Origin of the sequence: Methylobacterium sp. J-070 (assembly GCF_022829385.1) — a bacterium.
Lineage (GTDB): Bacteria > Pseudomonadota > Alphaproteobacteria > Rhizobiales > Beijerinckiaceae > Methylobacterium.
This window is the reverse complement of the sequence record NZ_JAKSXX010000151.1, coordinates 1-56,093: the sequence shown is the minus strand read 5'-3', so window position 1 is coordinate 56,093 and position 56,093 is coordinate 1. Positions and strand designations below refer to the sequence as shown.

The following is a 56,093-nucleotide window of genomic DNA, read 5'->3' as shown; positions in this document are numbered from 1 at the left end:
GCACCCACTTATCGGACGGAACACGGGAACACGGCATGGCCACCGAGCGAACCACGACCCGGCTGAAATGCGCCCTGGTGGTGCGGGGCGCCTTCGACGCCCAGATCGTCCCCGCCTTCGAGGCGGCCGGCGGGCGGACGGCGATCCACTGGGCCCCGACAACCGTCATCATGGCGGCGCTCGAGGCCGGCGAGACCGCCGACGCGGTGCTGGTCCTGTCGGACGCCATGGACCGGCTGATCGCCGCGGGCCGCGTCGAGCCGGAGACCCGGATCGACGCGGTCCGCTCGCACTACGGCATCGCCGTGAAGGCCGGGGCTCCGCATCCCGACATCGCCACCGTCGCGGCGCTGAAGCAGACCCTGACGGCGGCGCGGTCCGTGGCGTATTCCCGCGCGGGCGCCAGCGGGATCTACTTCGCCGGCCTGCTGCCGCGGCTCGGTCTCGCCGAGGCGGTCAACGCCCGGGCGACCATCATCCCGCAGGGCTTCACCGCGGAGAAGCTCGTCTCCGGCGAGGCCGACCTCGCGGTCCAGCAGATCAGCGAGCTGATGGTGGTGCCCGGCATCGAGGTCGTCGCACCCTTCCCGGAGCCGGTGCAGGAGGTGACGACCTTCTCGGCCGCCATCCTGCGCGGTGCGACCGACCGGGACGGCGCCGCGCGCTTCCTCGCCGGCCTGAGGACGCCGGAGGCGGCGCAGGCCTACCGGGCGAGCGGGCTGGAGCCGGCCTTCTGATCCGGACCGAGCGCTCGCGCTAGGGCGCGGCGCCGGCTATACGGACGGACGGCGGCGTCCCGGGCTTCGCGACCGCAAAAAAGTCCTTATGCTCGTGCTGTCCGGACGCTTGCTCCCGTCCGAACGGATCGCGCCAGAACATGCTGAAGACAGCCTTCGTTGCCGCCCGCGACCGTCAGAGGCTGTCGGAGATCGCCACGATCCTGATCGGGTTCGGCGTCACGCGCGTCGTGGACCGGCTCGGCCTGCGCTACCTGCCCCTGCTGCCGCGGCGCCGGCCCCGGGTCGACGTGACGCGCCTGTCCGAACCCGAGCGGCTGCGCCGGGCGATCGAGGCGCTCGGGCCGACCTTCATCAAGTTCGGGCAGGTGCTGGCGAGCCGCCCGGACCTCCTGTCCCCGGCCTGGACGGAAGAGCTGCAGAAGCTCCACAGCCAGGTCGTGCCGGTGCCGTGGGAGCAGATCGGGCCGCAGCTCGAGCAGGATATCGGCGCCCCGCCCAACGAGGTCTTCGCCGAATTCAACACGGATCCGATCGCCTCCGCGTCGATCGCCCAGGTCTACCGGGCGCGCCTGCACACGGGCGAGGACGTGATCGTCAAGGTGCTGCGGCCGAACCTGCGCAAGATCATCGAGGCGGACCTGCGCCTGATGGCGCACGGCGCCCGCATCGTCGAGAACGAGTGGCCCGACATGGCCCGCTACCAGCCCCGCGAGCAGATGCGCCACCTGGCCGACGGGCTGAACGGCGAGCTCGACCTGCTCAATGAGGCGCGCAACTGCGAGCTGCTGGCCCAGATCTTCGAGGACCGCGACGACATCGTCTTCCCGAAGATCCACTGGGAATACTGCTCCGAGCGGGTGCTGGTGCAGGACTTCGTCCACGGCATCCCGCCCAACGACGAGGCGGCGCTGCGCGCGGCCGGCCTCGACAAGAAGCTGCTCGCCCAGAAGGGCACCGACGCCTTCCTGCAGATGGCGCTGATCGAGGGCGTGTTCCACGCCGATCCGCATCCCGGCAACATGTTGGCCATGCCGGGCAACAAGATCGGCTTCATCGATTTCGGCATCATCGGCCGCCTGTCGCAGCGGCGGCGCTCGCAGCTCCTGGTGCTGATCGGCGCGATGCTCAAGCAGGACGCGGACGGCCTGATGGCCGTGCTGCTGGACTGGACCGGCACCAGCAACCCGGACCTCACCCGCCTCCAGGTCTCGGCGCAGTCCTTCGTGGAGAGTCACTCCTCGATCCCGCTCAACCTCGGGCTGGTGCTCACCGACTTCATGAACATGGCCCGCGAGAACGACCTCGCCATGCCCACCGACCTCGCCATCCTGTTCAAGGGCCTGGTCACCGCCGACGGCGTGATGCGCCACCTCGACCCGAACTTCGACCTGTTCGCGGCGGCCGGCCCCACGGTCCGGGCGAGCATGCAGACGCAGTTCTCCCTCGGCGCGCTCAAGCAGAAGGCCGAGGCCCTGGGCGTGGGGCTCTACGGCGCGGCGTCCGAACTGCCGACCCTGATCCACCTGATGCTGGTCCGGCTGAAGCAGGGCCGCGTCACCGTGGAGATCGAGGTGAAGGGCCTCGACAAGGTCACCCGCGGGATCGAGCGCGCCGCCGCGCGGGTGGCGGTGGCCCTGGTGGTGGCCGCCTTCGCGACGCAGCTCGCGCCCCGCCTCATCGACCTGGGCACGCCGGTCTTCGTCTCGATCGGCTTGATTATCTTTGTCCTCGGGATCGGCTGGCTCGTGCTGCTGATGCGAAACAAATAGGGGTCTTTATCCCGGCCTTAGCCGGGAAAGAAAGTTTTCAGCCTCGGGCGAATACATAGCTCGGTTGATTATCCCCGACGCCATGCTAGCGTGAGGCATCTAACGATTCGCTGGGTCGCGGGCAGGATGGGTTGCCAGAAGCGGTCGAAACCGCCGGCCCCCCTCCGCATCCGACATCGCGTCGCCGCACCTCGCGATCGCTGGACCACCGGTGCCGCGCCGCGCAGAGACGGCCCGCCGGGAGAGCGAGGGGGCGGGCGATGAGTGCGGGGCTCGTGGTGCCGAGGATGGACGGTGCGGCGCATCGCCTCGACGCGCTGGAGACGGAGAACATCCGCCTACGCGCCCTGCTGGCGCAGGCCACCGCACAGGTCGATCGGGAGCGGCAGCGCAGCCGACGGCTCGGTCGCATCGTCGAGGCGGCCAGCCGTGTCGAGGCCGGTCGCCTCGCCGCCGAGCGTGCCGAGGCGCCCTCCGCCCTGCAGCCGGCCGGCCTCGGGACCGAGCCGGCGGCCGGACCGCACGCCGCATCGTGGAGTCGGCCGACCAGCTACCCCCAGGTCGCCAACGATTACCTCGAACTCCTCGATCGCGACGGGCGCCTGATCACCGCCAGCGAGGAGGGTCCGGCCCTGTTCGGCGCGCAGGACGAGGCGGAGGTGATCGGCCGCCCGTGGATCGAGGTCTGGAGCCGGGCCGAGGATCGTGCGGCGGTCGCCGCCGCCCTGGTCCGGGCGCGGCTGGGGGAGACCAGCCGCTTCCAGGCGCAGCTGGAGACCGGCGGCGCGGTCCGGTGGTGGGACGTGGCGGTGACCCCGATCGGCGCCACCCCCGGCTGCCCGGAGCGCATCCTCGCGGTCTCGCGCGACATCACCGAGCTGAAGCTGACCGAGGCGCGTCAGACGCTGCTCATGCACGAACTCTCCCACCGAATGAAGAACACCCTGGCGATGGTCCAGGCCGTCGCGGCGCAGACCATGCGCAACGCGGCCTCGCTGGAGGCGGCCGGCGAGGCCCTGTCGGCGCGGCTGCTCGCCCTCGCCCAGGCCCACGACGTGCTCCTCCAGGGCTCCTTCACCAGCGCATCCCTGACGGCGCTGGTTGCGGGGGCGGTGTCGCTGCACGGCGACGGGGTGGCGGGCCGGTTCCGGGTCGCGGGGCCCGAACTCACCCTCGGTCCGCGCCACGGGATGACCCTGGGGCTCATGCTGCACGAGCTCGGGACCAATGCCGCCAAGTACGGGGCGCTCTCGGTGGCGGCAGGCTGCGTCGGGATCACCTGGGCGGTGGTGGACGCCGAGGGCGGCCGAGCCCTCCGGTTCCGCTGGGAGGAGACGGGCGGACCGCCGGTGACCCCGCCGACCCGCACCGGCTTCGGCACCCGCCTGATCGCCCGCAGCCTCGCCCATTGCTTCGGCGGGACCGCCGATCTCACCTACCCGCCGCACGGGGCGGTGCTGACCTTCGAGGCCCCCCTCGACGCAGTGACGGTGGGGTAAGCGGCGCCCGAGCGGATCGCGCGGCCTGATGCGGTGTCCGTTCGTCGGCTTCGGTCGGTGCGCCGGGCCGACCCTGACCCGCACCGCCCCGAAGGCTGCCGACGCCCCGCATCCCCAGTATTCGCGGCGCCGACCCTCGCGCGTCTCCGCATGCCGGCTTATGCTCAAGGCGGACTGGAGTCGCGATGACGAAACCGTTCGATCCGTGGGCCGTCCAGAAAGGGTTGTGGCGCACGTTCGGCTGGGCCATCGCGGAGAATCCGTTCGTGACGCGGGCCGACATCGACGCGATGCATCGCACCTTCGAACAGCAGAGCCTCATGACCCGCCGGGTCAATCCCGCTGCCGCCGACATCCTGAGCGAGATGGCGACCGAGTTTCACCGCGCGGCGATCGAGGCGCTCGTCAAGCGCCAGAATTGAGCGGCGCCGGCTCGGCCATGGCCGTCGTGCTTAGCGGCGGGCGCTCAGACCGCGCCGTCGGCCCGGGCACGCAGCTCCCGCAGGGCCGCCAGCGTCCCGTCGCGGAGCGCCTTGAGGTCGATCAGCGGGGCCGTCAGGTCGTCGCCCGCCTTGGCGGATTCCTCGAGGCCGCGACAGGCCCGGGAGAGCGGCGCACAGCCGAGCATGCCCGCCATCGACACCAGCGTGTGCGCCTCGCGTCCGTAATCGGCCGCCGCGCGGTCCGCCCCCTCGAAAGCCGTCGTGAGGCTCAGGACGAAACGGTCGACGATGCGGACGAGCTTCTCGGTGCCGATCACCGCCGACAGTTCATCGAGCGCATCCTGGTTCACGAGGGCCTCTGACACCGTCCGTCTCCGATCGCGCATCCGCGGCCCGGGAATGGCGCGCGGGCGGAGCGCGCCCTCGCCGGGATCGCGCGGCTTCGATGGCATCGCTGCACCGATTTGTTTAGCAAAGATTGGCGAGGGCGGCGAGCTTCCCCAGAACATCCGGCTTCTTCGCCGCCGCATCAAAATCTCTTCGGCGCGAATACGGGTGTTTCGACGAGACTTTCACGCCAGGGTTGCATCGTCACGCCGTCTGATGTCTGTAATTCCCGGCGGGGCCCGCCGTGGGCCGGGTGGTCACGTCGGCGCAGTCGGCTTAGGGATTCCCGCGGACCGACGGGGTCCCGTCGGAGGAAGCCGCGCCGTGCCGGACCGGGAATTGCCGTGACGGCCTACAGCCTGCGTGCCCGGCTGCTCGCCCTATGGGTGCTGCTGCTGGTCTCGGCGGCCGCGACCGCCTACCTGATGCTGGGCGTCTACGACCAGTCGACCGGCGTCCAGGTCGCCCAGTCGGACGTGGCGGTCGGCCGGGCCTGCCGCGAGATCACCGACCGCTACGCAGCCCTGGTCCGCCTCCGCGGGGGCAGCGGCGCCGAGGGCGACCTCGGCGGCGCGGTGGAGGCGGCGCTCGGCGGCGCCCCGGGCATCGAGGGCGGGATCTGGAGCGCCGCGGATGGCTCGCTCGCCTACGCCTACCCCACCTACGAGGGGACCGGCCGGAAGACCGACCTCCCGGCTGCCGAGCAGGACACGATCGCCGCCCTCAACGCGCAGGTCCTGCGCGTCGACCACGCGGTCTCGCTCCGCCGGCCGAGCCGCACGCAGGTGCTCCTGCTCCAGGGCTGCCCGCTGCGCGGGCCCGAGCCGGGCCTGACCGCCTGGGCCATGGGGCGCGCCCGCGTCAACGATGGCCCCACCTACACGCGTTTCGTGGCGGGCCTCGGCTTCCTGGCCGTGACCGTGCTCGGGTCGGCGGCCTTCCTCGGGTGGTTCCTGTACGGGTTCTCCGGCCGCATCGCCCGGCTCGAAGCCGCGCTGGCGGCACCGCGGCCGGACGGCGAGGACCTGCCCCGCCTCGACCGGACCGGCGAGCCCGAGCTCGACCGCCTGGTCGAGGCCCTCAATGCGGCGGGCGGGCGTCTGCGGGAGGCCCGGACGCGGGCCGGGGCCGCCGAGCGCCTGGCCGCGGTCGGACGGCTGGCGGCGAGCATCGCCCACGAGATCCGCAACCCGATCGCCGCGATGCGGCTCAAGGCCGAGAATGCGCTCGTCAGCGGCGATCCCGGGCGCGCCGCGACCGCCCTGGAGGCGGTCCTCGGTCAGATCGCCCGGGTCGACACGCTGCTGCGGGACCTGCTCAACCTGACCCAGGCGCGCCCGCTCCACCGGAATCCGACCGCGGTGGCGCCGCTGCTCGCGGAATGCGCGCGGCTGCAGGAGGATTTCGCCCGCGTCCACGCGGTGGGGATCACCGTCGCGGCCGAGGGGCTGCCCGCAGCGGACCACCCGCATATCGACCGGGCGCAGGTCGCCCGTGCCCTGGACAATCTCCTGCTGAACGCGCTCCAGCACACGCCGCCGGGGGGCCGCGTCCGGCTCGGCGCCGCGCGGGTCACGGCCGACGGCACCGTACGGCTGCACCTGCGCGTCAGCGACACGGGTCCCGGGATCGACGCCGCCATCCGCGCCACGGTGTTCGAACCCTTCGTCACCGGCCGGCCGGACGGGACCGGGCTCGGTCTCGCCATCGTGCGCGAGATCGCCCTGGCGCATCGCGGCGCAGTCGGGCTGGTGGAGGACGCGACCGAGACCACCTTCCTGCTGGATTTGCCATGGCGACCATCCTGATCGTCGACGACGATAGGGCCCTCCGCGAGGGGCTCGCCGAGACCGTGGCCGACCTCGGACACACGCCGCTGCCGGCGGCGTCCGGCTCGGAGGCCCTGGCGCGCCTGCGCGAGACCCCGGTGGCGGCGGTGCTCCTCGATCTGCGGATGCCCGGGGACCTCGACGGCATGGCCACGCTGGAGCGGATCTGCACGCTGCCGGACCGGCCGCCCGTGACCGTGCTGACCGCCTTCGCGAGCCCGGCCAACACGATCGAGGCGATGCGCCTGGGCGCGCACGACCACCTGACCAAGCCGATCGGCCGCGCCGATCTCGCCGCCGCCCTCGACGCGATGCTGGGATCCGCACCGCCGGACGCCGCCGGCCCGGCCGCCCCGACCGGCCATCCGGGTCTCGTCGGCTCCAGCGCCGGCATGCGGCGGGTCCAGAAGACCATCGGCCTCGTCGCCGACACCGCCTCCACCATCCTGATCCAGGGCGAGACCGGCACCGGCAAGGAGGAGGTGGCGCGGGCGCTGCACGCCTACTCGCGGCGGCGGGCCCGGCCGTTCATCCCGGTGAACTGCGCGGCGATCCCCGGGGATCAGCTGGAGAGCGAGCTCTTCGGGCATGTCCGGGGCGCGTTTCCCGGGTCGGCCGCGGACCGCGCCGGCGCCTTCCATCAGGCCGAGGGCGGCACGCTGTTCCTGGATGAGATCGGCGACATGCCCGCCCCCATGCAGGCCAAGATCCTGCGGGTGATCCAGGATTGCATCGTGACGCCGCTGGGCGGCCGGCCTGCGCGGATCGACGTCCGGCTGGTCGCCGCCACGCACCGCGACCTGCCGGCGCTGGTGGCCGACGGCCGGTTCCGCGCCGACCTGTATTACCGTTTCGCGGTCGTGCCGATCACCCTGCCGCCCCTGCGGGAACGGCTGGCCGACATCGTCCCGCTCGCCGAGCACTTCCTCGCACCCTCGGGCAAGCGCCTGAGCGGAGCCGGCGCATCCCGGCTGCTGGCCCATGAATGGCCGGGCAACGTCCGCGAACTGCGCAATGTCGTGGAGCGCGCCGCCATGCTGGTGCGCGGCGGCGTGATCGCGGGCGACGACATCGACCTGCCGGCGCCGCGCCCGGACCGGCGGACCGGTGACGAGACACCTGAGGACTGGCTGTCCGGCGACCTGCCCGGTGCCGTAGCCCGCCTGGAGCGGACCATGATTGCCGCGGCGCTGCGGGAGGCCGAGGGCAACAGGGCCCGGGCCGCGCGCCGCCTCGGCATCCAGCGGCAGCTCCTCTACGCGAAGATCGAGCGCTACGGACTGGGCGCGCCGGGCTCGGATTTGTCGGAAGACACGACAAGTGATGTCGGAAATCCCGACGCTTCGGCGGCCTCCGACGAGGCCTAGCGGGCCCGCGACGCGAAGAACCGCGCGGCGGCCGCCCGAGCCCCCGGCCGGGCGGGAACCGATCGCCAACGCGGGCGTCGAGCCTCGCGGCGCGCGGTCCGGCTGAGGGCTAGGCGCGCCGCCTTTCGGGGACGCGACTCACGATGGACAGGGTGACGGCAGCCGCATCGGGCCGGACCGGGAGCAGCGCGGCCACCTCGAGCCGAGCCCTGCGCGGCCTCGACGCGCTCAACTTCTTCCTGGCCGACGTGCGCGACGGGCTCGGCCCGTACCTCGCCATCTACCTCATCGCGGTGCGCGGGCCGGACCAGGGCTGGAACGAGGCCACCGTCGGTGTCGTGATGACCGTGGCGGGCATCCTCGGCCTCCTCGCCCAGACACCGGCGGGCGCACTCATCGACGCCACCAGCCACAAGCGCGCCATCGTGATCGGCGGCGCCATCGCGGTGACGGCGAGCTGCCTCGTCCTGCCGTTCATCTCGAACTTCTACCTCGTGACCGCGACCCAGTCGGTCGCCCATGTCGCCGGCACGATCTTCCCGCCCGCGCTCGCCGCCATCACCCTCGGCCTCGTCGGGCCGAAGATGTTCGCCAAGCGGATCGGCCGCAACGAGGGCTTCAACCATGCCGGCAACGCCGTTTCTGCGGCGGTGGCGGGCGGCCTCGCCTACTTCTTCGGGCCGATCGTGGTGTTCTGGCTCATGGGCGTGCTGGCGGCCTGCTCCATCGGCGCCATGCTGCTGGTGCCGGCCGAGGCCATCGACAACGATCTCGCCCGCGGCATGACCGAGGACGAGGCGCAGACGCAGGAGAAGCCCTCGGGTCTCGCGACCCTCCTGCAGAACCGGTCTCTGCTGCTGTTCGCGATACTCTGCGCGATCTTCCACCTCGCCAATGCGGCGATGCTGACCTCGGTGGGCCAGTTCCTCACCCACCTGTCCGGCAAGGACCACGCGACCTCGCTGATCGCGGTCTGCATCGTGGCGGCTCAGTGCGTCATGGTGCCGGTGGCGATCTTCGTGGGCGCCAAGGCCGATGTCATCGGCCGCAAGCCGATCTTCCTCGCCGCCTTCGGCGTGCTCGCGGTGCGCGGCGTGCTCTACACGCTCTCGGACAACCCGTTCTGGCTCGTGGGCGTCCAGCTGCTCGACGGGATCGGCGCGGGCGTCTACGGGGCGCTGTTCCCGATCGTGGTGGCCGACCTCACCCGCGGCGGCGGCCGCTTCAATGCCGCTCAGGGCGCCGTGGCCACCGCGCAGGGGATCGGCGCCTCGCTCAGCGCCACGCTCGCCGGCGTGATCATCGTCTCGGCCGGCTATGCCACGGCGTTCCTGGCGCTGGCGGCCATCGCGGCTCTGGGCTTCGTGCTGTATCTCGCGCTGATGCCCGAGACCCGGGGCGCCGCCGGCAGCGGCGAGCCGGAGAGCGGCGCCGGCGTTCCGCCCGCGGTGCCGGCGAACGCCTAGGCGTCCGGGATCAAGGCAGCTTGGGGCGGCGCCCCTCACCGGCGCACGTCTCGCCCCAGGATCAGGAATCCGGGTTCGGCGCGGTCACCTCTGTCGGCGCTTCGATCGCAGGCGTTGCCCCGAGGTCGCGGTCCCGCGCTCCAGCCCGCTCAGGACAATGCGGGCCGCACCGGCTCCGCCTGCAGGACGGCGGCGAGCGGCCCGGCCGCCGATGGCTCGGGCGGAGCCTTGCGCGAGACGTAGTAGAGGTCGATCGCGCGCCAGAACGCGCCCTGCTCCTCGACCGAGCGTCGGGCGAGGGACGTCTCGAGCATCGACATCGCGGCCCGTGCGGGCTCGCTCCGCTCGAGTTCCTCGCGCAGGCCGGAAAGATGCGGCATGGGGCTTACCTCCGAGCGGACGGCGATCGGATGTAACGTCCGAGGTCGCGTAACGATCCGCTGCGAGCGCCGTCCCGGCACCCTGCATGATCCTTGCCTCGTGCCGGGGCGAGGCTACCATCGCCCGTCGAGTCCGACTCGCTCTCCCCTCAACCGTCGAGGATCACCGATGTTCTCAAGCCGAAGCGGCGCGGCCCACACCTCCCGCGGAGCGATCTTCGCGCTGGCCCTGGCCACCGGATTCGGGGCGGGCCCGCTCCTTGCCAAAGAGATGCCGGAGGCCGGCACGGCTGCGGCGGCGAAGAAGCCGAACGTCGTGATCCTCGCCACCGGCGGCACCATCGCGGGCGCCGGCGCGGATGCCGCCAACAGCGCCACCTACACCGCCGCCAAGGTGCCGGTGGACAAGCTGATCGCCGCCGTGCCGCAGATGAGCACCATCGCCAATGTCCGCGGCGAGCAGGTCTTCCAGATCGCTTCCGAGAGCTTCACGGACGCGCAGCTCGTCCAGCTCGGCAAGCGCGTGTCTCAACTGCTGAAGCAGGATGACGTCGACGGCGTGGTCGTCACCCACGGTACCGACACACTCGAAGAGACGTCGTTCTTCCTCGACCTCGTGGTGAAGAGCGACAAGCCGATCGTGGTGGTCGGCTCGATGCGGCCCTCCACGGCGATCTCGGCGGACGGCGCCCTCAACCTCCTCGACGCGGTCACGGTGGCGGCCAGCAAGGAGGCGGTGGGCAAGGGCGTGATGGTGACGATGAACGACACCATCCAGTCGGGCCGCGATGTGAACAAGCGGACCAACGTCGTGCCGAGCGCCTTCTTCAGCCAGTGGGGGCCGCTGGGCATGGTGGTCGAGGGCAAGACCTACTTCGTCCGCTCCCTCGCGAAGCGGCACAACACGAGTTCCGAGTTCGACATCGACCAGATCGACAGCCTGCCGCTGGTGGGCATCGTCTACGGCTCGGGCAACATGATCCCCGGCGTCTACGACGCGGAGGTCCAGGCCGGCGCCAAGGCGATCGTCAACGCCGGCACCGGCAACGGCTCGGTGGCGGGCTACCTCGTGGACAAGCTCAAGGACATCCGCTCCAAGGGCACGCTCGTGATCCGCTCCTCGCGGGTGCCGGACGGCTTCGTCCTGCGCAACGCCGAGCAGCCCGACGACACCTACGACTGGGTGGTCGCCCACGACCTGAACCCCGCCAAGGCCAAGATCCTGGCGGCCGTGGCGCTCACCAAGACGAGCGACACCAAGGAGCTGCAGCGGATCTTCTGGGAGTATTGAGCCGGTTCGAGTCCCCCCTCCCCCTCTGCGGGGGAGAGGGGCCCCTGCGTCAGCAGGGGTCGGGAGAGGGGAACCCGGGTTCAGGTTGAGGCGCGACTGGCGGGGCGGGCAAAGCCATGTCCTGCACCGTTGCTCCCCTCTCCCGACTCCCTTCGGGGGCCACCCTCCCCCGCACAGGGGGGAGGGAGCGCGCGTGTCAGTTGCGCAGCGGCCAGGTTACATCCCGCAGCGCACCCCTTAGATACTCGCATGCGCCGAGCGGGGCCGAATGCGTCCCCGTCCGTCCGCATCGAGCCTGGAGGAACCAGCATGACCGAGCTTCACCCCGAGGTCGCGGCGGTCACCGAGCGGGTGGTGGCGCGCTCCCGCGAGCCCCGGCGCGCCTATCTCGACCTGATCGCCCGCGAGCGCGACGCGGGGGTCCGGCGCGGCAAGCTCGCCTGCGGCAACCTCGCCCACGGCTTCGCGGCCTCCGGCGAGGACAAGGCGGCGATCCGCGACGAGCGGACGGTGATGAACATCGGCATCGTCACCGCCTACAACGACATGCTCTCGGCGCATCAGCCCTACGGGCGCTATCCGGACCAGATCAAGCTGTTCGCCCGGGAGCGCGGCGCCACCGCCCAGGTGGCGGGCGGCACGCCGGCCATGTGCGATGGCGTCACCCAGGGCCAGATCGGCATGGAGCTGTCGCTGTTCTCCCGGGACACGATCGCCCTCTCCACCGCGGTGGCGCTGAGCCACGGGATGTTCGACGGCGCGGCGCTTCTCGGCATCTGCGACAAGATCGTGCCGGGGCTGCTGATCGGGGCGCTGCGCTTCGGCCATCTGCCGACGATCCTGATCCCGGCCGGGCCGATGCCCTCGGGCCTCGCCAACAAGGAGAAGCAGCGCATCCGCCAGCTCTACGCCGAGGGCAAGGTCGGCCGAGCGGAGCTCCTCGAATCCGAGTCGGCCTCCTACCACGCGGCCGGCACCTGCACGTTCTACGGCACCGCCAACTCGAACCAGATGATGATGGACATGATGGGCCTGCACATGCCGGGCGCGTCCTTCATCAATCCCGGCACGAAGCTGCGGCAGGCCGTGACCAGGGCGGCGATCCACCGGCTCACGGAGATCGGAGCCGCGGGCAACGACTATCGGCCGCTCGGCCTGTGCGTCGACGAGAAGGCGATCATCAACGCCGCGGTCGGCCTTCTCGCCACCGGCGGCTCGACCAACCACGCGATCCACCTTCCGGCCATCGCCCGGGCCGCCGGCATCGTAATCGACTGGGAGGACATCGACCGGCTCTCCAGCGCCGTGCCGCTGATCGCCCGGGTCTACCCGAACGGCGCCGGCGACGTGAACCACTTCCACGCCGCGGGCGGCATGAGCTTCGTGATGGCCGCCCTGCTCGATGCCGGCATGCTGCACGACGACATCCTGACGGTGGCGGGCCAGTCGCTCCGCGACCACGCCCGCGACCCGAAGCTCGCCGGCGAGGAGCTGGTCTTCGAGGACGCGGTCGCCGAGAGCCTGGACGACACGATGCTGCGCCGGCCCGCCGACCCGTTCCAGCCGGACGGCGGCATGCGGCTGGTGAAGGGCAATCTCGGCCGGGCGACCTTCAAGACCAGCGCCGTCGAGGCGCAGCGCCGGACCATCGAGGCGCCGGCCCGGGTCTTCTCCGACCAGGACGAGGTGCTGAAGGCGTTCAAGGCCGGTGAGCTGGAGCGGGACGTCGTGGTGGTGGTCCGGTTCCAGGGCCCGAAGGCCAACGGCATGCCGGAGCTGCACAAGCTCACCCCGCCGCTCGGCGTCCTGCAGGACCGCGGCCACAAGGTCGCCCTGGTGACCGACGGGCGCATGTCGGGGGCGTCCGGCAAGGTCCCGGCCGCGATCCACCTGAGCCCGGAGGCGCTCGGCGGCGGCCCGATCGGGCGGATCCGCGACGGCGACATCGTCCGCCTCAGCGCCGCCGACGGGCTGCTCGAGGTGCTGGTGGACGACGCGGAACTGGCCGCCCGCCCGGTCGCGGAGGCGCCGGAGCCGGCGCAGGGCACCGGGCGCGAGCTGTTCGCGTTCATGCGCCAGGGGGCCGATACGGCGGAGCGCGGCGCCTCGGCGATGCTCGCCGCCGCCGGCCTCTGACATCCAAGAGGAGGTGCCGACCATGAACGATCTGACCAGCATCGACGCGCTGATGCGCTCCGTGCCCGTCATTCCGGTCCTGGTGATCGACGACGTGGCGCAGGCCCGGCCCATCGCCAACGCCCTGGTGAAGGGCGGGCTGACCGCCCTGGAGGTCACCCTGCGCACCCCGGCGGCCCTCGAGGTGATCCGGGAGATGACCCGGGTCGAGGGTGCGGTGGTCGGGGCCGGGACGGTGCTCAACCCCCGCGATCTCGAGAACGCGCTGGCGGCGGGAGCCGAATTCATCGTCTCACCCGGCCTGACGGATCCCCTGACGGATGCCGCCAAGGCCAACGGCGTGCCCTACCTGCCGGGCATCGCCACCGCGGCCGACATCATGCGCGGCCTCGATCACGGGCTCGACCGGTTCAAGTTCTTTCCGGCCGAGGCTGCGGGCGGCATCAAGGCGCTGAAGGCGCACGCGGCGGTGTTCGGCGCGGTGCGGTTCTGCCCGACGGGCGGTATCACCGAGGCGAGCGCCCCGGACTGGCTGGCGATCCCGTCGGTGCTCTGCGTCGGCGGCAGCTGGGTGGTCAAGCCCGGCGTGCCGGATCCCGCGTCGATCGAGACGGCGGCCCGGGCGGCCGCGGGGCTGAGGAAGACGGCGTAGGTCGCCTGTACGGGCTCCCCCTCCCCCGCAGAGGGGGGAGTGCGGGTAGCGGACGCGGCTTGCCTCACTCCGCCGGCAGGGGCTCGCGCCGTTCCCGGGGGGTGAACACCCCACCCTCCGGCTCCAGGGCGATGCGCCGGTCGTGGAACGCCGCCAGCGTCGACCGGTGGCCGATCGACACGATCGTCGTCCCGGGCAGCCGCTCCCGCAGCATCCGGTAGAGCGCCGCCTCGGACGGCTCGTCGAGCGAGGCCGTCGCCTCGTCGAGGAACAGCCATTCCGGCTTGGCCAGGACCGCCCGGGCGACGGCGAGCCGCTGCTGCTCGCCCCCCGACAGCCGCCGCTCCCAGGTGTCGGTCTGGTCGAGCAGGTCGACGAGGTGGGGGAGCTGAGCGGCCGTCAGCGCCTCGCGGATCGCCGCGTCCGAGAACTGGTCGGTGGTGTTCGGATAGACCACCGCGCCGCGCAGCGTCCCCTGCGGGATGTAGGGCCGCTGCGGCAGCACCAGCGCCGATTGCCCGGCGGGCACGTCGATCCGGCCCTTGCCGAACGGCCAGATCCCGGCGATCGCCCGGAACAGCGTCGACTTGCCCGAGCCCGAGGGCCCGGTCATCAGGGTCGCCTGTCCGCGGGGTAGCGTCAGCGTGTCGGCGGTGACGATCGTGCGCCCGTCCGGAAGCGCCAGCGCCAGACCGCGCGCGGTCACGTCGCCGGTGCTCTCGTTGCCCTGGACCAGCCCGTAGCCCGCCCTCTCGAGCGCCTCAGCCTTGGTCATGGCCCGGCGGAAGGAGCCGAGGCGGTTGGTGTTGGCCTTGTAGGCGGCGAGCGTCGTGTAGGAATCCACGAAGAAGGACAGCGAGCTCTGCACCTGTCCGAAGGCCTGCGAGGTCTGCTGGAGGGCGCCGAGGGTGATCTTCTTGGCAAAGAATGAGGGCGCCGCCAGCACCATCGGGAAGATCACGCTCGCCTGCCGGTAGCTGAACGTGAAGGCGATCAGCTTGATGCGGCGGAAGATGATGCCGACGTAGTTGTCGATGACGCTGTGGAACAGCGTCGCCAGCCGCGACGCCTCCGCGCGCTCGCCGCGCAGCAGCGCGATCTGCTCGGAATAGATGCGGTTGCGGGCCAGCGCGAAGCGGAAGTTCGCCTCGACCTGCTCCTGCCGGAAGTCGAGCCCGATCAGCGGCCGGCCGATCAGGTGGGTGAGCCACGTGCCCACCACCGCGTAGGCGATCACCAGCCAGACCAGGAAGCCCGGGATCACCGCGTCGGTGAACGGCACGACGAAGTCCCGGGACAGGCTCCAGAGGATCACGATGAACGAGACGAGCTGCGCCGCCTGGCTGAGCAGCCGGATCGACAGGGTCGTGGTCTGCACGATGAAGCTGTTGACGTCGGCCTGGATGCGCTGATCCGGGTTGTCGGCCTCCTCGTCGGTGAACGGGATCCGGTAGTGGGTGCCGTTGCCGAGCCAGCGCTCGTACAGGCTGTGCGTCAGCCACGTGCGCCAGCGGATCAGCAGCGAGGAATCCACGAACAGGTCGAACATGCCGATGGCGATGTTCAGCGTGGCCAGCGGCACGAACACCCAGAGCAGCTGATACCAGAAGGCGTTCGCGTCGTATTCCTGCAGGGAGTTGTAGATGTCTCGGTAGAAGAAGTTGAACCGGAGGGTGAGCGCCACGTCGGCGAAATTGACGAAGATCGACAGGGCGACGAGGTTGCGGCCGATCCGCCCCTCCGTGCTGCCGAACCAGCGGAACAGCCCGATCTCCTTCGTGGGCTTGTCGCGGTTGGCGAAATACGGGTCGGCGATGTTGGTGATCGCCCGGATCGGCTCGACATACGAGATGCCGAGGACGATGGCGGCGAACACCACCGCGCCGGTGGCGGCGAAGGCCGGAGGGAGAAGCGCCGCGATCACCGGCGGCAGCAGGCCCATGGCGGCGATCGTCTTCGATCCGGCGAGCAGCAGGTAGCCGACGCCGTAGACCGAGACGAACACCTTCAGGTAGGCCGAGATGCCGTTGGAGGCGACCAGGATGCCCGCAAGGGCGAAGCCGGCCAGCGACACGTAGAGCGGGGGACTCGGGATTCCGGGGAACGCCAGCAGGATCAGCGCGGCCACGGCCGTGAGCACCGCCTGGATTCCCAGCCCGGTCCTGAGTGCTGCCACGCGTCGATCTCCCATCCGTCCGCGCCCGGCAGGGGGCGGAACCCGACGGCCTTGGCCCCGGGTGATGGCGAGATAAGGGCACCTGCCCCGCGCTGTCGCGTGAAACTTTCGTCACGCCCGCACCGTGCGGCGATTTACACCGGCCGGACGCTCACCAGTTCCACTCCTCGAAACCCGGCTCGCGGCAGTGATAGCCGATCGGGCATTGCGGGTTGTCGCGGGTCGGCACGAAGCGCAATTCGGCGATCTCCGAGCCGGCGCACTGGCCCGGCCCGCTGACGAAACGCTCCGGAACGCCGCCGGTCCCGATCACCACGTCGCGCTCCCCCTTCACCAGGGCCATCGCCTCGGCGCAGGTCATGCGCGGGGTCAGCGACCCGCGCGGCGACCGCGACTGCGCGAACGCGGCGGCCCCGGTCGCGATCGCGACAAGGTGAGAGCACAGCAGAGCGAGGGCCAGCGGCCTCATCGAGAACGGGTTCCAGCACGCGCCCGGGAAGAAAGTCCGCGGGCATCGCACCATCCTGCACAAGCCGGCGCCCGAGACTGTCACCGGAATGCGCCACCGGGCGGCTTTCGCCGCGCGTCCGCCGCAATCGGCGGATTATGAGGGGTCCGGGACCGCCGCGTCGGGCCGCCCTTCCGGGGTGCGCCGCCCCGCGCGGACGGCCTCGGTTCGCCCGCCCGACCGGCCGCCCGGCACGCGTCTCCGGGACGCGGCGTGCCGGAGACGCGTGCCGGAGCCAAGGGACCCCACCGATGTCCGCTCTCTCGATCCTCGACGTCTCGGCGGTGCGCGCCGCACCCATGTCGCGCGAGCCCTACGCCTACACGCTCGGCAGCAACGTCCTCAATCCGGATGCGATCGACGCGATCCGCCGCGACTTTCCCGACATCGCCAAGCCCGGCTACCTCACGGTGGACGAAGTCGCCCTGAAGGGCCGCTTCAAGGCCCTGATCGAGGAACTGGAGACCGATGCGTTCTCGGCGATTCTCGGCGAGAAGTTCGGCATCGACCTCGTCTCCTGTCCCCGGCTCACCACGATCATGCGGCGCAGCCAGCTCAAATACGGCTCGATCCACACGGACGGCCCGTCCAAGGTGCTGACGCTCCTCGTCTACATGAACGACGCCTGGGACGCCCCGGCCGCCGGCCGCCTGCGGGTCCTGTACGACGGCCGCAACTACGAGCCGTTCGCCGTCGAGGTGCCTCCCACGATGGGCACGATGTTCGCGTTCCTGCGGGCCGACAATTCCTGGCACGGCCACGAGCCGTTCGAGGGCGAGCGGCGGGTCGTCCAGGTGGCGTGGCTCAAGGATGCGTCGGAACTGGCGCGCAAGCGCAAGCGCAACCGCACGGCCCAGTTCCTGAAGGGGATCTTCGGCCGCTAGGATCTGATGGCGAGGAGCGCCTGCGCGGAGCCGGCGTCACCGCCGGGCGCCGGCGTTCCGAGCGTATGGCGGGGGGTGGGGGATGGGAGCCTTGGTGCTGGCGGATCCGGGCGGCGGGACGCGTTCCGGCTCCAGGCGCCGCTACGCCGTGCCGGCGCTTCTCGTCGCCGGCTGGGTCGGCCTGTTCGCCTATAGCGCCGCCTATCTCACCGAGGACATGCCGTTCCGCAATCAGGCGGCCGGCACCGGCCAGTCCAGCGATCCGTCGCCGGTCCAGCAGACGGCACGCCGGGTCGTTCTGCTCGACGCCCCCGTCCGCGACGCTCCGGACGCGCCTCCCGCAGCTCGGCCGGCACCGGCCGTCCCGACGACCGCCCCGGCCCAGCGCCCCGCTCGGGCCCCGGCCCCACCGAGCGCCGAGTATGTCGGGATCTGGGGGCCGACGCCGGATGCCTGCGGGTCCGGGACGCGGCGGCGCGGCTACATCCCGGCGACGATCACCCCGGACCGCGCCCGGGCGGGCCACACGCTCTGCGCCTTCCACGATCTGCGCCGCACGGGGAACGCCTGGGTCGCCTCGGCCGAGTGCCGGGACCGGCGGCGACACTGGTCCTCGCTGGTCCGCCTGACGGTGGACGGCGACCGCCTGACCTGGTCGAGCGGCAGGGGCACCGCGACCTATGTCCGCTGCAGCCGTCGCCCGGGCGAAGACGGTTCCCGATAGGGGCATTCGGCTGGCTCCGTCGTCTCCCGCGCGGACCGCGGCCGGCGATCCTCGGCCCCCGCGATCGGCCTCACGCCGCCGGTCCGGTGTCCAGCCCCTCGGCCGCCCGCAGGACGATCCGCGCAGCCGCCCGGCTCGGGGTGTCGGCCTCGGGCAGGCGCATGCGGTCGTCGATCCTGGCGAGCGCGGCGAGTTGCGCATCACGCATCGCCCCGCCTGCCAGCAGGGGTAGGAGCGCCTGCGCGAGCGAGGCCGGGGCGCACGCCGCCTGGACGAATTCCGGCACGGCGTTCTCCCCGAGGATCAGGTTCGGCAGCACGATGGTGGAGACCTGGATGAGCCGGCGGGCGACGAGCTCTTCGGCGCGCGAGACCTTGTAGGCGACGACCATCGGCACGCCCGCGAGCGCCAGTTCCAGCGTCACCGTGCCGGAGGCGGCCAGCGCGGCCCGGGCCCCGCGGAAGGCGGCGTATTTCGGCCCTTCGCCGGTCAGGATCCGGACCGGGACGGGCCAGTCCAGCGCCAGCCGCTCGATCAGGGCCCGGTGGCGGGTCACCGCCGGCAGCATGACCTCGACCTCGACGACGCGGGAGATCTGCTCCAGCGTCCGCCCGAACACCGGCATCAGGCGGTCGATCTCGGCGCGGCGCGAGCCCGGCAGGACCACGAGGCTGTAGGGCACCGCCTCCCGCCGCAGGACTTCGGACCCGCAGGGACGCAAGTCCGGGAAGCGCTCGATCAGCGGATGGCCGACATAGGTGCAGGGCGGTCCGCCGAGCCGCCGATGCGCGTCCGGCTCGAAGGGCAGCAGCGCCATCACGTGGTCGATGAACGGGCGCATGCCCTTGGCCCGCCACGGCCGCCACGCCCAGACGCTGGGCGAGACGTAGTCGACGATCGGGATGCCCGGCGCCGCCTTGCGCACCCGGCGCGCGACCGCGTGGGTGAAGCCGGGGCTGTCGATGATCACCAGCACGTCCGGCCGGGCCCGCACCGCGGCGTCCACGGTCTGGCGGATCCGCCGCAGGAGCGTCCGGGCCCGGGCGAGGACCGGCAGGTAGCCCATGACGGCCACGTCATCGAGGGGGAACAGGGAGGTAAGCCCCTCCTCCGCCATGGCCTCGCCGCCGACGCCCGCGAAGGTCGCCCCCGGCGCCGCCGCCCGCAGCGCCCGCATCAGCTTGGCGCCGAGCTGGTCGCCGGAATCCTCGCCGGCCACGAGCCAGATGGTGCGCGGCCGGGCAGCCGTCACGGGGCGCCCCCGTACCCGACCACGAACAGGCCGAGGCGGTCCGCCTCCGCGGCGGTGGCGGCCCGGTCGATCACCAGGGTCCCGCCGGCCTCAAGCGCTAGGCCGACGCAGCCGGCCCGGGCGGCGTTGCGCACCGTGCGCGGCCCGACGGCCGGCAGGTCGACCCGCAGGTCCTGGCCGAGCTTGGGCGCCTTGACCAGCACGGTGGCGGGGAGCGCCCGCCCCCAGCCGAACGGCCGGCGGCCGAGGGCTCGCCCGCGGGCGAGCATCCGGTCGGTGCCCTCCGGACCCTCGACGGCGATGACCCGGTCGCCCGCCGCCATCACGGCCTGCCCGAGATCGTAGGGTGAGAGCGCGGCCAGTACGGCGCGACCGGTGCGGATCGAGGCGGCCGCCGCCGGATCGGGCACCCGCCGGCCGATCGGACCGTCCGGGCAGAGCAGGTCCGGCGCCGCTTCGTGGACGCCGACGACCCGGTGGCCCTCCTCCTCGACGAGGGCCAAAGCGGCGCGCAGGAGGCGGTCGTCACCGCCGCCCGCGATGGCGCGCAGGGCCTCGCGGTTGCGCAGGGCCGCGCCGGCATTGAGGATCGCGGCCGGGCTCGGACGGGAAACCCCGCCGGCCGGCACGACCACGGCCGGGCCCCAGCGGCGCAGCAGCTTCAGCGTGGCGGCGAGGTCCAGGAGATCGACGGTGGCGTCGGCGCTCCCGCGCAGGGCCCGATCGGTGAAGCCGCGCAGCGCGATCACGCGGAACGGCCGGCGCGACCGGCGCAGGGACTCGGCGACGAGTTCCGGCAGGCGCCCGGCTCCCGCGATCAGCACGAGGGCCTCGCCGGGCCCGGGATCCGCCTTCGCCACCGCACGCCCCGCTCAGGCGGCGCTGATCGGGGTCGGGATCTCGCGCGGCGTGCAGACCGAGCGCTTGCCGCCGCTGCGGATGAAGTCGAGGATCTCCCGCACCGCCGCGTGGGACTCGAAGGTCGCCGCCACGTCCTCCACGCGCTCCATCAGCGTGCCCTCGGGGGCGAAGAGCAGCCGGTAGGCGCGCCGGAGGGCGTGGATATCCTCCCGGGCGAAGCCGCGCCGCTGCAGCCCGATGATGTTGAGCCCCGACAGGTAGGCCCGGTTGCCGAGCACCATCCCGTAGGGGATGCAGTCGTTCTCCAGGCCCGAGAGGCCGCCCACGAAGGCGTGCGCGCCGACCCGGGCGAACTGGATCACGGCGGCGCCGCCGCCGAGGATCGCGTAGTCCCCGACCGAGCAATGGCCCGCCAGCATCACGTTGTTGGAGAAGATCACGTGGTCGCCGACCCGGCAGTCGTGACCGACATGCGAATTCGCCAGGAAGGTGCAGTGATCGCCCACCGCGGTCTCCAGGCCGCCGCCGCTGGTCCCGGGATTCATGGTGACGCCCTCGCGGATCAGGCAATCGGAGCCGATCGTGAGGGTCGAGGCCTCGCCCCGGTACTTGAGGTCCTGCGGCTGGTGGCCGATCGAGGCGAACGGGAAGATCCGGGTGCGGGGGCCGACCGTCGTCCGGCCCGCCAGGACGACGTGGCTGACGAGTTCGCACTCCCGGCCGAGGACCACCTCCGGACCGACATGGCAGAACGGGCCGATCCGGGTCCCGTCGCCGATCTCGGCGCCCGACTCGATGACGGCGCTCGGGTGGATCAGGGGATCGCTCACTCGGTCACCAGCATGGCGCCGATCTCGGCTTCGGCGACCAGCGTCCCGTCGACCCGGGCCTCGCCGCGGAACCACCACATGGTCCGGCGGTGATTGATCTTCTTCATGTGGAAGCGCACCTGGTCGCCGGGCGTGACCGGCCTGCGGAACTTGCACTTGTCGATGGTCATGAAGAACACCTGCTTGGTGCGCAGCTCGTCGGTCCGGATGTGGCGGCAGCAGATCGCGCCGGCCGTCTGCGCCATGCCCTCGATCAGCAGCACCCCGGGGAAGACCGGCAGCCCCGGAAAATGGCCCATGAACTGCGGCTCGTTGGCGGTGACGTTCTTGATCCCCACGCAGGATTCGTCGCGGTCGATCTCGACGATGCGGTCGACCATGAGGAACGGGTAGCGGTGCGGCAGCAGTTCCAGCAATGTCTGGATATCGGCTATGCCCAGCTCCTCGCCGGTCTCGCGCGCCGCCTCACTCATCAGATCCCGCACCTCGACTGGCCGCCCGCGGCGACCTCACCTCCGGCCGCCGGCGGCGGACAGACCGCCCTCTTCGGAAGAAATCGCCGGAAGCGCAAGACCTTCCGCAGGTTTGGACGGCCGCGGGCCGCGGCGATGCCCCGCACCGCCGACGGGCCGTCTCAGGCCTCCTCGTCGCCCGGCGCCTTGGCGGAGCGCTCGGCCAGGCGGGCCAGCGTGGTCAGTTCGCGGAACCACGCCCGCACCGGCTTGGCGGGCGTTCCGCCCCAGCGGCTGCCGGGCGGAACGTCCCGGTTGACGTTGGAGGAGCCGGCGATCTGCGACCCGCGGCCGATCCGCAGGTGGCCGACGACGCCGACCTGCCCGCCCAGGACGACATAGTCCTCGAGCGTCGTCGAGCCCGAGATGCCGACCCCCGACACGATCACGCAATGACGCCCGATCACCACATTGTGGGCGATCTGCACGAGGTTATCGATCTTGGTGCCCTCGCCGATCACCGTGTCGCGCGAGGCGCCCCGGTCGATCGTGGTGTTGGCGCCGATCTCGACATCGTCCTGGACGATCACCCGGCCGACCTGCGGCACCTTGAGATGGGTGGCGCCCATGGCGAAGCCGAACCCGTCCTGGCCGAGCCGCGCCCCGGGGTGCAGGATCACGCGGTTCCCGAGCAGCGCGTGGCTCAGCGTCGTCCCGGCGCCGATCGCGCAGTCGCGCCCGATGCGCACGCCGGGGCCGACGACCGCGTTGGGGCCGATCACCGTGCCGGCGCCGATCTCGGCCGCCGGGCCGATCACCGCCCCGGGATCGACCGTGACGCCCTCCTCCAGCCGGGCCTCCGGATGGACATGGGCGCCGGGGGCGATCCCGCGGGCGGCGAATTGCGAGCCGGGGCGCAGCGCGTCCGGATGCAGTCGGCCGAGCAGCGCCGCGTAGCCGCGGTAGGGGTCGCGGCTGACGAGGGAGACGGTGCCGTCCGGGCAGCGCGCGGCGAAGCGGGGCGAGATCAGGCAGGCGCCCGCCCGCGTCGTGGCGAGGGCATCGCCGTAGCGGGCGTTGTCCATGTAGGCGAGGTGGTTCGGCCCGGCGCTCTCAAGCGGCGCAGCGCCGGTCAGCCGCCGCTCCGGATCCGCCCCGTTCGGAAGCGGAGCTCCGGCGGCGGCCGCGATCTCGGCCAGGGTCAGGCCGACGGCGGCCGAGAAGAAAACGGGATCTGACATGCTCTCCACCGCGCCGGCCGGGTCGACCCGGCCGGCGCGATGTCTATCAGAAGCGCGAGCCGCCGGAGAAGCGGAACGCCTGGGTCTGATCCTTGCCGATGGACCCGTACTTGCCGAGGATCGGGACGAACACCTTCTGGCCCTCGTCCTTGCTCAGCGCGTAGGCGTAGTCGAACCGGATCGGGCCGAGCGGCGAGTTCCACAGGATGGACGCGCCGACCGAGGAGCGGATCGCCGCGGTGTCGCGGACGTTCACGCATTCCGGCTCCACGCCGATGGTGAAGGCCGAGAAGTTGCAGCGGCCGGTCTGCGGCGAGGTGCCGTTGATGAAGCCGTCGCCGTTCACGTCGAAGGCGCGCTTGCTGTGATAGCCGAACAGCGTGCCGGCATCGGCGAACAGCGCGCCCTTCAGGCCCAGATCGCGCGGGACCCCGGGGAGCGGGAACTGCACTTCGACGGTGCCGCCGATATAGGTCGAGCCGCCGATCGCGTTCGAGCGGGCGTCGGCGATGCCGACGTCGCGCGGACCGATGCCGTTCGGCGCGAAGCCGCGGACCAGCGACGGACCGAGGAAGAACTCGTCGGTGACGCGCAGCGACTTGCCGTCGATCGACTCGATGTGACCGCCCTGGAAGCGGACGAACCCGACCACGTCCTCGAAGATCTCCTTGTAGTACCGCGCGTCGGCGGTGACGCGGAAGAACTTCGAGTCGCCGCCCAGGCCGGCCACATCGGGCTTCAGCTCGGCGTAGAGGCCGTTCCGGGGGGCGCCGACCACGTCGAGGGTCGAGTAGGCGAGCGTCAGGCCTGCCAGCGAGGTGAGCGTGTTGCCCTCGGAGCCCTTGATGGCGATCGAGGCCTCGCCGTCGTAGGCGCAGCTCGGATAGAGCGCCTGGCCGCCGATGTTGCGGCCCGTGTTCGGGTCGATCGTGCCCGCCGCGTAGGTGGCGGTGTAGCCGGGGATCGGGACCGAGCAGTCGTCGTAGGGGCGCTTGAGCGTGTTCGGGACCTTCAGCTCGGTGTTGTACAGCGAATAGCGCAGCGTCACGCCGAACTCCTCGGTGATCGGCAGGCCCAGCCGGAGCTGGCCGCCATACACCGTGGTCTCGTAGCGCGAGTACCGGGTCAGGTCGGAGTACTTGTAGAAGGCGTCGAAGCCGGCGGCGAGCCGGTAGCCGAGGAAGTACGGCTCGGTGAACGAGAAGTCGACGCCGCGCGAGTACTGGCCGCCGGTGCCGGCGAGGCGGACATACTGGCCGCGTCCGAGGAAGTTGGACTCGGAGACCGAGACCTCGCCGATGATGCCGTCCTGGGTGGAGTAGCCGCCCGCCACCGAGAACGAACCCGTGGGCTGATCCTCGACATCGATGTTGATCACCACCCGGTCCGGTGCGGAGCCCGGCTCGTTGGAGAAGCGCACCTTCTTGAAGAAGCCCAGGCCGTTGAGGCGGCGCTCGGCGCGGTCGGTGAGCACGCGGTTGTAGGCGTCGCCCTCGGCGATATCGAGCTCGCGGCGGATGACGTAGTCGCGGGTGCGGGTGTTGCCGCGGATGTTGATGCGTTCGACGTAGACGTGCGGGCCGTCCTCGACCACGAAGCCGAGGGAGACCTGGTGGCTCGCCGGGTCGCGCTGACCGGTCGGGCGGACCTGCGCGAACGGATAGCCGGCGCGGTTCACCTCGCGGGTGACGTTGTTGAGCGTCTTCTCGACGTCGTCGGCGTTGTACACGTCACCGATCGCGGCGGCGACGTTGCCGTCGAGCCGGCTGGTGTCGAGGCCCGGCAGACGCGTGTCGACCGAGACCGCTCCGACCCGGTACTGCTCGCCCTCGTTCACCGTGACGGTGATGACGTAGCCGGAGGTCTCGCCCTCGACGTAGCGCGCGTCGGCGCTGACCACCTGGAAGTCGGCGTAACCGTTCTTCAGGTAGTAGCGCCGGACCTGGTCGAGGTCGCTGGTGATGCGGTCGGGATCGTACACGTCCGAGGTCTTGATGAACGACAGGAAGTTCATCTCCGAGGAGCTCATCAGCCCCTTCAGCGTCCGCTCGGAATAGGCGTTGTTCCCGACGAAGTTGATCGAGATGATGCCGGTCTTGTCGCCCTCGTCGACCTGGTAGATCACGTCGACGCGGCCGTTGGGCAGGTCGACGGTGCGGTAGGTCACCTTGGCGGTGCCGCGTCCGAAGCGCTTGTAGACGTCGCGGATGCGCGCGAGGTCGGCGTTGATGATCGCTTCGCTGTACGGGCCGCGGGCCTTGGCCTCGACCACGCCCTCGAGGGTGGCCTTCTCGATCTTCTTGTTGCCCTCGAAGACCACGCGGTTGATCAGGTTGTTCTCGCGGACGGTGACCACCGTGCGGCCGCCGGACTGCGCAACGCGCACGTCCGAGAACATGCCGCTCGCCAGCAGGTTGCGCCGCGCCTCCTCGCTCGAGCCGGACGCCGTACCGGTCACGTAGGACCGGATCGTGTCCGCATCGACGCGCTGGTTGCCCTGGACGACGATCTGCTGCGCCTGGGCGGCTCCGCTGAGGACGACGCCAAGACCAGCAGTGACTAGGACGATGGTTTTCCGCACCGACTTACGTCGGGGCTTCCCCGTCAACGACATCATGCAATCGCCCGTTTCTGTTCTGGTCGCGGGGGTTAGCCCGTCACAGGCGACCGTTGATCGGCCGTCCCGTCACCTGGTCCAAGCGTGGCTTCGGTCCAAGCGTAGCTCTTAGCGGGATTCCCCTGCCAAGCAAACGCGCGGGAGGCCATCGTCAGGGGATTTTGGGGGGTCGTGGCCTTCGCGCCACTTAACGCTGCACAAAGGCTGCGGGCAAACCGCAGATCTTAGTGAATCAGCCGTAAAAGCTTGCGCCCGAAGCGATTTTCATCGCCGCGAACGGTGCCGTTAACCGCGTTTTAACCGAAATCCACGCCGACGCCGCGACCCCGGGCAGGCGCTGCCGGGGCGGGATCGCGGCAGCAATGGGGCATCCTTTCCGGTGGAAGCCGGACGGGATGCCGGCCGGTCCGCAACCAACCCGGATCAGGTGTTCCGCCAGGACGCCCCGAGGTTGAGGATATCGTTCCACGCGGCGAACAGCATCAGCATCAGCACGAGGGCGAGGCCGATCCGGAAGCCGATCTCCTGGGCGCGCTCGCTGAGCGGCCGGCCGCGCACCACCTCGAAGGCGTAGAACAGCAGGTGGCCGCCATCGAGCAGCGGCACCGGGAAGAGGTTCAGGAGGCCGATCGAGACGGAGAGCAGCGCGATGAGCCCGACGAGGCCGCCGACGCCGCCGTTCTTGGCGACTTCGCCCGAGACGCGGGCGATCCCGATCGGGCCGGAGAGCTGGTCGGCGGATTCACGGCCGGTGACGAGCTTGCCGAGATACGAGAAGGTGCGCTCGACGACGAAGTAGGTCTCCTTCACGCCGAGGTTCAGGGAGTCGAGCGCCCCGTAGCGCACGAGCCGCGCCTCCGAGCCCGCCGGAGAGCGGATGCCGAGGCGGCCGATCCGATGACGGCCGAAGGGCGTCTTCTCCTCGTAGGTGGCGGGCGTCGCCTGGATGGTGATCGCCTGGGCGTCGCGCTCCACCGTGAAGGTCAGGGGCGTGCCGGCGCTGCCCGTCACGGTGCGGTACATGGCGTTGAAGTCGCCGATCGTCTCGCCGTCGATGGCGGTGATGACGTCGCCCGGCTGGAAGCCCGCCTGGGCGGCGACGCTGTTCGGCTCCACCGAGGATACCCGGGCGGGGAGCTCGTAGCGGCCGCCGAGCCAGATCGCCCCGGCGAACAGCAGGATCGCCAGGATGAAGTTCGCCACGGGCCCGGCCGCCACGATGGCGGCGCGCTTGCCCACGGGCTGGGTCGGGAAGCTGATCGCCCGCTCCTGCGGGCTCATCCGGGCGACCGTCTCGGGATCGGGCATGCTGGCGCCGTTGGCGTCGCCGTGGAACTTGACGTAGCCGCCGAGCGGGATGGCGCAGAGCTTCCAGCGGGTGCCGCGCCGGTCGTTGAAGCCGAACAGCTCCGGCCCGAAGCCCAGCGAGAAGGCGTGCACGCCGACGCCGCACCAGCGTCCGACCAGGAAGTGGCCCATCTCGTGGACGAAGACCACGACGGTGAGCACGAACAGGAAGGGGATCACCGCGCCGAAGAAGCCGCCGGCGGTCCCGCCCATCGCGTTGAGGAAGTCCATGAGCCGTTTCCTGGCCGTTCCCGCCGGCATTCCAGGCCGGACATCCGACCGGTTTAGCAGATCGGGGCGGCCAACTGCCAACGCAATCCTGCGCCCCACCCGCGAAGGTCGCACGGCGGCGTGCCCGGGAACCCGGTCGGGGGCGGCGGGGACGATGCCATCCCCGCAATCCTCACATCCACGCCCCCCGGGTCAGTGACCGCCCCCGCCGCCGGCGGCCTGCGGGCGGCGGACCAGCGGAACCGCGCAGGCCATGGCCAGGAACAGCACGGTCAGGGCGAGGAACACGTCTTCGAAGGCCATCACCAGCCCCTGCGTCCGCACCGTGTTGGTCATGGCCTTGAGCGCCATGTCCGGCGCAGCGCTGCCGAAGGCGCCGAAACCGCGCTGCAGCGTGTCGAGGCGCTCCAGGGCGGAGTTGCTGGCCCAGGTGAAGCGCTCGTGCAGCCGGGCGAGGTGCAGGTCCCACCGGTCGTTAAGCAGCGTGTTGATCAGGGCGAGGCCGACCGCGCCGCCGAGGTTGCGCGTGAGGTTGTAGAGGCCGGAGGCGTTCTTCATCCGCGCCGGCGGCAGGGTGCCCAGGGCGATGTTGTTGATCGGGATCATGCACAGCATCAGCGAGCAGCCGCGCAGCACCTGCGGCAGCAGCAGCTCCCAGAAGTCCCAGTCCTTGGTCAGGCCGGTGACGATCCAAGTGCCGCCGGCGAAGCCCGCGAAGCCGATCCCCATCATGAGGCGCGGATCGACCTTGCCGGAGAGCCGGCCGGCGATCGGGGCGGTGGCGAACATGCACAGGCCGGAGACGAACATCGTCTCGCCGATCATCAGCGCCGAGTAGCCCCGCACCCGGGCGAGGTAGACCGGGTAGATGTAGGTCAGCCCGTAGAGCCCGATGCCCAGCACGAAGCTCGCCACGCAGCCGCTGGCGAAGTTGCGGTCGGAGAAGGCGCGCAGGTCGACGATCGGCTGCGCGGCCGTGAAGGCGCGCCAGAAGAACAGCAGCCCCGATGCGGCGCAGACGACCGCGCAGGCGAACACCGCCTCGTCCTGCAGCCAGTCGTGGTTCGGCCCCTCCTCGAGGACGTATTCGAGGCAGCCGAGGAAGCCCGCCATGAAGGCGAGGCCCGCCCAGTCGAAGGACTTGATCAGGCCGTAATTCGGCTTGTCGAAATCGACCAGCATCCATGTCGAGACCGTCACGAAGATGCCGGGCACGACGTTGATCAGGAACAGCCAGTGCCACGACATCAAATCGGTGAGATAGCCGCCGACCGTCGGCCCGATGGTCGGCGCCAGCGTCGCCACGAGGCCGATCATCGGCGACACGATCGTCCGCTTCGAGGGCGGGAAGATCGTGAAGGCCGCGGCGAACACGGTGGGGATCATGCCGCCGCCGATGAAGCCCTGGAGCGCCCGCCAGACGATCATCTCGCCGATGGACGAGGAGGTCGCGCACATCAGGCTCATGGCGGTGAACCCGCCCGCCGAGATCGCGAACATCCACCGCGTCGAGAGGACCCGCGAGAGCGTGCCCGAGAGCGGGATCGAGATGACCTCGGCGATGAGGTAGCTGGTCTGGACCCAGGGGATCTCGTCGCCGGAGGCCGAGAGGCCGGCCTGGATCTCGTTGAGGGAGGCCGAGACGATCTGGATGTCCAGGATCGCCATGAACATCCCGAACACCATGCAGAGGAACGCGATCAGCCGGCGGCGATCCATCGGCGGATCGGCCGCGCGGGCCGGCGTCCCGACCAAATCGGCGGTCGTCGCCACGGCGCGCCTCAGCGGCTCGCGGTGCTGACCGGCCGCTCGGCGGCGGCCCGGTCGAGGACGGAGCGGTCCACGCCCGTGCGGGTGTCGACCCGCACCACCGCCGAGAGGCCGGGCCGCAGCAGCCCCGCGCGGGCGACGTCCTCCGAGACGCGGACCCGGACCGGCAGGCGCTGGACGATCTTGGTGAAGTTGCCGGTGGCGTTGTCCGGCGGGAGCAGGCTGAAGACGGAGCCCGAGGCCGGCGAGAACGATTCCACGACCCCCTGGATCTCGCGATCCGGATAGGCGTCCACCGTCACCGAGACCGGCTGCCCGGGGCGCATGCGCTCCACCTGCGTCTCCTTGAAGTTCGCGTCGATACGCACGCTCTGCAGCGGCACGAGGGCGGCGATGCGCGTTCCCGGCGCCACGTAGGCGCCCGCCTCCACGGCCTTGTTGCCCACCACGCCGTCGAACGGCGCGCGGATCACCGCGAATTCGAGGTCGCGCCGGGCCCGGTCGACGGCGGTGCGCAGCTCGGCCGCGAGACTCTCCGCCTCGCGCCGCTGCGCCTGCAGCACGTCGACATTGGCGCGGGCCGCCAGAAGGCCGGCCTCCATGCCCTTGACCGACGCCTCGGTCCGGTCGCGGTCGGCGCGTGTCTGGTCGATCCGCGACTTGGCGACGTAATCCGCCTGCATCTGCGTCGACCGGACGAAATCCGCCTGCGCACGGATGGCATCGGCCCGCGTCGCGTCCAGCTGCGCGGCGGCCTGGGCGACCTGCGCCTGCGCCGCCTCGACCTGCCGGCCGATGCGCGCGATGGTGCTCTCCTGCGTGGCCACCTTGTCCTGGGCCGCCTGGAGGGCGAGGCGATAGTCGCCGTCGTCGAGCTTGGCGATCACGTCGCCCTTCTTCACCGCGGCGCCGTTCACCACCGGCACGGATTCGAGATAGCCCGAGATCTTCGCGGCCAGCACCGAAATATCGGCCTGCACGTAGGCGTCGTCCGTCGCGACGAAGAACCGCCCGACGCTCCACCAGTGCCACGCTTGATAGCCACCGAAGCCGAGGGCAGCCGCGAGAAGCCCCAGGACGATCACCCGCCTCAGCGGCCGCGTCCGTCCGGCGCGTGCGGCCGGGCCGGGCTGCCCCGCGGCCGGCTTGTCACCCGGCGGTGCCGGTGCGACCGGCGCGGCGGACTCGGCCCGCTCCTCCGCGACGGCGTCGAAGCCGCGGGGGGATCGGTCTGCGTCCTCACGGAGGGACATGCGGGCGCCTCAAGTGGAATGACCGAACCGTTCGGTCAATGCACGCGACGCGTCTTGACGTGCGTCGGGATGAGTCTCAGGATAGATTGACCGAACGGTTCGGTCAAGCGGAGCGGGACGATGGTGGCGGGGGCGACGCTGGAGCGGAATCCGGTCCAGCACGAAAGCGACAAGAGGCGACAGATCCTGGACGGCGCCCGGACGGTGTTCCTGTCCGCGGGCTTCGACGGCGCCAGCATGGGCGAGATCGCCCGAGCCGCCGGGGTCTCGAAGGGCACGCTGTACGTCTACTTCGACAGCAAGGAGGCGCTGTTCGAGGCGCTGACCGTCCAGGAGAAGACCAGCCTCGCCGAGGCGCTGTTCACCCTCGATGCTGATGATCCGGACGTGCCGGGCGTGCTGACCCGGCTCGGCACGAGCTTCCTCACCGAGATGTGCCGGCCGGAGCACGTCTCGCTGCTGCGCATGGTGATCGGCGCGAGCGAGAAGTTCCCCCGCTTCGGGCAGGTCTACTACGAGGCGGGGCCGGCCTGCGGCGTCGAGCGCCTGTCGCGCTATCTCGACGCCCAGGTTCAGTCGGGTCGGCTGCGGATCGCCGATACCGAGCTCGCCGCCCGACAGTTCCTGCATCTGTGCCAGGCCGGTCTGCTGACCCGGCTGCTCTTCGGCGCGGGCGGCAGCGCCCATGAGGCCGACCGGCGATACCAGATCGACGAGGCGGTGCGGATGTTCCTGGCCGGCTACGGTCCGCCGCGCTGAGCCGCCGCCCTCACCCGGCGGCGCGCAGGTCCGGCAGCGCCTCGGCGCTCCAGACCCGGACATGGGCGTCGATGGCGAGCGCCTCGTCGACATCGGCCGGCGCGGTCCGGTACGGGCCGGCGAAATGCGCGCAGGCCCGTTCGACCAAGTCGCTGATCCCGTAGAAGCCGATCCGGCCGGCGATGAAGGCGGCCACCGCGATCTCGTTGGCGGCGTTCATCACGGTCGGCGCGGCCCCGCCGGCCGCGAGGGCCGCCCGCGCGATCCGCAGGCACGGGAACCTGTCCTCGTCCGCCGCCTCGAAGGTGAGCGCGCCGAGCTTCACGAGGTCCAGCGGCCGGCCCCGCGCGATGGTCAGCCGGTCGCCGAGCCCCAGGCAGTGCGAGATCGGCACGCGCATGTCGGGCAGCGCCAATTCGGCGGTGACCGCCCCGTCGATCCAGTAGACCATCCCGTGGATCACCGATTGCGGGTGCACGACGACGTCGAGGCGCTCCGGCTCGATCCCGAACAGGTGGTGCGCCTCGATGAGTTCGAGACCCTTGTTCATCAGGCTGGCCGAATCGATGTTGATCTTCATGCCCATCGACCAGGTCGGATGGGCGGCGGCCTCCGTGGCGGAGGCGGCGGCGATCCGCTCGCGGGTCCAGGTGCGGAACGGGCCGCCCGAGGCGGTGATCATCAGGGTGCGGACGTCCGCGAGCGGCCGGCCGGCGAGGGCCTGGCTGAGCGCGTCGTGCTCGGAATCCATCGGCAGGATGGTGGCGCCGTAGCGCGCGGCGTCGCGCATGAAGGCGTCGCCGGCGCAGACGAGGCTCTCCTTGTTGGCGAGCGCCACCGTCCGCCCGAGGCGCAGCGCCGCGTGGGTCGACTTCAACCCGGCCGCCCCGCTCACCGCCGCCACCACGATGTCGGCGTCCCGGGCGACCGCCTCCATGACGGCCCCGTCCCCCGCCCCGTTGGGGATGCCCGAGCCCGACAGGGCTTCGGCCAGCGCCGGGCCGGCGGATGCGTCGGCGAGCGCCGCGTAGCCGGCGTTCAGCGCGCGCGCCATCTGCGCCAGGGCGACCGGATCCTTGCCCCCCACCAGCGCGCCGGCGCGAAACCGGTCGGCATGCTGGGCGAGCAGGTCGGCGGTGGAGCGCCCGATCGAGCCGGTGGCGCCGAAGACGCTGACGATCTGGGTCATGGGTCCAACTCCCTCGTCGTCACGCGATCAGACCGCCCCCGCGCAGGGCGAGATAGACCGCCGCCAGCACGGCGACGGCGAAGAATCCGTCGAGCCGGTCCATGACGCCGCCATGGCCCGGGATGATCTTTCCGGAATCCTTCACGCCGTAGCGGCGCTTGAGACCGGACTCGATGAGATCGCCCGCCTGGCTCAGGACGGAGGCGAGCGCGCTCACGCCAGCCACCACCGGCAGAGAGGCGGCGCTCGGGAGCGGCATCCCGGCGAGGTCGGCCAGGACCGGCACCAGCGTCCCGGCCACGACCGCGCCGAGCAGCCCGCCGAGCGCGCCCGACCACGTCTTGTTGGGCGAGACCCGCGGCATCAGCTTCGGCCCGCCGATCTTCCGGCCGGCGAAATAGGCGGCGATGTCGGTCGACCAGACCACCGCGAACATCCAGGCCGGGCCGACGAGACCGATGCCGGGGTCGTCGCGCAGGGCCACGGGCACCGCCGCGATCGCCGCCGCCCCGAGCAGGCCGACGAGGGCCCGGAGCCGCCCGCCCGCCGTCCGGGCGACCGTGGCGCAGGCCGCGGCGCCGAGCAGCAGCACGGCGATGCAGGCGGGCGCCGGGGCTCCCCCGCGCTCGCAGAGCAGCAGGGCGCCGAGCGTCGCCGCGCCCAGCGCGATCAGCACCTCCCGCGGCTCGGTGCGGCTCATCACCATCCACTCGGCGAAGCCCACGATGCCGGCGGCGAGCCAGATCCCGGCGAATGCCCATCCGCCATAGACGAGGGCTGCGAGCACGCCGCCCCCGAGCACGAGGCCCGAGGCGACGCGCAGCCACAGCTCGCGCCGGCCCGAAGGACGCGCAGCCGGTGCGGCGGCGGAACTCACGCGCGGTCCGGCCGTCGCCTCAAACCTGCATGATCTCTTTCTCCTTGGTGGCCAGCACGCCGTCGATCTCGGCGATGAACTGGTCGGTCGCCTTCTGCACGTCGGCGGCCTGGCGCTTCTCGTCGTCCTCCGAGATGGCGCTGTCCTTCAGGAGCTTCTTGAGGTGGTCGAGCCCGTCCCGCCGGACATGGCGTACGGCGACGCGGGCCTCCTCGGTGTACTTGTGGGCGACCTTGACCATCTCCTTGCGGCGCTGCTCGTTCATCTCGGGGATGCGGAGCCGGATGGTCTGCCCCTCGGTCTGCGGGTTGAGACCGAGGTCGGATTCGCGGATCGCCTTCTCGACGGCCGTGACCATGCTGCGGTCCCAGACGGAGATCGACAGGAGCCGGGGCTCCGGCACGCTGACGGTGGCGACCTGGGCCATCGGCATCATGGAGCCGTAGGCATCGACCTGGATCGGATCGACCAGCGACGGCGTGGCGCGCCCGGTGCGCAGCGATCCGAGATCCTTGGAGAGCGAGGCGACCGCGCCCTGCATCCGGCGCTTGATGTCGTTGAGGTCGAATTCCGGTGTGGCCATGATGGTCGTCCCGACACGTCTGACGTTGTCTTGAGCCCGGCGTGGGCAGTCGCGGCCTCAATGGACGAATTTTTTCAGGGCCGCAAACATCCCTGCACCCCGGGGATACGCGTCCGCCGGGTGCGCCCCGTCAGGGGACCACGAGCGTCGAGGGCGCCTCGCCCGACAGGATCGCGGCGATCGAGCTCGGCGGGTGCAGCGAGCCGACCACGATCGTGAGGCGGCTTTCCCGGGCCAGCGCGAAGGCGGCCGTATCCATCACCTTGAGATCGCGGGCGATGGCGTCGTCGTGGGTGATGCGGTCGTACCGGGTCGCGCTCGGGTCGGTCTTGGGATCGGCCGAGTAGACCCCGTCGACCTGCGTCGCCTTCAGCACCGCGTCGCAGCGCAGCTCCGCGGCGCGCAGGACGGCGGCGGTGTCGGTGGTGAAGAACGGGTTCCCGGTGCCGCCGGCGAGGACGACCACCTGCCCCTTGTCGAGGTGATGCAGCGCCGGCTGGCGGGCGTAGGTCTCGCAGATGGTCGGCATCGACACCGCCGACATGGTGCGGGCCTGGACGCCTGCGGCGTTCAGCGCGGTCTCGATGGCCAGCGAGTTCATCACGGTGGCCATCATGCCCAGCGAATCCCCGGTCGCCCGGTCGATCCAGCCGGCGGCCGAGATCCGCGCCCCGCGGATCATGTTGCCGCCGCCCACCACGATGGCGACCTCGGCCCCGACCTCGATGGTGCGGGCGATGTCCTCGGCAAAGCGCGCGAGCGTCGGAGGATGCAACCAGTAGCCGTCCGGCGCCGCAAGCGCCTCCCCCGACAGCTTCACGAGGATACGGCGAAACGGCGTCGCTTCCGGCATGTCGGTTCCCGGCTCCATTCCGCGTCGCGCGAACGGGGAGGCTTCTACGTCAACGACGGGAGCGCCGTCGAGGGGCGTCGGTCATCGGACCGGGTTCGGCGGTCGGGGCGACACGCGATCGACGTGCAGTCCTGGCAAAGCGGATGTGGCGAGGCGGACTCGGCAAGACGGCCTCGGGAAAGCAGCCGCCCGGGACGCGCATGCGAATCGCACTGGTGATCAATCGGGATTCCGGCGGCATCGCCTCGGGCGTGGCGCCGGAGGCGATCCGGGCGCGGATCGCCGCGGCGGGACTCGAGGCCTTGGGTGAGGCCGATCCCGCGGCACCGCTTCCGGCGCGGATCGCGGCCGCGGTGGCCGAGCCGGGCATCGACGCGGTGGTGGTGGCCGGCGGCGACGGCACGGTGGCCTGCGCGGCCGAAGCGCTTGTCGGAGGCGCGACACCCCTCGGGATCCTGCCGCTCGGCACGATGAATCTGCTCGCCCGGGATCTCGGCCTGCCGCTCGACCTCGACGGCGCGGTCGCCAACCTCGTTCAGGGGACCCCGCGCCGGATCGACGTCGGAACCGTCAACGGACGCACCTTCGTGATCAACTCGGTGCTCGGCATGCCGGCGCGGGTGGCGCGCCACCGCGAGGCGCACCGGCGCCAACACGCCCTGCGGACGCTGCTGCGCTGGGGAGTCGGGCTGATCCGCCATCTCGGCCGGTACCCCCGGATCACCGTGACCGGGACGATCGACGGCACCGACCGGCGGCTTGGCGCGCGGCTGATGGCGGTGGTGGTCGGCGACTATGTCGAGCGGCCCGGTCAGCTCCTGCTGCGGGCCCCGGTCGATGGCGGCCAGCTCACGCTCTATGTCCTCGCCAATTTATCGGCGTGGCGAAGCCTGCGCCTCGCGCTGGGCTTCGCCCTCGGGGACTGGCGCCGCCTTCCCGACGTGGAACGGATGCCGGTGAGCGAGCTGACGATCGCGACCCATCGCCGGGCCCTGCGGGTGATGAATGACGGCGAGGTGCTGCTGATCCCTTCGCCGCTGCGCTACGGGATCCGCCGACGGGCGCTGCCGGTGATCGTGCCCCGGCCGGCGGACGCGGCGACGGGCGCATGAGGCGGATCAGCCACATCTCGGACCTTCATTTCGGCCGCACCGATCCGGCCGTGGTCGAGGCTCTGATCGACGAGCTGAACGCGGACGCCCCGGACCTGATCGTCGCCTCGGGCGACTTCACCATGGCGGCGCGCCCGGCGGAATTCGCGCAGGCCCGCGCGTTCCTGGCCCGCCTGGCGCGGCCGTGGATCGGCGTGCCGGGCAACCACGACATCTCGCCCTACCGCCTGGTGGAGCGCTTCACCCGGCCGTTCGCGCGCTACAGGCACGCCATCGCGGCCGAGACCGAACCCAGCTTCCAGGATGACGAGATCGGCGTGGTCTGCCTCAACACGGTGCGGCGCTGGGCGCCCGAGCGGGACTGGTCGCAGGGCATGATCCGCCGAAGCCAGATCGCCCGGACGGAGGCGCGTCTCGGCGCAATGCCCAGCCACCTGTTCAAGATCGTGGTCGGCCACCATCCGTTCATGCCGCCGCCCTGGGACGCCGAGGCCCGGCTCGTCGGCCGCGCCGACTTGGCGCTGGCGGCCTTCCGCCGCTGCGGCGTCGGCCTGACGCTCGCAGGCCACCTGCACCGCCACTACGCGCGCTTCGCGGGCCTCGACGGTCCTGCGGCGAACGCGGTGGATCGCGGGGTGATGCGCGGCTGCCGCGGCCAGCTCCTGGCGGTCCAGGCCGGCTCGGCGACCTCGACGCGTCTGCGGGGTAACGAACCCAACGCGTACAACCGCATCACCGTGGCCAACGGCTGCGCCACCATCGTGGTCCGGATCTGGAACGGATGCGCCTGGGTGGATGCGGCGCCGGCATGACGGAAGCCGTCACGCCGGCGCCCGTTCTCAGCTGCCGGTCAGGACGCCGACGGCGCCGAGGACGGTCATGACTAGACCGGACGCGAACACGCCGATCATCAGGTAGGAGAAGGGTTTCAAAGCCATGAGCACGATGTAGCGCAGTGCCGCGAAACCGGGTGTGCGCCGCAACACGGTTCGGATTGGAACCCGTCGGCGGGGCTGGAAATGGAAAGCCCCGCCCGGCTTGTGCCGGACGGGGCTTGGCGCGGTGCGGCCCGGCGCGCCGGGCGATCGCATTCGATCCTCAGGCGCGGCCGGCCTGCTGGGCCACCTCGGTGGCGAAGTCGGGCCCGTCTTCCTTCTCGATGCCCTCGCCGAGGGCGTAGCGGACGAAGCCCGTCAGCGCCACCGGACCGCCGACCTTGCCGGAGGCCTCCTTGAGGACCTGGCTGATGGTCTTGGAGCCGTCGTGCACGAAGGGCTGCTCCAGGAGGGTGACCTCCTTGTAGTAGCTCTTCAAGCCGCTCTCGATGATCTTGGCGAGCACATGGTCCGGCTTGCCGGCGTTCTTCTCGCGCAGAATGTTCGACTCGCGCTCCACCGTGGCGGCGTCGACACCCGAGGCGTCCAGCGCGACCGGGTTCGTGGCGGCGACGTGCATGGCGATCTGACGGCCGAGCGCCGACAGGGCGTCAACGTCACCCTCGGACTCGAGGGCCACGAGCACGCCGATCTTGCCGAGACCGTCGGAGATCTGGTTGTGCACGTAGGAGGCGATCACGCCCTTCTTCACCTCGAGCTTGGCGACCCGGCGCAGGTTCATGTTCTCGCCGATCGTGGCGATCAGCGCCTGCAGCTTCTCGGCGATGGTCTCGGTGCCGCCCGGGAAATGGGCGGCCTGGAGACCCTCCAGCGTGCCGTCGGTGTTCAGCGCGATCTTGGCGGCCTCGCGGACGAAGGCCTGGAAGGCGTCGTTGCGGGCGACGAAGTCGGTCTCGGAGTTCACCTCGACCACCGCGGCGTGGTGGCCGGCGGACTCGACGGCGACCAGACCCTCGGCGGCGACGCGGCCGGCCTTCTTGGCGGCCTTGGCGAGGCCCTTCTTGCGCAGCCAATCGATCGCGGCCTCGATATCGCCCTGCGTCTCGTTGAGCGCGCCCTTGCAATCCATCATGCCGGCGCCGGTCTTCTCCCGGAGCTCCTTCACCATCGCGGCGGTGATGTTGGCCATGGCGGTCCCTTTCGTACGGTCTGGATGAGAGAGGCCCGGCGCGCGGGTGAGCGGCCGGGCCCGGTATGCCGGATCCGCGACGGCCCGATGACAGGGCCGCCGCAACGTCCCCGATGGATCAGACCGCCGCGGCGGCCTCGACGAAGCCGCGCGCCTGCGAGACCCACGAATCGCGGTCGATGCGGCCGTTGAGCTTCAGGTCGGCATCGACCTTGGCGACGTCCTCGGGCGTCATCGCGGCGATCTGCCAGTAGTGGTAGATCCCGGCGTCGTTCAGCTTCTGCACGATCTGCGGGCCGGCGCCGTGGAGCTTGGTCAGGTCGTCCGGCGCGCCGCGCGGGGCGGCGAGCAGCTCGAAATGCTCGGTCGTCTCGGCGAGCATCGCCACGTCGGCCGGGTCGAGGGCGTCGGACTCGACCGAGACGGCCGCGTCGTCGTTGGCCGGCAGCTCCTCGGCCATCGGCTCCTCGGAGGCACCGAGATCCATGCCGGACGAGCCCTGGGCCCGCGAGATGCCGTCGATGGCGGCCTTGGCGATCAGGTCGCAGTAGAGCGCGATGGCGCGGCCGGCATCGTCGTTGGCCGGGACGATGTGGGTGATGCCGTCCGGGTTGCAGTTGGTGTCGACGATGGCGGCCACCGGGATCCCGAGGCGGTTGGCCTCCTTGATCGCCAGCTGCTCCTTGTTGGTGTCGATCACGAACAGCAGGTCGGGCACGCCGCCCATGTCCTTGATGCCGCCGAGCGCCTTCTCGAGCTTCTCCTTCTCACGGGAGAGCATCAGGCGCTCCTTCTTGGTCAGGCCCGGGCCGCCGGTCTCCAGCGTCTCGGTGACCTTGCGCAGGCGCGAGATCGAGCCCGAGATCGTCTTCCAGTTGGTGAGCATGCCGCCCAGCCAGCGGGAGTTGACGTAGTACTGGGCCGAGCGCTTGGCGGCATCGGCGATCGTGTCGGCCGCCTGGCGCTTGGTTCCGACGAACAGCACGCGGCCGCCCTTGGCGACGGTGTCGCTCACCGCCTGCAGCGCCTGGTGCATCGCCGGCACGGTCTGGGCGAGGTCGATGATGTGGATGTTGTTGCGCGTACCGAAGATGTACGGCTGCATCTTCGGGTTCCAGCGGTGGGACTGGTGACCGAAATGGGCGCCCGCTTCGAGGAGCTGACGCATAGAGAAATCGACGGCCATGATTCTTGTACGCTCCGGTTAGATCCGCCGCGGAGGGATGCAGCCGTCCGAGGACTCGGACGGCCACCGGAAGACGCCTCATTCAGGCATGAGGCCGGCTCCGCGTGTGGGATGGGCCGGCGCTTAGCAGAGGGCGGGGTCGGAAGCAAGGCTTCGCGGGGAGACCGCAAGCAGGTCCAAGAACGTGGGGCCGCTTCGCGGCGGAACCTCGTGCTCGATCCCGGGTCGCATTCCGCTGGCGCTGCATGCGCCCAAGAGAGGGCGTCGCGCTTTCAGCGGAACCGCCACCCTTCCCGGACAGGTGCAGCGAAGCGGAACCCCATCCGGGACCGAGCACAGGAACAGCCGCGCCAGCGGCGCCGTCTCTCAGTCAGAGCCTTTGACGGACGGCGCGTTCGACACTCCGACATTCGCCCGGACCCTCCGGGAGAAGGCCACGGTCTCTCCAGAGCAGGCGGAGGGCTGGGCCGATGCCACGGCGGAGGCGTTGCAGGGCGATCCGGTCACCAGAGCGGATCTGCGCGCCGCGCTGGCGGATATACGGTCCGAGATCGGGCTCTGCATTGACAGGCGCGCAGCCCGGATCACCCGCCCGCGAACACGGCGGCCACATCGGCGGCCGTCATCACTCGGTAGGCCCCCGCGGCCAGATCCGCCGGCAGGTCGAGCCCGCCGACCCGGTCCCGGTGCAGCGCGGTCACGTGGTTGCCCACGGCGGCGAACATCCGGCGGACCTGATGGTAGCGCCCCTCCATCAGCGTCACCGCGCAGTGCGTGTCATCCTCGACATCGAGCCGCACCGGCAGCAGCGGCCGCGCCTCGCCCTCCAGCAGCAGCGTGCCCGAGGCGAACACCGCCGCCTCGCTCCCCGCCAGCGGCCTATCCAGGGTGACGCGGTAGCGCTTCGCCACCTGGGCCTTCGGACTGATGATCCGGTGCAGGAGCGCGCCGTCGTCCGTGAGCAGCAGCAGGCCCGAGGTCTCCTTGTCGAGCCGGCCGACCGTGGAAAGTGGCGGCTCGCGGCGGCGCCAGCGCTCCGGCAGCAGCCCGTAGACCAGCGGCCCGGCCTCCTTGTGCGAGCAGGTCACGCCCAGCGGCTTGTGCAGCATCAGGCACAGGCCGGGCAGCGGATCGAGCGCGGCACCGTCGATCGTCAGGCGGTCCGGCAGATCCGGGTCGAGGGCGATCCGGTCGCCGGCATCGCCCAGATCCGCGCCGTCCAGGCGGAGCGCGCCCGCGCGGGCGAGGCCCTGGATCTCGCGGCGCGAGCCGTAGCCGAGATTGGCGAGCAGCTTGTCGAGCCGCACCGAGCGCGCCGCGCTCACCGGCGCGCCTCGTAGACCCGGTAGCCGCCCGCCTGCGCCGAAACGGCCACGGACCGGAACGTCTCGCGCAGGACGGCCTCGTAGGGCAGGTGCGCGTTGGCCACGAGCCAGAGCGTCCCGCCCGGCCGCAGCACCTCGGAAGCCCGGGCGATGAAGGCCCGGCCGAGGGACGGGTCCTCGGCACCGCCCGCATGGAACGGCGGATTGGTGACGACGAAGTCGAGGGGGTCCGGCACGATGCCGGGCGCGCGGACATCCGCCCAGTGGATCGTGGCCCTCGGGTCGGCGACGTTGCGGCGCGCCATCTCGACGGCCCGGCGGTCGATCTCCACCAGCGTCATCGCGGTCACGGCCTCCGAGCCGAGAACCGCCCGGGACAGGATCCCGAGGCCGCAGCCGAGATCCGCGCCCCGACCCTTGAGGGGCGGCAGTTTGGCCAGGAGCAGCGCCGTGCCGGGATCGAGCCGGTCCCAGGAGAAGATCCCGGGCTGCGTGCACAGGGCGAGGTTGTCGACGTGGCGGGGGCTGCCCTCGTCGATCGCCTCGGCCAGCCCGGCCAGGGCCGGCGGCCGCTGTGTCGTGCAGATCCGGTGGTGTCGGCGCGGCTGGTCGGCGGCGGCACAGCCGAACGTCGTCAATTCCTTGGCCAGGCGGGTGCCGCCCCGGTCCTTCGGCGCCAGGGCGACCATGCGGCCGCCCGGCCCCAGGGCGCGCAGTACCTGCGCGAGCACGTAGCGCCGCTCCACCGTGCCGGGCGGCGCCAGCACGGTGGCGACGTCGAGGCTGTTCTCGGACAGATCCTCGAGCCGGGTCGCACCGGGGATCAGGGGGGAAACCTGGACGGCGTCACCGGGGACCTCGGCAAGGTCCGTCGGCGGCAGGCCGTAGACGGCATGTCGCATGAATGATTCGGGAGTTGGAGAGCCGGCTTCGGAACGCGAATCCGTGGCGGTGCGGGCGGGACCCGCGCCCGACTCGGATCATCCGGGGGAACGGCCCGTTTTATACCGGAACCGGTCCGGAAGCCCAGCCTGCCGCCGCCGCTTCGACGCGCCGGCCGGTCAGCCCCGGGGGAATTCGAGCCCCATCTCGCGGTAGCGCGCCGGATCGTCCGCCCAGTTCTCCCGGACCTTCACGTGCAGGAACAGATGGACCTTGGCGTCGGCCGCCTCGGCGATCCCGATCCGGGCCGCCTGCCCGATCGCCTTGATGGTCTGGCCTCCCTTGCCGAGCACGATGGAACGCTGGCTTTCCCGTTCGACGAAGATCGTCTGCTCGATCCGGACCGACCCGTCGGGCCGGATCTGCCACTGGTCGGTCTCGACCGTGGAGCGATAGGGAAGCTCTTCGTGCAGCCGGTCGTAGATCTTCTCCCGGGTGATCTCGGCGGCGAGCATGCGCAGGGGCGCGTCCGAGACCTGGTCCTCCGGATAGAGCCATGGCCCCGCCGGCATCCGGGCGGCGAGCGCCCGGCGCAGGTCGCCGACGCCGTCGCCCTTCAGCGCCGAGATCATGAAGGTCTCGGCGAACGGCGAGGCCGCATTGAGCTTGGCGGCGAGGTCGAGGAGACGCTCGCGCGGGATCAGGTCGATCTTGTTGAGGATCAGCATCTTCTCGCGCTTCACCTCCCCGAGGCGGCTCAGGATCGCCTGAACCTCCTCGTCCATGCCCTTGCGCGCGTCGACCAGGAGGCAGACCGCGTCGGCGTCGGCGGCGCCGCTCCAGGCCGAATGCACCATCGCCCGGTCGAGCCGGCGCTTCGGCGCGAAGATGCCCGGGGTGTCGACCAGGATGACCTGGGCGGAGCCCTCGATCAGGATGCCGCGCACCAGCGCCCGGGTCGTCTGCACCTTGCGCGAGACGATCGAGACCTTCGTGCCGACGAGGCTGTTCAGGAGCGTCGACTTGCCGGCATTCGGCACGCCGATCAGCGCCACGAAGCCCGCCCGGGCGTCGGCCGGCATTCCGGGAAGGGCGGACGGGTCGTTCGCGGCCCCCGGGGCCGGTCCCGCATCCTGATCGTGCTCGGTCATGGTGTCTCCGTCGGCCCCACCTCCGGCAGGGTCCCGATCCCCTCCCGCGCCATCAGCGCCTGCGCGGCCGCCTGTTCGGCGATCCGCTTCGATGTACCCTCGCCGACGCCGGGCTCAAGGCCCTGGACCTGAACGGCGATGCGGAACCGCGGGGCATGGTCGGGCCCGGTGCGCTCCACCACCGCGTATGTGGGGATCGGCAGGGCCCGCCCCATCGCCCATTCCTGCAGGGCCGACTTGGCATCGCGGCCCCGCGAGGCCGCCGTCGGCTCGCCCGGATGGAAATGCGCCTCGACCACCGCCCGGGCGGCGTCGAACCCCGCGTCGAGGTAGATCGCACCGAGGATCGCCTCGCAGACGTCGGCCAGGATGGTCTGGTTGCGGCGGCCGCCGCCCATCACCTCGCCCTGGCCGAGGATCAGGTGCGGCCCGACCTCCCAGGCGGCGGCCACGACCGCGCAGGTCTCGCGGCGGACGAGGGCGGCCAGCCGCCGGGAGAGATCGCCCTCGTCGGCCTCGGGAAATGCGGCGTAGAGCCGGTCCGCCACCGCGAGTCCGAGCACGCGGTCGCCGAGGAATTCCAGCCGCTGATAGCTGCCGCCGCGGCCGGCGGCCTTGCTGGTATGGGTCAGGGCGCGGGTGAGGAGTTCCGGGTCGGCGAAGCGGTATCCGATCCGCTCCTCCAGCGCGCTCAGGGGCGGCCGCGGCTTGTGGGCCCGGCGCCCCCGCGCTGAGGTCCGCGACTGGGCGGCGTCGTCCAAGTCCGAACCGGTCAATGGATCGTCGAGAACAGGCGCGTCCAGCGGACATGGGCCGGCCAGTTCCAGACCTGCCACGCCGGCGTGCCCTCGTCGATCGAGAAGAAGATCATCTCGGCGCGGCCCACGAGGTTGGCGAAGGGCACGTAGCCGACGCTGGCAAGGTCACGCGAATCGGTGGAGTTGTCGCGGTTGTCGCCCATCATGAAGAAGTGCCCGGGAGGGACCGTGTAGAGCTCGGTCTTGTCCCAGAAGCCGTTGTCGCCGTCGCGCTCGATCACCCGGTGGACGACGCCGTTGGGCAGCGTCTCCATGTACTGCGGCACCTTGGTGGCCTGGCCGTAGGGATCCGTCGTCTCGTAATCGGTGATCCGCTCGCGCTTGACCGCCTTGCCGTTGATGTTGAGCACGCCGTCGATCATCTGGATCTTGTCGCCCGGCAGGCCGATCACCCGCTTGATGTAGTCGGTCGCGTTGTCCTTGGGCAGCTTGAACACCGCGATGTCGCCGCGCTTCGGCTCGGCCCCCCAGATCCGGCCGTCGGCCTGCATCGGAATATATTCCGACAGCGGCAGCGAGTACTTCGAGTAGCCGTAGGAGTATTTCGAGACGAACAGGTAGTCGCCGATCAGCAGCGTCGGCACGAGCGAGCCGGAGGGGATGTTGAACGGCTGGAACAGCAGGGTGCGCACCACCAGGGCGATGAGGAGCGCCTGGATGCCGACCTTCAGCGTCTCGCGGATGCTGGCCCAAGTGCCGGTCTCGGCGGGTTTCCTGAGCGGCTTGCCGTCGTAATCCACGCGCGCGTCCCGTCTTCGGTTGAGGTTCCGTCGCCTGCCGCCAGCGGGGCGCGGCCCCGCCGCGCGCGGCTCTCAGATGTGCGGTTGTCCCGAGGAATGCGCCGCAATCGTGTCCGCTGTGAGCGGCGGTCTAGACCAAGCGCGAGCCCCCCGCAACGCGCGACCGTGGCCGGCTAATCCCGGACCGCGTCCTCAAACGGCGATCGCGGCCGGTAGCGCCTCGATGATCACGAAGGCTTGTGCCATCGGCGGATCGTCCGTGAGGCTCACGTGCAGGCGCGCCGCGTGCCCCTCCGGCAGCAGCGCGGCGAGGCGCTCGGCCGCGCCGCCGGTCAGCCGCAGGGTGGGCTGGCCGGAGGGCAGGTTCACGATTTCCATGTCGCGCCAGAACACGCCGGCGGCGAGCCCCGTGCCGAGCGCCTTGGCGCAAGCCTCCTTGGCGGCGAAGCGCCGGGCGTAGCCCTCCGCGCGGGCGGCCCGCCGGTCGCAGCGCGCCCGCTCCCCCTCGGTGAAGACCCGGTGGGTGAAGCGCTCGCCGTGCCGCTCCAGGGTCCGGGCGATCCGGCGGATGTCGCAGAGGTCCGAGCCGATCCCGACGATCATGGGTGCCGCGCCCGATCCATCGCGGACCGCATGTCGCGCACGGCCTGGGCGAGCCCCACGAAGATCGCGTCGGCGATCAGCGCGTGGCCGATATTCAGTTCCCGGATCTGCGGCAGGGCGGCCACCGGTCCGACGCTGCCGAGGGTCAGTCCGTGACCGGCATGGATCTCCAGGCCGAGGCCGGTCCCGTGCTCGGCCGCGCGCCGGATGCGGCCCAGCTCGTGCGCGGTGCGCGCCGCATCGCCCGCGAGAGCTGCCTCGCAGTAGCTGCCGGTGTGCAGCTCGACCACGGGCGCGCCGAGCGCACGGGCGGCGTCCATCACCGCGGGCTCCGGCTCGACGAACAGCGAGACGCGGATGCCCGCCTCCGCCAGAGCCCGGATCCGCGGCGCGAGGTGGTCGCGGCCGCCGACGATGTCGAGGCCGCCCTCGGTGGTGCGCTCCTCCCGCTTCTCCGGCACGAGGCAGGCGGCATGGGGCCGGGTCGCCAGGGCGATCCGCACCATCTCGTCGGTGGCGGCCATCTCGAAGTTGAGCGGCACCGAGAGGTCGCGCTTCAGCGCCGCGATGTCCGCGTCGCGGATGTGGCGCCGGTCCTCGCGCAGATGCGCGGTGATGCCGTCGGCGCCCGCCTCGGCCGCGAGCAGCGCGGCCCGCACCGGATCGGGATAGGGGCCGCCGCGGGCGTTGCGCACGGTGGCGACGTGGTCGATGTTGACGCCGAGGCGCAGCGTTTCGGAACTCATCCGTTCGTTCGTCCCCATGTCGACGCGATCCGGCTGATTGGCGCGACGGGTTCGGAGGGCGCGGGGCGCGCCGGACTCCGGAGGCTGCGATATGCTGGCGTTCGCGCGCTCCGACAAGACAGGGGGCGGGATGGCGGACCGTCGCGCGGCGAGCCCTGCGCCGGGTCCGGGTGGCACTCCGCCGGCGTCGCAGGCGCCCGGGAAACGGCGTCGCGGTCCCTCCTGAACCGCCCCTGTCCCGGACGGGGGGCGAGGGCGGAACCTGGTCCGGAATCCGGGACGAGACCAAACCGCCTCGCGGCTCCATGCCCAAACCGCTTCGACTTGCCATCCCGGCAAAAACACTCTATCGGCCGCCCCTCGCGTTCGCTCCGGCCGGGGGCTGAACGGACGGTGCCGCATGCGGCATGGGGCTCCTGCAAAGAGTCCGTCGTCCGGTGTCTCCGCCTTCGATCAACCGCTCGGGCCTGAAAATCGGCTCGAAGGGCTTGGCGCCGAGCGTCACGCGAGATGAACCGGCCCGAACCAGTCGCCTCCGGGCGGCCGGGCTCCTTTTGACGCTGAAAGGCCCGATATGCCTCTCTATGAGCATGTGCTCTTGGCCCGGCAGGACGTGACGTCCCAGCAGGTCGAGACGATGATCGACACCTACAAGGGTGTGATCGAGCAGAACGGTGGCCGTCTCGAGAAGATCGAGATGTGGGGCGTGAAGTCCCTCGCCTACCGGATCAAGAAGAACCGCAAGGCGCATTTCGCTCTCCTCAACATCGACGCCCCCCCGGCCGCCATCGCCGAGATGGAGCGCCAGATGCAGATCTCCGAGGACGTGCTGCGCTTCATGACCGTCCGGGTCGAGGAGCTCGACTCCGAGCCGTCTGCCATGATGCAGAAGCGCGACCGCGACGATCGCAAGGACCGCGAGCGCGGCCGGCGTCGCGATGACGAGGGCTTCGGCGGCGGTGGCGGCTTCGGCGGCGACCGTGGTGACCGCGGCGACCGCGGCGAGCGCAGCTTCGGCGGGGAGGGCTAACCCATGGCTTTCGGTGCTGGTGCGGGCGGCGGACGCCGTCCCTTCTTCCGTCGTCGCAAGACTTGCCCGTTCTCCGGTGCGAATGCGCCGAAGATCGACTTCAAGGACGTCAAGCTCCTGTCCCGCTACGTGTCGGAGCGCGGCAAGATCGTGCCGTCGCGGATCACCGCGGTCTCGGCCAAGAAGCAGCGCGAACTCGCCCAGGCGATCAAGCGCGCCCGCTTCCTCGGCCTGCTGCCCTACGTGATCAAGTAGGCCGTCCAAGCCTGCCGGCCCGGCATCAGCCCGGGCCGGCCTTCTCGCAGAGGGCGGCCCGCGCCGCCCGATCGTTGGGGCGCGTCGCCGCCTCTAACCCTGCCGCAGCGGCAGCGGGACAGCGGATTTCATGGCACAGCATATCGGCATCGGTATCGGCGCGGGCCTCGTCTCGGCACTCCTGTTCGGGGTGCTTCTGAAGGCGACCCCGCTGGCGATCCTGCTCTACCTCGTGTCGCCGCTCCCGATCCTGATCGTGGGCCTCGGCTGGAGCCGCAAAGCCGCGCTCGCCGCGGTGGTGACCGGAAGCCTCGCGCTTGCCCTGGTGATCGCGCCCTTCATGGGGCTCGCCTACGGCGCCTACATCGCCGTGCCGGCGTGGTGGCTCGCCTACCTGGCGCTGCTCGGGCGCGAGACGCCGGCCGGCCTCGAATGGTATCCGACGGGACGCCTCCTCGGCTGGATCGCCGCCACGGCCGCCCTCGCCTTCATCGCCATCGCGGTCCTGTCCTCGCCGAACCACGCCGCCTTCGACGCGCAGCTGCGCGGGCTGGCCCAGACGCTGGTGCAGGCCCGCATGCCGGCGGGCCGGGCGACGGTCGACGCCCGCTCCGACGCGACACCGGCGGACCGGGACGAGGCCGCCCGAGACGAAGGCGGCCGGGCGACGGCCGCCGATCCGGCGGCATCTGCGCAGGCTGCCGATCCGGCCGAGGTCACCCGGACCGAGATGGCCGACGCCCTGGCGCGGGTAATCCCGGCCTTCGCCACCAACGGGCTGGCGCTGCTCCTGACCTTCTATCTCTGGGCTTCGGCGCGGATCGTGACGATCTCCGGCCGCCTGCCCCGGCCCTGGCCCGACATCCCGGCGACCGCCATGCCGCGCACGACGCTGGCGACCCTCGCGGCGGCGATCCTGATGTGCTTCGCCCCCGGCTACGTCGGGGTCTTCGGCGTCGCCCTGGTCGGCGGCTTCAGCGCGGCCTTCGCGCTCCAGGGCCTTGCCGCCTTCCACGACCGCTCGCGCGGCCGGCCCGGGCGCGCCCTCATGCTGTTCGGCATGTACCTGATTCTGTTCGTGACCCAGGGCATCGCTCTGGTCGCCCTCACCCTGTTCGGCCTCGCCGACACAGCCCTCGACCGCCGTCGTCCGAAGGACCATCCGGCGCCGTGAAACCCCGGCCGCAGCGGCCGACCACCTGAAGGAGAAAGACCATGGAAGTGATCCTGCTCGAGCGCGTGGCCAAGCTCGGCCAGATGGGCGAGACCGTGAACGTCCGCCCCGGCTTCGCCCGCAACTTCCTGCTCGCCCGCGGTAAGGCGCTGCGCGCGACGGACGCCAACAAGAAGCACTTCGAGTCCCAGCGCGCCCAGCTCGAGGCCCGCAACCTCGACCGCAAGAAGGACGCCGAGGCCGTCGCCGAGAAGCTGAACGGCCAGAGCTTCGTCCTGATCCGCCAGTCGGGCGAGAGCGGCGTGCTGTACGGCTCGGTCTCGACCCGCGACCTCGCCGAGGTCGTGGCCAAGGACGGCTTCACGGTGGATCGCGGCCAGTTCATCCTGAACCAGCCGATCAAGACCCTGGGCCTTCACGCCGTCCCGGTGATCCTGCACCCCGAGGTCGAGGTCCAGATCACCGTCAACGTCGCCCGCAGCCCCGAGGAGGCCGAGCGCCAGGCCCGCGGCGAGTCCGTGACAGAGCGCGAGGCGTTCAACCTCGACGACCTCGGCCTGGAAGTCGGCATGGCGCTAGCCGATGCCGGCGAGGGTGCCGACGACCGCGGCTGATCTTCGGCTCTCTGGCCCGACCGGCTTGGGAGCCGGTCGGGGGCGCGGACGAGATCCCGGGCCGCGTCGCGGTCTGTGGTGCGCGGAGTCTGGTTCGGGGCGCGCCGCGATGCCGCCCCGGCGAGGATCGCCACGATCCCTGTATACCGGTGAACATTGGGGATGATCCGCCCCGCGGCTTGACACGTTCCAGTTTTGTTCCAGCATGGACGCCCGCTGCTCGCGAGAGTCGGCGGGCGTCCGTTTGTTCGGGGTTTCCCGGGGGAAGCCGGGCGTCGGCTAAGCTTCGGTAACCATACCGGGGCCAAGGTCTTGCGGTGTGATCCTGGTGCGCCCGCCGCGGCGCCTGATACGGAGTCGTCCGCCGATGGCCCTGCCCAATGCGCTCACGGCCAAGCTCGAAGCGGTCCAGGCCGAGTACCGCGTTGCCCCGCACAACATCGACGCGGAGCAGGCGCTGCTCGGCGCGATCCTGGTGAACAACGACGCCTATTACCGGGTGTCGGACTTCCTCCTCCCCGAGCATTTCATGGAGGACGCCCACCAGCAGATCTTCACTGTGGCGGGCTCGCTGATCCGGGCGGGCAAGCTCGCCACGCCCATCACCATGAAGACCTACCTGGGCGACGCCGATTTCGGCGGCCAGACGGTGATGCAGTACCTCGCCCGGCTCGCCGCCGACGCCACCACGGTGATCAACGCCGGAGATTACGGCCGCACCATCTACGACCTGGCCATCCGCCGCCGACTGATCACCATCGGCGAGGATTTGGTGAACGGCGCCTACGAGGCGCCCGTGGAGCAGGCGCCCCGCGACCAGATCGAGGAGACGGAGCGGCGGCTCTACGAGTTGGCGGAGGCGGGGCGGTACGACGGTGGCTTCCAGAAGTTCTCGGACGCGCTCACCGCCGCGGTCGACATGGCCGCCAAGGCCTACCAGCGCGACGGCAAGCTCTCGGGCATCGCCACCGGCCTCACGGATCTCGACGCCAAGATGGGCGGCCTGCAGGCCTCCGATCTGATCATCCTCGCGGGGCGCCCGGCCATGGGCAAGACCTCGCTGGTGACCAACATCGCCTTCAACATCGCCAAGGCGTATCGCGGCGAGAAGCAGCCCGACGGCACGACCAAGACGGTGAACGGCGGCATCGTCGGGTTCTTCTCGCTCGAGATGTCGGCCGAGCAGCTCGCCACCCGCATCATCGCCGAGCAGTCGGGGGTGCCTTCCTACAAGATCCGCCGCGGCGACATCCGGCCGGAGGATTTCTACAAGATCACCGACGCCGCCCGGGACATGCAGACGATCCCGTTCTACATCGATCAGAGCGGCGGCATCTCGATCGCGCAGCTGTCCGCCCGGGCCCGGCGCCTCAAGCGCCAGAAGGGCCTGGACCTGCTGATCGTCGACTATCTCCAGCTGCTCTCGGGCTCCGGGAAGCGCAGCGACAACCGCGTGCAGGAGATGACCGAGATCACCACCGGCATGAAGGCCCTGGCCAAAGAGTTGGCGGTGCCGGTGATCGCCCTGTCGCAGCTCTCCCGCCAGGTCGAGAACCGCGACGACAAGCGCCCGCAGCTCTCCGACCTGCGCGAATCGGGCTCCATCGAGCAGGACGCCGACGTGGTGATGTTCGTGTTCCGCGAGGAATATTACGTCGGCAACAAGAAGCCCCGGGAGGGCACCGAGGAGTTCTTCGCCTGGGAGGCCGAGATGCAGCGCGTCCACGGCAAGGCCGAGGTGATCCTCGGCAAGCAGCGCCACGGCCCCACCGGTACGGTGGAGCTGCAATTCGACGCCAACATCACCCGGTTCTCGAACCTTGCGCAGACGGACCGGATCCCCGAGCAGATCTGATAGGATCCGGTCCGTTCGCGGTCGATGGGCTGATCGTGCCGGCCGCGTCATCGCGCGCGGATCGAGGCCGCGGGCGAGACCGGACTCGACGAAGACGCATTCCCGGCGGCTTGTCCCTACGACCCGGTGACCATCCTGATGCGGCCTATCGCGTGGCCACCCGCCGACCGGACCTGACCGTCCGGGCCGGCATCACGCCGGCGCGAACCATCGCCGCACCCGGCCGTTGTGCGAGGACGAGTGTCCCGCCGCGGCAGGAACGATGATGACCGAGCCGACCCCTCCGAGGATGCCGTACTGGCACGTCTACACCGACGCGGAGGGGGTGAGCCGCCAGGCGCTGTTCCACATCGAGCGATTCACCTTCGAGGGGATCAATCCCCAGACCGCGCCGCAATGGAACGACAAGATGGATCCCGCGCCGTCGGTGGTGACCTTCACGGTCCTGCCGGTCGGATGGGTCGGCGATTGGCACGAGAACCCGCGCCCGCAATGGATCGCGATCCTGTCCGGCCGCTGGTTCGTCGAGACCATGGACGGCCACCGGGTCGAGATGGGCCCGGGCGAGCTGATGATGGGCGAGGACCAGAACACCCGGGAGCGGAATGGGCGGAAGGGCCATCTCTCGGGGACGGTGGGCGACGAGCCGTGCACGATGATCGTCACGGGACTTCAGGTCGAGCCGACCGTGAACCGCCCCGGTCGCTTCAAGTAGGGGCGGCGCCATGGACGGCTTCGAGCTGACCCAGCCGCGCTTCAAGGCCTACGTGCTGCCGAACGCGCCGCTGGAAAAACTCGCCGACGGCTTCCGCTGGACCGAGGGGCCGGTCTGGTTCGGCGATCGGGACGCGCTGCTGTTCTCGGACCTGCCGAACAACCGCGTCCTGCGCTGGTCGGACCGGGGCGGCCTCAGCGTGTTTCGCGAGGGGGGCGATTTCGAGAACGGCCACGCCCGCGACCGGCAGGGGCGGCTGCTCTCCTGCTCGCATCGCGGCCGACGGATCCACCGGACCGAACTCGACGGGCGGGTGACCGGCCTGGTGGAGCGCTACCGCGACCGGCGGCTCAACTCGCCCAACGACATCGTCTGCAAGTCGGACGGCACGATCTGGTTCTCCGACCCGCCCTACGGCATCCAGACCGACTACGAGGGCGGCAAGCAGGAGTCGGAGCTGCCCGCCGCGGTCTACCGGTTCGACCCGCGCGACGGCGCGCTGCGGGTGGTGGCAGACGACTTCCAGGGGCCGAACGGCCTGTGCTTCTCCCCGGACGAGCGCAGGCTCTACATCGTCGAGACCGGCCTCCAATTCGCCCCGGACCCCCTCCAGCACGTCCGGGTCTTCGACGTGGCCGAGGACGGCAGCCTGTCCGGCGGCGCCGTGTTCTGCACGATTGCGCCGGGCAACGCCGACGGTATCCGCTGCGACGAGCACGGCAATCTCTGGTCGAGCGCCGGCGACGGAATCCACTGCATCGATCCCGGCGGCGAACTCGTCGGCAAGATCCTGGTGCCCTCGACCGTGGCCAACCTCGCCTTCGGCGGCCGCAACGACAGCCGCCTCTTCCTCTGCGCGTCGCAGGCGCTCTACGCGATCTACGTGAACGTGCGCGGCGCGCGGCTGCTATGAGCGGCGTCCGCGCGATCGCGGGTTTCGGCCGCACCGTCTCGGATCTCGGGGCGACGGAAGCCTTCTACCGGGACGGGCTGGGCTTCGCGCGGCTCGCACCGCCGGAGCCCCTCCCGCCCGCGCAGGCGGAGGCCATGGGGCTCGCGGATCGTCGGGCGACACAATTGCGGATGCAGCTCGGCGCGCAGACCGTGACGTTCCTGGCGGTCGATCCGCCCGGCCTCCCCGCCCCGGCCGATCCGGTGGCGACGGACCCGTTCTTCCAGCACCTCGCGATCCCGGTGCGCAGCATGGACGCCGCGATGGCGCAGCTCGCCCGGGCCGGGCCCAAGCCGATCAGCCGCGGCGGTCCGCAGGCCCTGCCGGCCTCATCGGGAGGCGTCACCGCCTGGAAGTTCCGCGACCCGGACGGGCATCCCCTGGAGCTGATCTTCTTTCCGGATGGTCCCCCGGCGGAGCGGTGGCGCGCCGCGCCGGGCCTCTTTCTGGGCATCGACCACTCGGCGATCACCGTGACGGATCTCGACGCCGCCCTGGCGTTCCTCACCGGGCCCCTCGGTCTCAGGGTGGCGCAACGCGGCCTGAACCAGGGAGCCGAGCAGGGACGCCTCGACGGCGTTGACGATCCTGAGGTCGACGTGATCGCCCTGGAACCGCCCGCGGCGGAGCCGCACGTGGAAGTGCTGCACTATCGGAGACCGGCGGCCCGGCGTCCCTCCCCGTCCGTCTTCGGTCCGGGCGACACGGCCACCACACGCTTCGTGTTCGCGGTCGCCGATACGGACAATCTGTTGCGGGTGCTCCGCGAGGCCGGATGCGCACCGCACGGTTCCGCGGACGGCGCAGCCACCTATTGCGCCGGGCCGGACGGACACGGGTTCCTATTCCTGCGGGACAGCCCGTGATCGCCTGAACCACGTCCTGCACTTGACGCGCCGGCCCTCGGGCGTCCAATCCCGCGGCCCCGGAGGTCAGACCGATGCCGCTCCTCGCCCTGCCCTTTCCGGCCATCGATCCGGTGGCGCTCGCGATCGGGCCGATCACGATCAAATGGTACGCCCTCGCCTACATCGCCGGCCTGATCGGCGGGTGGTTCTACGCGCGCCGCCTCGTCATGGCCGACCGCCTGTGGGGCGTGGTCAAGCGCCCGCAAGTCGTCGACATCGACGACCTCGTCGTCTGGGTCGCGCTGGGCGTCGTGCTGGGCGGCCGGATCGGGTACGTGCTGTTCTACAATCTCCCGATGTACATCGCCGACCCGATGGAGATCCTGGCGATCCGCAACGGCGGCATGTCGTTCCACGGCGGTTTCCTCGGGGCGATCCTGGCCTTCCTGCTGTTCGCCCGGGCCAAGAAGCTCAACGGCTACACCCTCCTCGACATCGGCGCCGTGGTCGTGCCGATCGGACTGTTCTTCGGACGCATCGCCAATTTCGTGAACGGCGAGCTCTGGGGCCGCCCGGCGCCGGACTTCCCCTACGCCATCGTGTTCCCGAGCGGCGGGCCCCTGCCGCGCCATCCGAGCCAGCTCTACGAGGCGGCGACCGAGGGCCTCCTGCTGTTCATCGTGATGGCGATCAGCGTCCACAGGTTCGGCTTCCGCAAGCCGGGGCTGCTCGGCGGCATCTTCGTGCTCGGCTACGCGCTCGCCCGGACGTTCTGCGAGTTCTTCCGCGAGCCGGATCGCCAGCTCGGCTTCCTGTTCGGCGACAATCTCGGGCCCATGGGCGGCGGCGTGACCATGGGCATGCTGCTCTGCGTGCCGATGATGGTCATCGGCCTCACCTACATCGTCCTGGCCGCGACCGGCCGGACGCGGCCGCGCCACCCCGTGGAGACCCCGGCCTCCGAGGCGGCGCGCAAGGCGGCCGTCGAGGCGTGACGCCCCTCGGGACCGAGATCGCCGCGCTGATCCGCCAGAACGGGCCGATCGGCATCGACCGCTACATGGCGCTCTGCCTCGGCCATCCTGTCCACGGCTATTACCGCACCCGCGACCCCCTCGGCGTGCGGGGCGACTTCACCACGGCGCCCGAGATCAGCCAGATGTTCGGCGAGCTGATCGGCGCCTGGACGGCCTACGTCCACGGGCTGATGGGCCAGCCGGATCCGCTGCTCGTGGTGGAACTCGGGCCCGGCCGCGGCACCCTGATGGCCGACGCCCTGCGGGCGCTCCGTGCGGCGGCGCCCGGGCTGCGCGTCGTGCCGCACCTCGTCGAGACCAGCCCGGTGCTGCGGGCCGCGCAGGCGCGTGCGCTCCCGGGCACCGGGGCGGTATGGCATGACGGGATCGAGACCCTGTCCCCGGGTCGAGCGGTCGTCCTGGCCAATGAATTCTTCGACTGCCTGCCCGTGCGTCAGTTCGCGCGGCGGCCGACGGGCTGGCACGAGCGCCAGGTCGGCCTGGACCCGGACGGCGGCCTCGCCTTCGGCCTGTCGCCGGAGCCGACGCCGGGCCTCGACGCGGACGGCCTGGACGGCACCCTGATGAGCGTTCCGGCGGCCGGCCTCGGGCTGATCCGCACGCTGGCGCGGCGCCTGTGCGCCTCCGGCGGCGTCCTGCTGGCCATCGATTACGGTCACGCGCGTCCCGGCTTCGGCGACACCCTGCAGGCGCTGTCGGGGCACGCCTTCGCCGATCCGCTGGCCGCGCCCGGCACGGCGGACCTGACGCACCACGTCGACTTCGCGGCCCTCGCCCGGGCCGCGCGCGCCGAAGGGGCAGCGGTCCGTGGACCTGTGGAGCAACGGGATTTCCTGTTCGCCCTCGGCCTCGGTGCCCGCGCGGAGCGCCTGAAGGCCCGTGCCTCCGGGGCTCAGGCCGCGGAGATCGATGCGGCGGTCGCCCGGCTCACCGACCCGGCCGCACGCGGGATGGGCGGCCTGTTCAAGGTTCTGGCGGTGAGCGGCCCGACCGTCGGGCCGCTCCCGGGGTTTCCGGACGCCTGAGGCGTCCGATGCGGCGCGCAGGGCCGATCCGGCGAACGGGATCGGTCAGCCGAAGGAGCCGAAGCCGGAATCCGTCTGGCTCTGCGGCTGCGGCCTGGGCGGCGCGGGCGGGTTCGGATCGTTCCGATCCAGGGCCGCCGGCTCGCCCGTGACCGGGTGGGCGGGCGCGCTCGTGGTCCGGGGCTGGTCGGCCTCGGTCGGCTCGGTCAGGGCGTCGGTCTCGATCCCTCGTGACATCGCGATCCTTCTCGGAGGGAAGCCGGGCTCGGCTCCATTTTGCATTGCAACAAGAATCTGACGCCCGGACGACATCGTCAAGGGGGCGGCCGTGCGCTATCGCAGCGCGACAGGAACACCGCTCGAGGGGCGACCGTGACCGCAGGCATGTCGATCGAGGCGCCGGAACTCTCCGCGCACCCGGAGTTGCGCCACGCCTTCTTCACCCGGGCCGGGGGCGTCTCGGACGGTCTCTACGCCGCGCTCAACGGGGGGATCGGTTCCCGGGATGACCCGGAGCGCGTCGCGGAGAATCGGTCGCGGATGTGCGCTCATCTCGGCCTGGGCTCTGATCGCCTCGTCAGCCCGTACCAGGTCCATTCGGCCGATGTCGTCACCGTGACGGGACCCATCCCGGTCGCGGATCGCCCGAGAGCCGACGCCATGGTGACGGGCGTTGCCGGCCTCGCGCTGGGGATCGCCACGGCCGATTGCGGGCCGATCCTGTTCGCCGATCCCGCGGCGGGCGTCGTCGGGGCCGCGCATGCGGGCTGGAAAGGGGCACTGACCGGCGTGATCGGCGCGACCGTGGCGGCCCTGGAGGCGCTCGGCGCGCGACGCCACCGGATCGTGGCCGTCCTCGGCCCGACGATCGCGCAGGCCTCCTACGAGGTGGGCCCGGATTTCATCGCGCGGTTCCGGTCGGAGGCACCCGGGCTGGAGCGGTTCCTCGGCCCGGGGGTGCGGCCCGACTATGCCCAGTTCGATCTCCCGGGCTTCATCCTGGCCCGCCTCGCGGAGGCCGAGGTCGGCACGGCGGCAGCGCTGAACCTCTGCACCTATGCCGACCCGGAGCGGTTCTACAGCTATCGGCGCGCCACCCACCGCGGCGAGAGCGATTACGGGCGCCTGATCTCCGCCATCGCGATCGTCCCCTGAACCGGCCGGATCGGACGCCGGGAAGGGGGGTGCGACACTTTGTCAACGCGCCGGGGCAGGAAAAAGCGTGGCCGCAATCGAACCTTGACCATTCGAGCGCGTTGTGGGGTCAAGGTGCCGGGGAAAACGGCGGGTTGCCATAAGGGGCCGCGATGAGCGGTCGGCGACACCGCGGAGCATAAAGCAACCCTGGAACCGCTGGAACGCAGCCAGATCCGCGTTCCGTGAACGACCCGCGAGACGGGCGGCACGGAACCACCAGTGAGGACCAGACCATGAAATCCCTGTTCCGTGCCACCACGGCCCTCGTGGGCGTCGCCCTCGCCGGCTCCGCCTTTGCCGCCGACCTGCCGCGCCGGGCTGCCCCGCCGCCGGTGTTCACCCCGGTGCCGGTGTTCACCTGGACCGGCGCCTACTTCGGTATCAACGCCGGCTACGCGTTCGACGCCAGCAGCCGCAGCAACGGCTCGGCCTTCGGC

General features: G+C 71.1%; 54 protein-coding genes and 1 pseudogene. 27 read left to right on the top strand and 28 right to left on the bottom strand.

Going from position 1 to position 56,093, the window contains the following annotated elements; genetic code table 11:
• Positions 1-35 precede the first annotated feature (35 nt).
• From MKL01_RS15575 to MKL01_RS15560, 4 genes are all read left to right on the top strand, one after another.
• Entirely contained in the window at positions 36-737 is a 702-nt protein-coding gene (locus MKL01_RS15575; protein WP_243906116.1) for a molybdate ABC transporter substrate-binding protein, read from the top strand.
• A gap of 140 nt (positions 738-877) precedes the next feature.
• Complete coding sequence (locus tag MKL01_RS15570) at positions 878-2,509, top strand: ABC1 kinase family protein (protein ID WP_243906115.1); 1,632 nt, start codon at positions 878-880, stop codon at positions 2,507-2,509.
• A gap of 260 nt (positions 2,510-2,769) precedes the next feature.
• Positions 2,770-4,008: a sensor histidine kinase gene (locus MKL01_RS15565; RefSeq protein ID WP_243906114.1), complete on the top strand. Its 1,239-nt coding sequence runs from the start codon at positions 2,770-2,772 to the stop codon at positions 4,006-4,008.
• 185 nt (positions 4,009-4,193) lie between these two features.
• Positions 4,194-4,430, top strand: coding sequence for a hypothetical protein (locus MKL01_RS15560; RefSeq protein ID WP_243906113.1), 237 nt, complete (start codon positions 4,194-4,196; stop codon positions 4,428-4,430).
• A gap of 44 nt (positions 4,431-4,474) precedes the next feature.
• Here MKL01_RS15560 and MKL01_RS15555 read toward each other — a convergent pair whose 3' ends face one another.
• On the bottom strand, positions 4,475-4,816 hold the full coding sequence (locus MKL01_RS15555; protein WP_243906112.1) for an Hpt domain-containing protein: 342 nt from the start codon (positions 4,814-4,816) through the stop codon (positions 4,475-4,477).
• Between the two features lie 366 nt (positions 4,817-5,182).
• Here MKL01_RS15555 and MKL01_RS15550 point away from each other — a divergent pair, with 366 nt between their 5' ends.
• The 3 genes from MKL01_RS15550 (at position 5,183) to MKL01_RS15540 (ending at position 9,500) form a co-directional block, all read left to right on the top strand.
• Complete coding sequence (locus tag MKL01_RS15550; protein WP_243906111.1) at positions 5,183-6,646, top strand: sensor histidine kinase; 1,464 nt, start codon at positions 5,183-5,185, stop codon at positions 6,644-6,646.
• Positions 6,631-8,034, top strand: a complete 1,404-nt coding sequence (locus MKL01_RS15545; RefSeq protein ID WP_243906110.1) for a sigma-54-dependent transcriptional regulator — start codon at positions 6,631-6,633, stop codon at positions 8,032-8,034. Before MKL01_RS15550 ends, MKL01_RS15545 begins: the two co-directional genes overlap by 16 nt.
• Positions 8,035-8,177: 143 nt before the next feature.
• A complete protein-coding gene (locus tag MKL01_RS15540; protein ID WP_409566264.1) occupies positions 8,178-9,500 on the top strand; it encodes an MFS transporter in 1,323 nt (440 codons plus the stop codon).
• Positions 9,501-9,649: 149 nt separating this feature from the next.
• On the opposite strand, the gene MKL01_RS15535 is transcribed toward MKL01_RS15540, so the two are convergent.
• Positions 9,650-9,880, bottom strand: a complete 231-nt coding sequence (locus MKL01_RS15535) for a hypothetical protein (protein ID WP_243906108.1) — start codon at positions 9,878-9,880, stop codon at positions 9,650-9,652.
• Positions 9,881-10,049: 169 nt separating this feature from the next.
• On the opposite strand from MKL01_RS15535, the gene MKL01_RS15530 reads away from it, so the two are divergent.
• The 3 genes from MKL01_RS15530 to eda all read left to right on the top strand — a co-directional run bounded on the left by MKL01_RS15530 (position 10,050) and on the right by eda (position 13,959).
• Positions 10,050-11,171 (top strand): type II asparaginase, encoded by a 1,122-nt coding sequence (locus tag MKL01_RS15530; protein WP_243906107.1) that lies wholly within the window; start codon positions 10,050-10,052, stop codon positions 11,169-11,171.
• A gap of 309 nt (positions 11,172-11,480) precedes the next feature.
• Positions 11,481-13,307 carry a phosphogluconate dehydratase gene (gene edd / locus MKL01_RS15525; protein WP_243906106.1) on the top strand — a complete coding sequence of 609 codons (1,827 nt, stop codon included), beginning with the start codon at positions 11,481-11,483 and terminating at the stop codon, positions 13,305-13,307.
• 22 nt (positions 13,308-13,329) lie between these two features.
• Positions 13,330-13,959 carry a bifunctional 4-hydroxy-2-oxoglutarate aldolase/2-dehydro-3-deoxy-phosphogluconate aldolase gene (eda, locus tag MKL01_RS15520; protein WP_243906105.1) on the top strand — a complete coding sequence of 210 codons (630 nt, stop codon included), beginning with the start codon at positions 13,330-13,332 and terminating at the stop codon, positions 13,957-13,959.
• A 64-nt stretch (positions 13,960-14,023) separates the two neighbouring features.
• Here the strand turns inward: eda and MKL01_RS15515 are convergent, their stop codons facing one another.
• Together MKL01_RS15515 and MKL01_RS15510 are read right to left on the bottom strand one after the other, a co-directional pair.
• The gene (locus tag MKL01_RS15515; protein ID WP_243906104.1) at positions 14,024-16,135 is read right to left on the bottom strand and encodes an ABC transporter ATP-binding protein/permease; all 2,112 of its coding nucleotides are present in this window, start codon (positions 16,133-16,135) and stop codon (positions 14,024-14,026) included.
• Positions 16,136-16,286: 151 nt separating this feature from the next.
• The gene (locus MKL01_RS15510) at positions 16,287-16,604 is read right to left on the bottom strand and encodes a hypothetical protein (RefSeq protein WP_243906103.1); all 318 of its coding nucleotides are present in this window, start codon (positions 16,602-16,604) and stop codon (positions 16,287-16,289) included.
• A 290-nt stretch (positions 16,605-16,894) separates the two neighbouring features.
• Here MKL01_RS15510 and MKL01_RS15505 point away from each other — a divergent pair, with 290 nt between their 5' ends.
• Positions 16,895-17,527: a 2OG-Fe(II) oxygenase gene (locus MKL01_RS15505; RefSeq protein ID WP_243906102.1), complete on the top strand. Its 633-nt coding sequence runs from the start codon at positions 16,895-16,897 to the stop codon at positions 17,525-17,527.
• 94 nt (positions 17,528-17,621) lie between these two features.
• Positions 17,622-18,251, top strand: coding sequence for a peptidase inhibitor family I36 protein (locus tag MKL01_RS15500; protein ID WP_313901467.1), 630 nt, complete (start codon positions 17,622-17,624; stop codon positions 18,249-18,251).
• Between the two features lie 70 nt (positions 18,252-18,321).
• Here MKL01_RS15500 and lpxB read toward each other — a convergent pair whose 3' ends face one another.
• From lpxB to MKL01_RS15455, 9 genes are all read right to left on the bottom strand, one after another.
• Positions 18,322-19,503: a lipid-A-disaccharide synthase gene (gene lpxB, locus MKL01_RS15495; RefSeq protein WP_243906100.1), complete on the bottom strand. Its 1,182-nt coding sequence runs from the start codon at positions 19,501-19,503 to the stop codon at positions 18,322-18,324.
• Positions 19,500-20,363 carry an LpxI family protein gene (locus MKL01_RS15490; protein WP_243906099.1) on the bottom strand — a complete coding sequence of 288 codons (864 nt, stop codon included), beginning with the start codon at positions 20,361-20,363 and terminating at the stop codon, positions 19,500-19,502. The genes lpxB and MKL01_RS15490 overlap by 4 nt, the downstream gene beginning before the upstream one ends.
• 12 nt (positions 20,364-20,375) lie before the next feature.
• Positions 20,376-21,194 (bottom strand): acyl-ACP--UDP-N-acetylglucosamine O-acyltransferase, encoded by an 819-nt coding sequence (gene lpxA / locus MKL01_RS15485; RefSeq protein WP_243906098.1) that lies wholly within the window; start codon positions 21,192-21,194, stop codon positions 20,376-20,378.
• Positions 21,191-21,667, bottom strand: coding sequence for a 3-hydroxyacyl-ACP dehydratase FabZ (fabZ, locus tag MKL01_RS15480; RefSeq protein ID WP_243906097.1), 477 nt, complete (start codon positions 21,665-21,667; stop codon positions 21,191-21,193). The genes lpxA and fabZ overlap by 4 nt, the downstream gene beginning before the upstream one ends.
• Positions 21,668-21,828: 161 nt before the next feature.
• Positions 21,829-22,887: a UDP-3-O-(3-hydroxymyristoyl)glucosamine N-acyltransferase gene (gene lpxD / locus MKL01_RS15475; RefSeq protein ID WP_243906096.1), complete on the bottom strand. Its 1,059-nt coding sequence runs from the start codon at positions 22,885-22,887 to the stop codon at positions 21,829-21,831.
• A 46-nt stretch (positions 22,888-22,933) separates the two neighbouring features.
• Positions 22,934-25,504 carry an outer membrane protein assembly factor BamA gene (gene bamA / locus MKL01_RS15470; protein WP_243906095.1) on the bottom strand — a complete coding sequence of 857 codons (2,571 nt, stop codon included), beginning with the start codon at positions 25,502-25,504 and terminating at the stop codon, positions 22,934-22,936.
• A gap of 423 nt (positions 25,505-25,927) precedes the next feature.
• On the bottom strand, positions 25,928-27,082 hold the full coding sequence (gene rseP, locus MKL01_RS15465; RefSeq protein WP_243906094.1) for an RIP metalloprotease RseP: 1,155 nt from the start codon (positions 27,080-27,082) through the stop codon (positions 25,928-25,930).
• Positions 27,083-27,274: 192 nt separating this feature from the next.
• Positions 27,275-28,801, bottom strand: coding sequence for a DHA2 family efflux MFS transporter permease subunit (locus tag MKL01_RS15460; RefSeq protein WP_243906160.1), 1,527 nt, complete (start codon positions 28,799-28,801; stop codon positions 27,275-27,277).
• Between the two features lie 62 nt (positions 28,802-28,863).
• Positions 28,864-30,105: an HlyD family secretion protein gene (locus MKL01_RS15455; RefSeq protein ID WP_243906093.1), complete on the bottom strand. Its 1,242-nt coding sequence runs from the start codon at positions 30,103-30,105 to the stop codon at positions 28,864-28,866.
• A gap of 120 nt (positions 30,106-30,225) precedes the next feature.
• Here MKL01_RS15455 and MKL01_RS15450 point away from each other — a divergent pair, with 120 nt between their 5' ends.
• Complete coding sequence (locus tag MKL01_RS15450; RefSeq protein WP_243906092.1) at positions 30,226-30,864, top strand: TetR/AcrR family transcriptional regulator; 639 nt, start codon at positions 30,226-30,228, stop codon at positions 30,862-30,864.
• Between the two features lie 10 nt (positions 30,865-30,874).
• On the opposite strand, the gene dxr is transcribed toward MKL01_RS15450, so the two are convergent.
• The 4 genes from dxr to pyrH form a co-directional block, all read right to left on the bottom strand.
• Positions 30,875-32,053 carry a 1-deoxy-D-xylulose-5-phosphate reductoisomerase gene (gene dxr / locus MKL01_RS15445; RefSeq protein WP_243906091.1) on the bottom strand — a complete coding sequence of 393 codons (1,179 nt, stop codon included), beginning with the start codon at positions 32,051-32,053 and terminating at the stop codon, positions 30,875-30,877.
• 19 nt (positions 32,054-32,072) lie between these two features.
• Positions 32,073-32,930, bottom strand: coding sequence for a phosphatidate cytidylyltransferase (locus tag MKL01_RS15440; RefSeq protein WP_243906090.1), 858 nt, complete (start codon positions 32,928-32,930; stop codon positions 32,073-32,075).
• 19 nt (positions 32,931-32,949) lie between these two features.
• Positions 32,950-33,513, bottom strand: coding sequence for a ribosome recycling factor (gene frr, locus MKL01_RS15435; RefSeq protein WP_243906089.1), 564 nt, complete (start codon positions 33,511-33,513; stop codon positions 32,950-32,952).
• A 130-nt stretch (positions 33,514-33,643) separates the two neighbouring features.
• The gene (gene pyrH / locus MKL01_RS15430) at positions 33,644-34,366 is read right to left on the bottom strand and encodes a UMP kinase (RefSeq protein WP_243906088.1); all 723 of its coding nucleotides are present in this window, start codon (positions 34,364-34,366) and stop codon (positions 33,644-33,646) included.
• A gap of 200 nt (positions 34,367-34,566) precedes the next feature.
• Here pyrH and MKL01_RS15425 point away from each other — a divergent pair, with 200 nt between their 5' ends.
• Together MKL01_RS15425 and MKL01_RS15420 are read left to right on the top strand one after the other, a co-directional pair.
• Positions 34,567-35,478, top strand: coding sequence for a diacylglycerol/lipid kinase family protein (locus tag MKL01_RS15425; RefSeq protein WP_243906087.1), 912 nt, complete (start codon positions 34,567-34,569; stop codon positions 35,476-35,478).
• Positions 35,475-36,290, top strand: coding sequence for a metallophosphoesterase family protein (locus MKL01_RS15420; RefSeq protein WP_243906086.1), 816 nt, complete (start codon positions 35,475-35,477; stop codon positions 36,288-36,290). Before MKL01_RS15425 ends, MKL01_RS15420 begins: the two co-directional genes overlap by 4 nt.
• 27 nt (positions 36,291-36,317) lie before the next feature.
• Here the strand turns inward: MKL01_RS15420 and MKL01_RS15415 are convergent, their stop codons facing one another.
• The 10 genes from MKL01_RS15415 to MKL01_RS15370 all read right to left on the bottom strand — a co-directional run bounded on the left by MKL01_RS15415 (position 36,318) and on the right by MKL01_RS15370 (position 44,954).
• Positions 36,318-36,461, bottom strand: coding sequence for a hypothetical protein (locus tag MKL01_RS15415; RefSeq protein WP_243906085.1), 144 nt, complete (start codon positions 36,459-36,461; stop codon positions 36,318-36,320).
• A gap of 115 nt (positions 36,462-36,576) precedes the next feature.
• Positions 36,577-37,503, bottom strand: coding sequence for a translation elongation factor Ts (tsf, locus tag MKL01_RS15410; RefSeq protein WP_243906084.1), 927 nt, complete (start codon positions 37,501-37,503; stop codon positions 36,577-36,579).
• Between the two features lie 118 nt (positions 37,504-37,621).
• Positions 37,622-38,689: a 30S ribosomal protein S2 gene (locus tag MKL01_RS15405; RefSeq protein WP_243906083.1), complete on the bottom strand. Its 1,068-nt coding sequence runs from the start codon at positions 38,687-38,689 to the stop codon at positions 37,622-37,624.
• A 584-nt stretch (positions 38,690-39,273) separates the two neighbouring features.
• Positions 39,274-40,014: a pseudouridine synthase gene (locus tag MKL01_RS15400; protein ID WP_243906082.1), complete on the bottom strand. Its 741-nt coding sequence runs from the start codon at positions 40,012-40,014 to the stop codon at positions 39,274-39,276.
• Positions 40,011-40,916 carry a class I SAM-dependent methyltransferase gene (locus MKL01_RS15395; protein ID WP_243906081.1) on the bottom strand — a complete coding sequence of 302 codons (906 nt, stop codon included), beginning with the start codon at positions 40,914-40,916 and terminating at the stop codon, positions 40,011-40,013. The genes MKL01_RS15400 and MKL01_RS15395 overlap by 4 nt, the downstream gene beginning before the upstream one ends.
• A gap of 159 nt (positions 40,917-41,075) precedes the next feature.
• On the bottom strand, positions 41,076-42,047 hold the full coding sequence (gene era / locus MKL01_RS15390) for a GTPase Era (RefSeq protein WP_409566263.1): 972 nt from the start codon (positions 42,045-42,047) through the stop codon (positions 41,076-41,078).
• Positions 42,044-42,823 (bottom strand): ribonuclease III, encoded by a 780-nt coding sequence (gene rnc / locus MKL01_RS15385; protein ID WP_409566262.1) that lies wholly within the window; start codon positions 42,821-42,823, stop codon positions 42,044-42,046. The genes era and rnc overlap by 4 nt, the downstream gene beginning before the upstream one ends.
• The gene (gene lepB, locus MKL01_RS15380; RefSeq protein ID WP_243906079.1) at positions 42,820-43,605 is read right to left on the bottom strand and encodes a signal peptidase I; all 786 of its coding nucleotides are present in this window, start codon (positions 43,603-43,605) and stop codon (positions 42,820-42,822) included. Before lepB ends, rnc begins: the two co-directional genes overlap by 4 nt.
• 192 nt (positions 43,606-43,797) lie before the next feature.
• A complete protein-coding gene (gene acpS, locus MKL01_RS15375) occupies positions 43,798-44,208 on the bottom strand; it encodes a holo-ACP synthase (protein WP_243906078.1) in 411 nt (136 codons plus the stop codon).
• A complete protein-coding gene (locus tag MKL01_RS15370; RefSeq protein ID WP_243906077.1) occupies positions 44,205-44,954 on the bottom strand; it encodes a pyridoxine 5'-phosphate synthase in 750 nt (249 codons plus the stop codon). The genes acpS and MKL01_RS15370 overlap by 4 nt, the downstream gene beginning before the upstream one ends.
• A 574-nt stretch (positions 44,955-45,528) precedes the next feature.
• Between MKL01_RS15370 and rpsF the strand changes: the two genes are divergently transcribed.
• The 10 genes from rpsF (at position 45,529) to MKL01_RS15320 (ending at position 54,459) form a co-directional block, all read left to right on the top strand.
• Positions 45,529-45,984, top strand: coding sequence for a 30S ribosomal protein S6 (rpsF, locus tag MKL01_RS15365; RefSeq protein ID WP_243906076.1), 456 nt, complete (start codon positions 45,529-45,531; stop codon positions 45,982-45,984).
• Positions 45,985-45,987: 3 nt separating this feature from the next.
• On the top strand, positions 45,988-46,239 hold the full coding sequence (rpsR, locus tag MKL01_RS15360) for a 30S ribosomal protein S18 (protein ID WP_243906075.1): 252 nt from the start codon (positions 45,988-45,990) through the stop codon (positions 46,237-46,239).
• A gap of 130 nt (positions 46,240-46,369) precedes the next feature.
• A complete protein-coding gene (locus MKL01_RS15355) occupies positions 46,370-47,413 on the top strand; it encodes a DUF2232 domain-containing protein (RefSeq protein ID WP_243906074.1) in 1,044 nt (347 codons plus the stop codon).
• Positions 47,414-47,454: 41 nt separating this feature from the next.
• Entirely contained in the window at positions 47,455-48,027 is a 573-nt protein-coding gene (gene rplI, locus MKL01_RS15350) for a 50S ribosomal protein L9 (RefSeq protein ID WP_243906073.1), read from the top strand.
• A 367-nt stretch (positions 48,028-48,394) separates the two neighbouring features.
• Complete coding sequence (locus MKL01_RS15345; protein ID WP_243906072.1) at positions 48,395-49,882, top strand: replicative DNA helicase; 1,488 nt, start codon at positions 48,395-48,397, stop codon at positions 49,880-49,882.
• Between the two features lie 265 nt (positions 49,883-50,147).
• Complete coding sequence (locus MKL01_RS15340; RefSeq protein ID WP_243906071.1) at positions 50,148-50,597, top strand: cupin domain-containing protein; 450 nt, start codon at positions 50,148-50,150, stop codon at positions 50,595-50,597.
• A 10-nt stretch (positions 50,598-50,607) separates the two neighbouring features.
• The gene (locus tag MKL01_RS15335; protein ID WP_243906070.1) at positions 50,608-51,510 is read left to right on the top strand and encodes an SMP-30/gluconolactonase/LRE family protein; all 903 of its coding nucleotides are present in this window, start codon (positions 50,608-50,610) and stop codon (positions 51,508-51,510) included.
• Positions 51,507-52,415, top strand: coding sequence for a VOC family protein (locus tag MKL01_RS15330; RefSeq protein ID WP_243906069.1), 909 nt, complete (start codon positions 51,507-51,509; stop codon positions 52,413-52,415). The genes MKL01_RS15335 and MKL01_RS15330 overlap by 4 nt, the downstream gene beginning before the upstream one ends.
• A 74-nt stretch (positions 52,416-52,489) precedes the next feature.
• Positions 52,490-53,392, top strand: coding sequence for a prolipoprotein diacylglyceryl transferase (gene lgt, locus MKL01_RS15325; protein ID WP_243906068.1), 903 nt, complete (start codon positions 52,490-52,492; stop codon positions 53,390-53,392).
• Positions 53,389-54,459: a class I SAM-dependent methyltransferase gene (locus MKL01_RS15320; RefSeq protein WP_243906067.1), complete on the top strand. Its 1,071-nt coding sequence runs from the start codon at positions 53,389-53,391 to the stop codon at positions 54,457-54,459. Before lgt ends, MKL01_RS15320 begins: the two co-directional genes overlap by 4 nt.
• A 45-nt stretch (positions 54,460-54,504) precedes the next feature.
• Here the strand turns inward: MKL01_RS15320 and MKL01_RS15315 are convergent, their stop codons facing one another.
• Complete coding sequence (locus MKL01_RS15315) at positions 54,505-54,696, bottom strand: fibronectin-attachment protein (FAP) (RefSeq protein ID WP_243906066.1); 192 nt, start codon at positions 54,694-54,696, stop codon at positions 54,505-54,507.
• A 147-nt stretch (positions 54,697-54,843) separates the two neighbouring features.
• On the opposite strand from MKL01_RS15315, the gene pgeF reads away from it, so the two are divergent.
• Together pgeF and MKL01_RS15305 are read left to right on the top strand one after the other, a co-directional pair.
• On the top strand, positions 54,844-55,614 hold the full coding sequence (gene pgeF, locus MKL01_RS15310; RefSeq protein WP_243906158.1) for a peptidoglycan editing factor PgeF: 771 nt from the start codon (positions 54,844-54,846) through the stop codon (positions 55,612-55,614).
• A 275-nt stretch (positions 55,615-55,889) separates the two neighbouring features.
• Positions 55,890-56,093, top strand: a pseudogene (locus MKL01_RS15305) (porin family protein); the annotation flags it as partial.

Bases quoted from the DNA above. Each gene is read 5' to 3' on its own strand.
- MKL01_RS15575 (WP_243906116.1), top strand. From the start codon at position 36: ATGGCCACCGAGCGAACCACGACCCGGCTGAAATGCGCCCTGGTGGTG.
- MKL01_RS15570 (WP_243906115.1), top strand. From the start codon at position 878: ATGCTGAAGACAGCCTTCGTTGCCGCCCGCGACCGTCAGAGGCTGTCG.
- MKL01_RS15565 (WP_243906114.1), top strand. From the start codon at position 2,770: ATGAGTGCGGGGCTCGTGGTGCCGAGGATGGACGGTGCGGCGCATCGC.
- MKL01_RS15560 (WP_243906113.1), top strand. From the start codon at position 4,194: ATGACGAAACCGTTCGATCCGTGGGCCGTCCAGAAAGGGTTGTGGCGC.
- MKL01_RS15545 (WP_243906110.1), top strand. From the start codon at position 6,631: ATGGCGACCATCCTGATCGTCGACGACGATAGGGCCCTCCGCGAGGGG.
- MKL01_RS15540 (WP_409566264.1), top strand. From the start codon at position 8,178: ATGGACAGGGTGACGGCAGCCGCATCGGGCCGGACCGGGAGCAGCGCG.
- MKL01_RS15535 (WP_243906108.1), bottom strand. From the start codon at position 9,880: ATGCCGCATCTTTCCGGCCTGCGCGAGGAACTCGAGCGGAGCGAGCCC.
- MKL01_RS15530 (WP_243906107.1), top strand. From the start codon at position 10,050: ATGTTCTCAAGCCGAAGCGGCGCGGCCCACACCTCCCGCGGAGCGATC.
- edd (WP_243906106.1), top strand. From the start codon at position 11,481: ATGACCGAGCTTCACCCCGAGGTCGCGGCGGTCACCGAGCGGGTGGTG.
- eda (WP_243906105.1), top strand. From the start codon at position 13,330: ATGAACGATCTGACCAGCATCGACGCGCTGATGCGCTCCGTGCCCGTC.
- MKL01_RS15510 (WP_243906103.1), bottom strand. From the start codon at position 16,604: ATGAGGCCGCTGGCCCTCGCTCTGCTGTGCTCTCACCTTGTCGCGATC.
- MKL01_RS15505 (WP_243906102.1), top strand. From the start codon at position 16,895: ATGTCCGCTCTCTCGATCCTCGACGTCTCGGCGGTGCGCGCCGCACCC.
- fabZ (WP_243906097.1), bottom strand. From the start codon at position 21,667: ATGAGTGAGGCGGCGCGCGAGACCGGCGAGGAGCTGGGCATAGCCGAT.
- lpxD (WP_243906096.1), bottom strand. From the start codon at position 22,887: ATGTCAGATCCCGTTTTCTTCTCGGCCGCCGTCGGCCTGACCCTGGCC.
- bamA (WP_243906095.1), bottom strand. From the start codon at position 25,504: ATGATGTCGTTGACGGGGAAGCCCCGACGTAAGTCGGTGCGGAAAACC.
- rseP (WP_243906094.1), bottom strand. From the start codon at position 27,082: ATGGACTTCCTCAACGCGATGGGCGGGACCGCCGGCGGCTTCTTCGGC.
- MKL01_RS15460 (WP_243906160.1), bottom strand. From the start codon at position 28,801: ATGGATCGCCGCCGGCTGATCGCGTTCCTCTGCATGGTGTTCGGGATG.
- MKL01_RS15455 (WP_243906093.1), bottom strand. From the start codon at position 30,105: ATGTCCCTCCGTGAGGACGCAGACCGATCCCCCCGCGGCTTCGACGCC.
- MKL01_RS15450 (WP_243906092.1), top strand. From the start codon at position 30,226: ATGGTGGCGGGGGCGACGCTGGAGCGGAATCCGGTCCAGCACGAAAGC.
- dxr (WP_243906091.1), bottom strand. From the start codon at position 32,053: ATGACCCAGATCGTCAGCGTCTTCGGCGCCACCGGCTCGATCGGGCGC.
- frr (WP_243906089.1), bottom strand. From the start codon at position 33,513: ATGGCCACACCGGAATTCGACCTCAACGACATCAAGCGCCGGATGCAG.
- pyrH (WP_243906088.1), bottom strand. From the start codon at position 34,366: ATGCCGGAAGCGACGCCGTTTCGCCGTATCCTCGTGAAGCTGTCGGGG.
- MKL01_RS15425 (WP_243906087.1), top strand. From the start codon at position 34,567: ATGCGAATCGCACTGGTGATCAATCGGGATTCCGGCGGCATCGCCTCG.
- MKL01_RS15420 (WP_243906086.1), top strand. From the start codon at position 35,475: ATGAGGCGGATCAGCCACATCTCGGACCTTCATTTCGGCCGCACCGAT.
- tsf (WP_243906084.1), bottom strand. From the start codon at position 37,503: ATGGCCAACATCACCGCCGCGATGGTGAAGGAGCTCCGGGAGAAGACC.
- MKL01_RS15405 (WP_243906083.1), bottom strand. From the start codon at position 38,689: ATGGCCGTCGATTTCTCTATGCGTCAGCTCCTCGAAGCGGGCGCCCAT.
- MKL01_RS15395 (WP_243906081.1), bottom strand. From the start codon at position 40,916: ATGCGACATGCCGTCTACGGCCTGCCGCCGACGGACCTTGCCGAGGTC.
- era (WP_409566263.1), bottom strand. From the start codon at position 42,047: ATGACCGAGCACGATCAGGATGCGGGACCGGCCCCGGGGGCCGCGAAC.
- acpS (WP_243906078.1), bottom strand. From the start codon at position 44,208: ATGATCGTCGGGATCGGCTCGGACCTCTGCGACATCCGCCGGATCGCC.
- MKL01_RS15370 (WP_243906077.1), bottom strand. From the start codon at position 44,954: ATGAGTTCCGAAACGCTGCGCCTCGGCGTCAACATCGACCACGTCGCC.
- rpsF (WP_243906076.1), top strand. From the start codon at position 45,529: ATGCCTCTCTATGAGCATGTGCTCTTGGCCCGGCAGGACGTGACGTCC.
- rpsR (WP_243906075.1), top strand. From the start codon at position 45,988: ATGGCTTTCGGTGCTGGTGCGGGCGGCGGACGCCGTCCCTTCTTCCGT.
- MKL01_RS15355 (WP_243906074.1), top strand. From the start codon at position 46,370: ATGGCACAGCATATCGGCATCGGTATCGGCGCGGGCCTCGTCTCGGCA.
- rplI (WP_243906073.1), top strand. From the start codon at position 47,455: ATGGAAGTGATCCTGCTCGAGCGCGTGGCCAAGCTCGGCCAGATGGGC.
- MKL01_RS15345 (WP_243906072.1), top strand. From the start codon at position 48,395: ATGGCCCTGCCCAATGCGCTCACGGCCAAGCTCGAAGCGGTCCAGGCC.
- MKL01_RS15340 (WP_243906071.1), top strand. From the start codon at position 50,148: ATGACCGAGCCGACCCCTCCGAGGATGCCGTACTGGCACGTCTACACC.
- MKL01_RS15335 (WP_243906070.1), top strand. From the start codon at position 50,608: ATGGACGGCTTCGAGCTGACCCAGCCGCGCTTCAAGGCCTACGTGCTG.
- MKL01_RS15330 (WP_243906069.1), top strand. From the start codon at position 51,507: ATGAGCGGCGTCCGCGCGATCGCGGGTTTCGGCCGCACCGTCTCGGAT.
- lgt (WP_243906068.1), top strand. From the start codon at position 52,490: ATGCCGCTCCTCGCCCTGCCCTTTCCGGCCATCGATCCGGTGGCGCTC.
- MKL01_RS15315 (WP_243906066.1), bottom strand. From the start codon at position 54,696: ATGTCACGAGGGATCGAGACCGACGCCCTGACCGAGCCGACCGAGGCC.
- pgeF (WP_243906158.1), top strand. From the start codon at position 54,844: ATGTCGATCGAGGCGCCGGAACTCTCCGCGCACCCGGAGTTGCGCCAC.